This is a genomic window from Serratia sp. T13T92, assembly GCF_047530105.1.
Taxonomy (GTDB): Bacteria; Pseudomonadota; Gammaproteobacteria; order Enterobacterales; family Enterobacteriaceae; genus Chania; species Chania fonticola.
The window spans coordinates 1-57,671 of record NZ_JBLJAK010000025.1; the positions used below are offsets into that span (position 1 = coordinate 1).

General features: G+C 54.7%; 45 protein-coding genes and 2 tRNA genes. 14 read left to right on the top strand and 33 right to left on the bottom strand.

All coding sequences use genetic code 11. The features are described 5' to 3' along the window. Positions 1-197: 197 nt before the first annotated feature. From cadC to rpsB, 20 genes are all read right to left on the bottom strand, one after another. Complete coding sequence (gene cadC, locus ACMV5I_RS19985; protein ID WP_414825134.1) at positions 198-1,748, bottom strand: lysine decarboxylation/transport transcriptional activator CadC; 1,551 nt, start codon at positions 1,746-1,748, stop codon at positions 198-200. 89 nt (positions 1,749-1,837) lie between these two features. Next, positions 1,838-2,227, bottom strand: coding sequence for a VOC family protein (locus tag ACMV5I_RS19990; RefSeq protein WP_024485573.1), 390 nt, complete (start codon positions 2,225-2,227; stop codon positions 1,838-1,840). Between the two features lie 86 nt (positions 2,228-2,313). Beyond that, positions 2,314-4,464, bottom strand: coding sequence for a lysine decarboxylase LdcC (locus ACMV5I_RS19995; protein WP_202672094.1), 2,151 nt, complete (start codon positions 4,462-4,464; stop codon positions 2,314-2,316). A gap of 165 nt (positions 4,465-4,629) precedes the next feature. Continuing rightward, complete coding sequence (gene accA / locus ACMV5I_RS20000) at positions 4,630-5,589, bottom strand: acetyl-CoA carboxylase carboxyl transferase subunit alpha (RefSeq protein ID WP_021806103.1); 960 nt, start codon at positions 5,587-5,589, stop codon at positions 4,630-4,632. Between the two features lie 12 nt (positions 5,590-5,601). Beyond that, the gene (gene dnaE / locus ACMV5I_RS20005; protein ID WP_024485575.1) at positions 5,602-9,090 is read right to left on the bottom strand and encodes a DNA polymerase III subunit alpha; all 3,489 of its coding nucleotides are present in this window, start codon (positions 9,088-9,090) and stop codon (positions 5,602-5,604) included. A gap of 152 nt (positions 9,091-9,242) precedes the next feature. Then, entirely contained in the window at positions 9,243-9,851 is a 609-nt protein-coding gene (gene rnhB, locus ACMV5I_RS20010; protein WP_024484324.1) for a ribonuclease HII, read from the bottom strand. Continuing rightward, on the bottom strand, positions 9,848-10,996 hold the full coding sequence (gene lpxB, locus ACMV5I_RS20015) for a lipid-A-disaccharide synthase (RefSeq protein WP_414825135.1): 1,149 nt from the start codon (positions 10,994-10,996) through the stop codon (positions 9,848-9,850). The genes rnhB and lpxB overlap by 4 nt, the downstream gene beginning before the upstream one ends. Before the next feature lie 3 nt (positions 10,997-10,999). Further along, complete coding sequence (gene lpxA / locus ACMV5I_RS20020; protein WP_024484322.1) at positions 11,000-11,788, bottom strand: acyl-ACP--UDP-N-acetylglucosamine O-acyltransferase; 789 nt, start codon at positions 11,786-11,788, stop codon at positions 11,000-11,002. 3 nt (positions 11,789-11,791) lie between these two features. Then, positions 11,792-12,247: a 3-hydroxyacyl-ACP dehydratase FabZ gene (fabZ, locus tag ACMV5I_RS20025; protein ID WP_021179919.1), complete on the bottom strand. Its 456-nt coding sequence runs from the start codon at positions 12,245-12,247 to the stop codon at positions 11,792-11,794. Between the two features lie 161 nt (positions 12,248-12,408). Next, positions 12,409-13,431: a UDP-3-O-(3-hydroxymyristoyl)glucosamine N-acyltransferase gene (gene lpxD, locus ACMV5I_RS20030; protein WP_024484321.1), complete on the bottom strand. Its 1,023-nt coding sequence runs from the start codon at positions 13,429-13,431 to the stop codon at positions 12,409-12,411. 4 nt (positions 13,432-13,435) lie between these two features. Then, complete coding sequence (skp, locus tag ACMV5I_RS20035) at positions 13,436-13,933, bottom strand: molecular chaperone Skp (protein WP_024484320.1); 498 nt, start codon at positions 13,931-13,933, stop codon at positions 13,436-13,438. 163 nt (positions 13,934-14,096) lie between these two features. After that, positions 14,097-16,520, bottom strand: a complete 2,424-nt coding sequence (gene bamA, locus ACMV5I_RS20040) for an outer membrane protein assembly factor BamA (RefSeq protein WP_202672093.1) — start codon at positions 16,518-16,520, stop codon at positions 14,097-14,099. A gap of 35 nt (positions 16,521-16,555) precedes the next feature. Then, a complete protein-coding gene (gene rseP, locus ACMV5I_RS20045) occupies positions 16,556-17,911 on the bottom strand; it encodes a sigma E protease regulator RseP (protein ID WP_202672092.1) in 1,356 nt (451 codons plus the stop codon). Between the two features lie 32 nt (positions 17,912-17,943). Next, positions 17,944-18,792: a phosphatidate cytidylyltransferase gene (gene cdsA, locus ACMV5I_RS20050; protein ID WP_021179914.1), complete on the bottom strand. Its 849-nt coding sequence runs from the start codon at positions 18,790-18,792 to the stop codon at positions 17,944-17,946. 9 nt (positions 18,793-18,801) lie between these two features. Continuing rightward, the gene (ispU, locus tag ACMV5I_RS20055) at positions 18,802-19,560 is read right to left on the bottom strand and encodes a (2E,6E)-farnesyl-diphosphate-specific ditrans,polycis-undecaprenyl-diphosphate synthase (RefSeq protein ID WP_021179913.1); all 759 of its coding nucleotides are present in this window, start codon (positions 19,558-19,560) and stop codon (positions 18,802-18,804) included. Positions 19,561-19,930: 370 nt separating this feature from the next. Beyond that, a complete protein-coding gene (ispC, locus tag ACMV5I_RS20060) occupies positions 19,931-21,127 on the bottom strand; it encodes a 1-deoxy-D-xylulose-5-phosphate reductoisomerase (protein WP_414825136.1) in 1,197 nt (398 codons plus the stop codon). Between the two features lie 158 nt (positions 21,128-21,285). Further along, the gene (gene frr / locus ACMV5I_RS20065; protein WP_121607666.1) at positions 21,286-21,843 is read right to left on the bottom strand and encodes a ribosome recycling factor; all 558 of its coding nucleotides are present in this window, start codon (positions 21,841-21,843) and stop codon (positions 21,286-21,288) included. A 126-nt stretch (positions 21,844-21,969) separates the two neighbouring features. Next, positions 21,970-22,695: a UMP kinase gene (gene pyrH / locus ACMV5I_RS20070; RefSeq protein ID WP_021179910.1), complete on the bottom strand. Its 726-nt coding sequence runs from the start codon at positions 22,693-22,695 to the stop codon at positions 21,970-21,972. Positions 22,696-22,829: 134 nt separating this feature from the next. Beyond that, positions 22,830-23,684, bottom strand: coding sequence for a translation elongation factor Ts (gene tsf / locus ACMV5I_RS20075; protein ID WP_024484315.1), 855 nt, complete (start codon positions 23,682-23,684; stop codon positions 22,830-22,832). Between the two features lie 117 nt (positions 23,685-23,801). Beyond that, positions 23,802-24,527, bottom strand: a complete 726-nt coding sequence (gene rpsB / locus ACMV5I_RS20080; RefSeq protein WP_021179908.1) for a 30S ribosomal protein S2 — start codon at positions 24,525-24,527, stop codon at positions 23,802-23,804. 359 nt (positions 24,528-24,886) lie between these two features. Here rpsB and map point away from each other — a divergent pair, with 359 nt between their 5' ends. The 4 genes from map (at position 24,887) to ACMV5I_RS20100 (ending at position 29,894) form a co-directional block, all read left to right on the top strand. Then, complete coding sequence (map, locus tag ACMV5I_RS20085) at positions 24,887-25,681, top strand: type I methionyl aminopeptidase (protein WP_021179907.1); 795 nt, start codon at positions 24,887-24,889, stop codon at positions 25,679-25,681. A 60-nt stretch (positions 25,682-25,741) separates the two neighbouring features. After that, positions 25,742-28,405 carry a bifunctional uridylyltransferase/uridylyl-removing protein GlnD gene (gene glnD / locus ACMV5I_RS20090; protein WP_202810361.1) on the top strand — a complete coding sequence of 888 codons (2,664 nt, stop codon included), beginning with the start codon at positions 25,742-25,744 and terminating at the stop codon, positions 28,403-28,405. A gap of 42 nt (positions 28,406-28,447) precedes the next feature. Further along, positions 28,448-29,272 carry a 2,3,4,5-tetrahydropyridine-2,6-dicarboxylate N-succinyltransferase gene (dapD, locus tag ACMV5I_RS20095; protein WP_021179905.1) on the top strand — a complete coding sequence of 275 codons (825 nt, stop codon included), beginning with the start codon at positions 28,448-28,450 and terminating at the stop codon, positions 29,270-29,272. A gap of 232 nt (positions 29,273-29,504) precedes the next feature. Continuing rightward, entirely contained in the window at positions 29,505-29,894 is a 390-nt protein-coding gene (locus ACMV5I_RS20100) for a DUF3461 family protein (RefSeq protein WP_021179904.1), read from the top strand. A 409-nt stretch (positions 29,895-30,303) separates the two neighbouring features. On the opposite strand, the gene ACMV5I_RS20105 is transcribed toward ACMV5I_RS20100, so the two are convergent. Beyond that, a complete protein-coding gene (locus ACMV5I_RS20105; RefSeq protein ID WP_196062804.1) occupies positions 30,304-30,753 on the bottom strand; it encodes a flavodoxin in 450 nt (149 codons plus the stop codon). Between the two features lie 33 nt (positions 30,754-30,786). After that, complete coding sequence (gene truC, locus ACMV5I_RS20110) at positions 30,787-31,545, bottom strand: tRNA pseudouridine(65) synthase TruC (protein WP_414825137.1); 759 nt, start codon at positions 31,543-31,545, stop codon at positions 30,787-30,789. Positions 31,546-31,763: 218 nt separating this feature from the next. Between truC and ACMV5I_RS20115 the strand changes: the two genes are divergently transcribed. Both ACMV5I_RS20115 and ACMV5I_RS20120 read left to right on the top strand, forming a co-directional pair. Beyond that, complete coding sequence (locus ACMV5I_RS20115) at positions 31,764-32,843, top strand: linear amide C-N hydrolase (RefSeq protein ID WP_414825138.1); 1,080 nt, start codon at positions 31,764-31,766, stop codon at positions 32,841-32,843. Between the two features lie 284 nt (positions 32,844-33,127). Then, the gene (locus ACMV5I_RS20120; protein ID WP_202672089.1) at positions 33,128-34,447 is read left to right on the top strand and encodes an alpha/beta fold hydrolase; all 1,320 of its coding nucleotides are present in this window, start codon (positions 33,128-33,130) and stop codon (positions 34,445-34,447) included. 175 nt (positions 34,448-34,622) lie between these two features. Here ACMV5I_RS20120 and pbpC read toward each other — a convergent pair whose 3' ends face one another. The 4 genes from pbpC to ACMV5I_RS20140 all read right to left on the bottom strand — a co-directional run bounded on the left by pbpC (position 34,623) and on the right by ACMV5I_RS20140 (position 44,113). Beyond that, positions 34,623-36,986 carry a penicillin-binding protein 1C gene (gene pbpC, locus ACMV5I_RS20125; RefSeq protein ID WP_414825139.1) on the bottom strand — a complete coding sequence of 788 codons (2,364 nt, stop codon included), beginning with the start codon at positions 36,984-36,986 and terminating at the stop codon, positions 34,623-34,625. 55 nt (positions 36,987-37,041) lie between these two features. After that, positions 37,042-43,038: an MG2 domain-containing protein gene (locus tag ACMV5I_RS20130; protein WP_414825140.1), complete on the bottom strand. Its 5,997-nt coding sequence runs from the start codon at positions 43,036-43,038 to the stop codon at positions 37,042-37,044. Positions 43,039-43,107: 69 nt separating this feature from the next. Continuing rightward, positions 43,108-43,551 (bottom strand): hypothetical protein, encoded by a 444-nt coding sequence (locus ACMV5I_RS20135; protein ID WP_414825141.1) that lies wholly within the window; start codon positions 43,549-43,551, stop codon positions 43,108-43,110. 235 nt (positions 43,552-43,786) lie between these two features. Further along, positions 43,787-44,113 carry a YqcC family protein gene (locus ACMV5I_RS20140; RefSeq protein ID WP_024484306.1) on the bottom strand — a complete coding sequence of 109 codons (327 nt, stop codon included), beginning with the start codon at positions 44,111-44,113 and terminating at the stop codon, positions 43,787-43,789. A gap of 208 nt (positions 44,114-44,321) precedes the next feature. Between ACMV5I_RS20140 and ACMV5I_RS20145 the strand changes: the two genes are divergently transcribed. Next, positions 44,322-45,560 (top strand): MFS transporter, encoded by a 1,239-nt coding sequence (locus ACMV5I_RS20145; RefSeq protein ID WP_414825142.1) that lies wholly within the window; start codon positions 44,322-44,324, stop codon positions 45,558-45,560. Positions 45,561-46,180: 620 nt separating this feature from the next. Here the strand turns inward: ACMV5I_RS20145 and syd are convergent. Continuing rightward, positions 46,181-46,729, bottom strand: a complete 549-nt coding sequence (syd, locus tag ACMV5I_RS20150; RefSeq protein ID WP_414825143.1) for a SecY-interacting protein — start codon at positions 46,727-46,729, stop codon at positions 46,181-46,183. Positions 46,730-46,792: 63 nt separating this feature from the next. On the opposite strand from syd, the gene queF reads away from it, so the two are divergent. The 3 genes from queF (at position 46,793) to xni (ending at position 50,003) form a co-directional block, all read left to right on the top strand. Continuing rightward, complete coding sequence (gene queF / locus ACMV5I_RS20155; protein WP_414825144.1) at positions 46,793-47,638, top strand: NADPH-dependent 7-cyano-7-deazaguanine reductase QueF; 846 nt, start codon at positions 46,793-46,795, stop codon at positions 47,636-47,638. A gap of 183 nt (positions 47,639-47,821) precedes the next feature. Then, the gene (gene ppnN / locus ACMV5I_RS20160; protein WP_024484302.1) at positions 47,822-49,186 is read left to right on the top strand and encodes a nucleotide 5'-monophosphate nucleosidase PpnN; all 1,365 of its coding nucleotides are present in this window, start codon (positions 47,822-47,824) and stop codon (positions 49,184-49,186) included. Between the two features lie 58 nt (positions 49,187-49,244). Further along, positions 49,245-50,003, top strand: a complete 759-nt coding sequence (gene xni / locus ACMV5I_RS20165; protein ID WP_021806119.1) for a flap endonuclease Xni — start codon at positions 49,245-49,247, stop codon at positions 50,001-50,003. 30 nt (positions 50,004-50,033) lie between these two features. On the opposite strand, the gene rlmM is transcribed toward xni, so the two are convergent. The 4 genes from rlmM to ACMV5I_RS20185 all read right to left on the bottom strand — a co-directional run bounded on the left by rlmM (position 50,034) and on the right by ACMV5I_RS20185 (position 53,239). Then, on the bottom strand, positions 50,034-51,137 hold the full coding sequence (gene rlmM, locus ACMV5I_RS20170) for a 23S rRNA (cytidine(2498)-2'-O)-methyltransferase RlmM (RefSeq protein ID WP_024484300.1): 1,104 nt from the start codon (positions 51,135-51,137) through the stop codon (positions 50,034-50,036). Beyond that, positions 51,130-51,525 (bottom strand): DUF423 domain-containing protein, encoded by a 396-nt coding sequence (locus ACMV5I_RS20175; RefSeq protein WP_202727698.1) that lies wholly within the window; start codon positions 51,523-51,525, stop codon positions 51,130-51,132. The genes rlmM and ACMV5I_RS20175 overlap by 8 nt, the downstream gene beginning before the upstream one ends. A gap of 52 nt (positions 51,526-51,577) precedes the next feature. Next, positions 51,578-52,495 carry a transcriptional regulator GcvA gene (locus ACMV5I_RS20180; RefSeq protein WP_024484298.1) on the bottom strand — a complete coding sequence of 306 codons (918 nt, stop codon included), beginning with the start codon at positions 52,493-52,495 and terminating at the stop codon, positions 51,578-51,580. Between the two features lie 519 nt (positions 52,496-53,014). Beyond that, entirely contained in the window at positions 53,015-53,239 is a 225-nt protein-coding gene (locus ACMV5I_RS20185) for a YgdI/YgdR family lipoprotein (protein ID WP_021806121.1), read from the bottom strand. 193 nt (positions 53,240-53,432) lie between these two features. Between ACMV5I_RS20185 and csdA the strand changes: the two genes are divergently transcribed. Both csdA and csdE read left to right on the top strand, forming a co-directional pair. Further along, positions 53,433-54,638: a cysteine desulfurase CsdA gene (gene csdA, locus ACMV5I_RS20190; RefSeq protein WP_414825149.1), complete on the top strand. Its 1,206-nt coding sequence runs from the start codon at positions 53,433-53,435 to the stop codon at positions 54,636-54,638. Positions 54,639-54,657: 19 nt separating this feature from the next. Then, positions 54,658-55,092: a cysteine desulfurase sulfur acceptor subunit CsdE gene (csdE, locus tag ACMV5I_RS20195; RefSeq protein ID WP_414825150.1), complete on the top strand. Its 435-nt coding sequence runs from the start codon at positions 54,658-54,660 to the stop codon at positions 55,090-55,092. Here the strand turns inward: csdE and tcdA are convergent. Together tcdA and mltA are read right to left on the bottom strand one after the other, a co-directional pair. After that, on the bottom strand, positions 55,083-55,889 hold the full coding sequence (gene tcdA / locus ACMV5I_RS20200; protein WP_024484294.1) for a tRNA cyclic N6-threonylcarbamoyladenosine(37) synthase TcdA: 807 nt from the start codon (positions 55,887-55,889) through the stop codon (positions 55,083-55,085). The genes csdE and tcdA overlap by 10 nt on opposite strands. A 136-nt stretch (positions 55,890-56,025) precedes the next feature. Then, positions 56,026-57,171, bottom strand: a complete 1,146-nt coding sequence (gene mltA / locus ACMV5I_RS20205; RefSeq protein ID WP_414825145.1) for a murein transglycosylase A — start codon at positions 57,169-57,171, stop codon at positions 56,026-56,028. Between the two features lie 237 nt (positions 57,172-57,408). On the opposite strand from mltA, the gene ACMV5I_RS20210 reads away from it, so the two are divergent. Next, positions 57,409-57,485 (top strand) — tRNA-Met (locus tag ACMV5I_RS20210). Between the two features lie 65 nt (positions 57,486-57,550). Then, a tRNA-Met gene (locus ACMV5I_RS20215) sits at positions 57,551-57,627 on the top strand. The last annotated feature ends 44 nt before the right edge of the window (positions 57,628-57,671 follow it).

Consider the following 57,671-nt stretch of genomic DNA (forward strand, 5'->3'; position numbering starts at 1 on the left):
AAGTCGATACCAAGAGTCGATACTTTCATTTGGACGCTCCTGCTGTTGAGGTTAGACACTCAAATTGTGGCACATTGCGATGCCGTGGTAGGAGCGTCCATCTCATTATCCCTGCGCTCAACGGTCGTAACCGTATGACTCCCACCAGCCTTAGACTTTTAGTGTCGCTGTATTTGTGCCAGCGGTTGGCAATGGAGTTATTTTTGCGTGTCGTAATTGTCTAAATAAGGAACAACTGCGGTGACAGAGGTTTGGAATACGCCATTACGGATCCAATGCAGCGTGTTTTCACCGGGGCGAAGGTTGAAGGCGGTAATATAAGAATCCGCAGCCTGATGGTTATGGCCCTGCATTTCGTAGACTTTGCCTAGTAATACATAGTTCAACCATGACATCTGTAGATCGATAGCTTTATTAATGGCGCGGTAAGCCTCATCCGTTTTCCCTTGGGAAAGCGCATCGACGGTAACTATCTGCTGCAATATGGGGGCATCAGCCAATACCGGCAACGTCTCCAGGCGGGTAATTTCCGTTCGTAGCTGTGCCAGTTCGGCCGCATCAAGGGGTTGGTAGGAGTTACGCAGCAAATCCACCAGCGCTTTTTCGGCAACGGCATACTCAAAGTCCGGCGAGGTTTTGATTATCGCCTCCAATTGGCTGCTGGCACGGGTCAGTGAGTCCGCATCACCCTGTACCAGCAACTGATGTGCCTGATAGAAACGCTGCAGCGCCGGGCCATTTTGCGGTAGCAGCTGCGCCAAACGCTGTGCCAGTTGCTGCGGCCAAGGCTGTTTCAACGCCGCCGACAGGCTGGTAAGGAAATCCTGCTGAATTTTTAGCTGATTATCGGTGGTAATAAAGTAGCGTTTATCCAGCATGATCGAGCTGTCGGCATTATCCACCAGCCGCACCGACAGGAAGCATTGCTGGGCACGGTAATGGCGTTGGTTAACAAACTCGATATACAACGACTTGCCGGAGCTGCTCGGCCCGGCAAAATTGTAGTTGGTCTGATCGTGTACCAGGAACGTGGAATAGGTATTCAGCGCGTCGGTGACCAGTTCACTCACGCCAACCACATAAGAGAGCTGTGGCGTCCAGTTGCTGCAGCTGTTACCGCCCTGGATACGAATGTCGATATCACGCGGGTTGAGCAACACCGGCATAGTGGACACCGGAATGCGCTGAGACAGGGTCGCAATGCCGACAAAGGCGACGCAGGCAGACAGCGCCGCCAGGAAAGTCAGCCAGACCCAAAAGGGTGAGCGTTGATAAAAACGACCTGCCGCAGTGGGTAACAGGGTCTTTGGCTTGGTAGCCGGACGCGGCGGTATATAGGCGGGAGCCTCTTCTTCGCTGCCATCTTCCGGTTCATGCATTACTACGGCCACCTGGGGTACCAACGGCGGCGCATCTTCCCCCTCTTCACACCACATGACCGGTGCAGTCAGTTTATAACCGCGTTTGGGGACGGTGATGATGTATTCGGGGCTGTCCGGATCGCCGTCTTTCAGATATTTGCGCAGTTCGGAAATGCACTGGGTCACCACATGGTTGGTGACGATATTGCGCTTCCAGATGTTATCAATCAGCTCATCGCGGCTTAGCACCACGTCCGGGTGCTGAGCGAAGTACTGCAACATATCGATCAGGCGCGGTTCCAGCGTCCGTTGACGCCCATCACGGCTTATGCGGTTGTCGGCCGGGGTGATCAGCCACTCCCCGACGCGGAAAACAGGCTCTTGCATGGCGGAAATAACTCTGTGGACACTGAGGGCAAGGGCGCGATGATAGCATAACGACCCATAACTTGGGCCGTTCTCAGCAGATTAAGCATTCATAGTTCATATAATTCGAGCGGTAATCCGTCAGGATCGCTGAAAAAGGTAAAGCGGGATTGGGTATAGGGATCGACCCGAATTGGCTCGCAAACGACCCCGGCCGCCTGTAAATGCGCTATCGATGCCTCGATATCCTCTACGCTGAATGCCAGGTGACGCAGGCCACAGGCTTCCGGGCGGCTCGGCCTGGCTGGAGGAGATGGGAAAGAAAACAGTTCAATGACGTATTGGCCATTCAGCGCCAGATCGGCTTTCCAGGAGTCACGTTCTTCGCGGTAATATTCCGCTAACAGGGTGAACCCCAGGATATCGCAGTAAAAGTGCTTACTGACGGCGTAATCAGAACCAATCACCGCTATATGGTGAACCTGTCGTAATGCCAACATGGATGAACTCCGTAAGTTATTTAGTGACCCCTCACCCCAACCCTCTCCCACAGGGAGAGGGAGCTGATACGGAGCCGTAATCAGGTTTAAGAGTCAATCTGTGAGGTTTTCAGCACCTTCACCAGATAGCGCCCATCCTCGGTCAACTTGGCGCCGTGGATATCGGTTTCAAAACCTGGATAGTGTTCGCCGATCGAGCACAGCATCAGCAGGAAATCGAGCACCGCGCGGCTCTCTTCGGTGATCATCTCCCCCGGCATCACGACCGGTACGCCCGGCGGATAAGGCAGGATCATGTTCGCCGCTACCTTGCCGACCAACTGGTCAATCTCGCAGGTTTCAACATTACCGCGTACCTGCTGCTGGAACATCTCATAAGGCGTCAGCTTCATTTCTGGCAGGACGTCAAACGCACGCAGCATCAGGCCCGGTAAATCGTGCTGGCGGATCAGTTGGTGGATCCCGGCAGCCAGATCCTGAATGCGCATATGGCGGTAGAAGTCCGGATCTTCAGCATACAGATCCGGCAGCATGTTTTTCACCCGCAGGTTAAGATCGTAAGCACGTTTGAAATCCGTCAGGCTGCGCAGCAGGCTCATCGCCTTGGTCTTGTCGATGCCAATGCTAAACAGGAACAGCAAGTTGTACGGGCCGGTTTTCTCCACCACGATCCCACGCTCATCCAGATATTTCGCTACCAGCGCGGCAGGGATCCCGCTCTCCTCCAGCTCACCCAGTTCGTTCATCCCCGGCGTTAAAATGGTGACCTTGATCGGATCCAGATACATATGATCGCTGTCGGTCTGGCCGAAGCCATGCCAGTTGTCGTCCGGGTTCAGCGGCCAGCACTGTGCCTCGTCAATCTCTTCCGGCTGCCAGATATCGAAGAACCAGGTGTCACTCTCGGCACGCAGGCGTTGCACTTCACGGCGAAAATGCAGGGCTCGCTCCACGGAGCGATTAATCATGCGCCGCCCCGGATTACCACGCAGCATCGCCGCAGCGGTTTCCATCGAAGCCACAATGCCGTAATGCGGCGAAGTGGTGGTGTGCATCATGTAGGCTTCATTAAAGGTGTTCTCGTCATAATCCCCTTTAATGTGGATCATCGAAGCCTGAGAGAACGCCGCCAACAGCTTGTGGGTCGATTGAGTTTCATAGATCACCTTGCCCGGGATACGATCGCCACTCATGCCGCTCTTGCCGTCATAAATCGGGTGGAAATTGGTATAAGGCACCCAAGCCGAATCGAAGTGGATCGACGCTACGTCCAGCGTTTGCTTGATGTAATCGGTGTTATACAGCAAGCCGTCATAGGTAGAGTTGGTGATCACCGCATGTACCGGCCAGCTGGCGTTGGCGGTGTCTGACACCCGCTTGGCAATGCTGTCGCGGGTAAATTCGCGCTGAGGAATACCGCCTAAAATACCGTACGCGTTACGCAGCGGGCGCAGGTAAATCGGCACGATGTCACACATCATCAGCAGATGACACAGCGATTTATGGCAGTTACGGTCAATCAGTACCGTACTACCGGCAGGGGCCGAATACATGCCGACAATCTTGTTGGCGGTAGAGGTGCCGTTGGTCACCAAGTAGCTCTGCTCCGCGTTGAACGTACGGGCAATGTACTCTTCCGCCTCCAGATGCGGGCCGGTGTGATCCAGCAGCGAGCCGAGCTCCGTCACCGAGATGGAAATATCCGCCTTCAGGGTGTTGGCACCAAAGAAATCGTAGAACAGGCAGCCCACCGGGCTTTTCTGGAACGCGGTGCCCGCCATATGGCCCGGCGTACAGAAGGTATATTTCCCCTCCTTCACATAGGTGAACAGCGCCTTGGTCAGCGGGGGGGTGATGGTGTCCATATACTCATCGGTATACTGGCGAATGCGCTGGGCGATATCGTCAGCAGCGTTCAGACCATACTCGAAGAAATAGAGCACCATACGCATTTCGTGCAGATGGACGTCGAAAGTGGAGTGGGTGTTGATAAACGCATACAGCGGCAGGTATTCATTCAGCTCGTTGATTTCGCTGCACAGCTCCAGGCTGTATTCGTCCCAGTCGAAGATCACCCCACAGATACGCGCATTGTGCTCGATCAGCTTGAGCAGATCACCGCTGTTCTTCGGGAACACCAGTTGGAAACCCATTGAGGCCAGCGCCACGTGCAGCTCGCGGATAGGCTCGTCTTTGTAATAAACGCCCATCGGGCTCATGATCGCAATGATATTCATCGCAGCTATCCTTTAGTTAACTACCAATAGCTTATAACAACATAAAAAGCCGGGGCTGTCTTACACGCATAAAAAAACCGCCCCGAGAGGCGGTTTCATATTGCTGAGTGGACGTTTGTAAGGGCTAGCATGTTCCGCCGTAGGGGCGCCGCATGCTGCGCCCACTTAGCAATAACCGTAGTTCATCAGCCGTTGATAGCGACGGTTGAGCAACTCTTCGTTGTTCAGGCCATCCAGATCCGCCAGGTCCGCCAACAGTTGGGCTTTCAACGAAGCCGCCATTGCCGGTACGTCGCGGTGAGCGGAGCCCAAAGGCTCTGGGATCACAGAATCGATCAGCTTCAGCTCTTTCAGACGCGGTGCAGTGATGCCCATCGCTTCTGCGGCAATCGGTGCCTTATCGGCACTTTTCCACAGGATCGAGGCGCAGCCTTCCGGCGAGATCACCGAATAGGTGCTGTACTGCAGCATATTCACTTTATCGCCCACGCCGATCGCCAATGCCCCGCCGGAGCCGCCTTCGCCGATCACGGTGCAGATCACCGGGATATTCAGGCGAGACATTTCACGCAGGTTGCGGGCGATCGCCTCAGACTGGCCACGCTCTTCCGCACCCACGCCAGGATAAGCACCTGGGGTGTCGATGAAGGTGATCAGCGGCATCTTGAAGCGGGAGGCCATTTCCATCAGGCGCAGCGCTTTGCGATAGCCTTCCGGTGCTGGCATACCGAAGTTGCGGCGAATTTTCTCTTTGGTTTCACGCCCTTTCTGATGACCAATGATCATCACCGGGCGGCCATCGAGGCGCGCAATACCACCGACAATGGCTTTGTCATCGGCATAGGCGCGATCGCCTGCCAGCTCTTCAAAGTCGGTAAAGATGTGTTTGATATAATCCAGGGTATAAGGACGGCGCGGGTGGCGTGCCAATTGGGCAATCTGCCAGGCCCCAAGATCGGAAAAAATCTTGCGCGTCAGCTCAACGCTCTTCTCACGCAGGCGCTGAACCTCTTCGTCCAGATTAATATCTAATTTTTCGTCTTGACGGCTGACTGCGGTCAGCGAGTCAATTTTCGCTTCCAGCTCTGCAATCGGCTGTTCAAAATCAAGAAAATTCAGACTCATAGCATTCCTATTTTAGTCAAATTCCAGTTCCACCTGCTCATTACCTACCAAGGTCCGCAAATCTATCAACAAGCGGTCGGTCGGCGTCACGCGCCAAGTTGCACCAAAGCGCAATCTTGCCCGTGCATCTTCCCGTTGATAGTAGAGATGCACTGGAATCGTCCCCGAGCGATGGGGTTCCAAAGACTGACGGAGACGGTTCAAAAGCTGGTCATCAATTTGCCTGTCCGTCAGCGAGATAGCAAGCCCGCGAGCGTATTTTTCACGTGCTTCACTGATGTCCATTAATTCACGAGCGGTCATTTTAAGCCCGCCGTTAAAGTCATCAAAGCTGACCTGTCCAGTCGCGATCAGGATACGGTCTTTTTCCAACAAATGCTGGTATTTTTCCAAGGCATCGGTGAATAACATGATGTCCAGACGGCCAGAGCGGTCATCCAGCGTACAAATGCCGATGCGGTTGCCGCGTTTGGTCATCATGATCTTGGAGGCAATCACCAACCCGACGGCGGTAGTCATCTTGCCGCGATCCGTCGGGTGCATATCTTTCAGGCGCTGGCCACCGGCATAGCGTTCGATTTCTTTGAGGTACTGGGTGATCGGGTGGCCGGTTAGATACAGCCCCAGCGTTTCCCGTTCACCATCCAGCACCACCTGTTCCTGCCAAGGGGGGACGTTGGCGTAGGATTGCTCTACCTGCTCCGGCGCTTCCGCCAGCACGCCAAACATATCCGCCTGGCCGATGGCTTCGGCTTTGGCGTGCTGATCGGCCGCTTTAAGCGCATCCCCCAGGGAGTTCATCAACGCGGCGCGATGAGGCCCCAGGCGATCGAACGCCCCGGACATGATCAGCTTTTCCAGAATACGGCGGTTGAGCTTTTTAATATCGGAGCGGGCGCACAGGTCGAACAGATCTTTAAAATACCCCTGCTCGCCAGAATTACGCGCTTCGATAATTGCTTCGATCGGCCCTTCCCCTACTCCCTTGATGGCGCCAATGCCATAGACGATCTCGCCCTCGTCATTAACGTGGAAGTGATACTGCCCGCTGTTGATGTCCGGCGGCAGGATTTTCAGGCCCATGCGCCAGCACTCATCCACCAGCCCCACCACCTTATCGGTGTTATCCATATCGGCGGTCATGACCGCGGCCATAAACTCGGCCGGATAGTGGGCCTTCAGCCACAGCGTCTGGTAAGACACCAATGCATAGGCAGCAGAGTGCGATTTGTTAAAGCCGTAACCCGCGAACTTCTCTACCAGATCGAAGATTTTTACCGACAATTCGCCGTCAATGCCGCGCGATTTGGCACCATCTTCAAAACCGCCGCGCTGCTTAGCCATCTCGACCGGGTTCTTTTTACCCATGGCACGGCGCAGCATGTCCGCCCCGCCCAGCGTATACCCAGCCAGTACCTGAGCGATCTGCATTACCTGTTCCTGGTACAGGATGATGCCATAGGTCGGCTCCAGCACCGGCTTCAGCGATTCATGCTGCCACTGGATATCAGGGTAGGAGATCTCTTCGCGCCCGTGCTTACGGTCGATAAAGTTATCTACCATGCCGGACTGTAACGGGCCGGGGCGGAACAACGCCACCAGTGCGATCATGTCTTCGAAGCAGTCAGGCTTCAGGCGTTTGATCAAATCCTTCATGCCGCGCGATTCAAGCTGGAATACCGCAGTGGTTTCCGAGCGTTGCAGCATGTCGAAGCTTTTCTTGTCTTCGAGCGGAATGGCCGCGATATCTATCGGTTCCAAGCCGGTCTTGGCACGGCGGGCGTTGATCATCTCCAACGCCCAGTCGATGATGGTCAGCGTACGCAGGCCAAGGAAGTCGAACTTCACCAGCCCGGCGTATTCCACATCGTTCTTGTCAAACTGGGTAACCGGGTGGTTACCTTCAGCATCGCAATAGAGCGGTGCAAAGTCGGTGATCTTGGTTGGCGCAATCACCACGCCCCCGGCGTGCTTACCGGCGTTACGCGTCACGCCTTCCAGCTTGCGCGCCATGTCGATCAGCGCTTTGACCTCTTCGTCTGCCTCATAGATTTCCGGCAGTTGCGGCTCTGCGGCAAAGGCTTTTTCCAGCGTCATGCCCGGATCGGGCGGCACCAGCTTGGAGATACGGTCGACAAAGCCATAAGGGTGGCCCAACACGCGCCCCACGTCGCGGATAACCGCCTTCGCCGCCATGGTACCGAAGGTGATGATCTGCGATACCGCCTCACGGCCATACATCTCCGCCACGTGCTCGATGACCAGGTCGCGTTTTTCCATGCAGAAGTCGACGTCGAAGTCGGGCATCGAGACACGTTCCGGGTTCAGGAAGCGTTCGAACAGCAGGTCAAACTCCAGCGGGTCGAGATCGGTGATTTTCAGCGCATAGGCCACCAGCGAACCGGCACCAGAGCCACGCCCCGGGCCTACCGGCACGTCGTTATCTTTCGACCACTGGATGAATTCCATTACGATCAGGAAGTAGCCCGGGAATCCCATCTGGTTGATCACTTTCAGTTCCAGATCCAGACGCTCATCGTATTCAGGACGTCGTTCGGCACGGACTTCAGGGTCCGGGAACAGGAATTCCAGACGTTCTTCCAACCCCTCTTTGGACTTGAGCACCAGGAAATCTTCGGTGGTCATATCGCCAGTGGGGAACTGTGGCAGGAAATATTCGCCCAAACGGATGGTGACGTTACAGCGCTTGGCAATTTCCACACTGTTTAGCAACGCTTCCGGGATGTCGGCAAACAGCTCGCACATCTCCTCTTCGCTGCGCATGTACTGTTGCGGGCTGTAGTTTTTCGGGCGTTTGGGATCGTCGAGCGTGAAGCCATCATGGATCGCTACGCGGATCTCATGGGCGTCAAAGTCATCTTCCACCAGGAAACGGACGTCGTTGGTGGCGACTACCGGCAACCCACGTTCGGTCGCCAGGGCTACGGCGGCGTGCAGATAGTTTTCTTCATCCCCACGGCCGGTGCGGATCAGTTCGAGATAATAGCTGTCCGGGAAATGCTGCTGGTAAAACTCCAGGCACTGATCGACCAGGGCCTGGTTGCCACGCAGCAGAAACTTGCCGACGTCGCCCATGCGTGCACCGGAAAGCAGGATCAACCCGCTGCGGTGTTCTATCAGCCAGTCGCGATCGATCACCGGGCCTGCCGGGCCATAACCGCGCTGATACGCCCTGGAGATTAATAGGGTGAGGTTTTGATAGCCAACGTTATCGGCTGCCAGCACGGTAAGCTGTGCCAGCTCATCGCCCAGCTCTTCGCTTTGCACATGGAAATCCGCACCGATGATCGGTTTGATCCCGGCACCGTGCGCACTGCCATAAAACTTCACCAGACCACACATATTGGTGAAGTCGGTGACGGCCAAGGCTGGCATGGCTAACGCGGCAGCTCTTTTCACCAACGGGCCGATCTTGGCTAATCCATCTATCATGGAGTAGTCACTGTGCACGCGCAGATGAATAAAACGAGGTTCGGCCATATCCAGATACCAACGTGTTGGGGTTCAGCTTGCTGAACCGGGGTTACATTAGGGTGTGGGGAAGATCACCGTAGCCCTTTCCCCTCACCCCGACCCTCTCCCAAAAGGAGAGGGGGCGTAATATTAAGCATCGTGTGAACTATGCGGCTTGGTTACTTAGCTGACGAGCCAGACTCCAGCGCCCGTCTTACCGGGGCAAAGCTGCGACGATGATGCTCGGTAGCCCCCAACACGGCCAGCTTTTCCAGATGGAACGCGGTGGGATAGCCCTTGTGTTGGGCAAAGCCATAATCCGGGAAAATCGCATCCAGCTCGGTCATTTCGCGATCGCGGGTTACCTTCGCCAGAATTGACGCGGCACTGATCTCCGCAACCCGGCTATCCCCTTTCACCACCGCTAACGAGCGCATCGGCAATTTGGGGCAACGGTTGCCATCAATCAACACCATGTCCGGTGCGATATGCAAACCCGCAACCGCACGCTGCATCGCCAGCATGGTGGCATGCAGGATATTCAGTTGGTCGATTTCGACCGGCTCAGCACGCCCCAGGCTCCAGGACAGCGCCTTTTCCACGATCTCGTCGTATAACGCCAGGCGGCGCTTCTCGCTGAGCTTTTTGGAATCCGCCAGGCCAACAATCGGCCGTGCAGGATCGAGGATCACCGCAGCGGTCACAACGGCACCCACCAAAGGCCCGCGCCCCACTTCATCCACACCGGCAAACAGCCGGGCGGCAGGGTAAACAAAGGGTTCCATCATGCTTTTGCCAGCTCCAACACAGCCTGAGCGGCCTGTTCATCGGCACCACAGCGAATGCTCTGATGCAGTTCAAGGAAGGTCTGTTTCAACAGCTCCGCCTGCGGGCTGTCTTCCAGCAGCGGCAATAACGCCGCGGCCAGCTTATCCGGTACACAATCGTGTTGCAGCAGTTCGGTGACGATTTCACGCCCCGCCAGCAGGTTAGGCAATGAGACATACGGGGTTTTCACCAGCCGCTCCGCCAGCCAGAAGGTAAATGGCTTCATGCGGTAACCCACCACCATCGGGCATTTTGCCAACATGCATTCCAGCGCTGCGGTGCCGGAAGCCAACAGAGCTGCATCGCTGGCCACCATCGCCTCACGCCCTTTGCCATCCAGCAGGTGAACCTTAAGCTCAGGCGCGACCTCGGCCTTGATGCGTTCAAACTGCTCACGGCGCTTGGCGTTGACCAAAGGCACCACCACTTCCAGATCGGGATAATGCTCGCGTAGCAATTGGGCGGTACGCAGGAAGTCGCCACTGAGCATTTCCACTTCGGCATTACGGCTGCCGGGTAGCAATGCCAAACAGCGAGCGCCCGGGTCAATGCCCAGCGTAGCGCGTGCGGCCAGCTTATCCGCCTGCAATGGCATCGCATCGGCCATGGTATGACCGATGAAGCGACAAGGGACGTTGAAACGATCGTAAAACGCTTTTTCGAAAGGGAGGAACGCCAACACCAGGTCGGTCGCTTTACCAATTTTGAAAACGCGTTTCTGACGCCAGGCCCACACGGACGGGCTGACATAGTGAATAGTGCGGATACCGCGCTGTTTCAGGCGGCCTTCCAGCGTGAGGTTGAAATCTGGCGCATCGATACCGACAAACACGTCAGGCTTCAGCTCACTGAACCGGCGGGTCAGATCCTTGCGGATCTTCAACAGGCGTGGCAGACGCTCAAGCACCTCTACCACGCCCATCACCGCCAGCTCTTCCATTTCGTACCAGGTTTCACACCCTTCGGCCTGCATCAGCGGGCCAGCGACACCGACAAAGCGGGCGCTTGGGTAGTACGTCTTAAGCGCACGAATTAATCCGGCACCCAGAATATCACCGGAGGTTTCCCCGGCGACCAATCCGATAGTCAATGGACGATTTGGCATAACTCAGCGAATAATCCCACGGGTAGAACGCGCAAAGAAATCGAGGAACTGCTGTACCACTGGCTGCTGTTGCGCCAGGGTTTCGATCTCTGCTTTAGCCTCGTCGAAGGTCTTCTCGCTGCGATAGAGGATCTTGTAGGCATTACGGATCGCCTGCATTTGATCCTTATCAAAACCACGGCGTTTCAGACCTACGGCGTTGATACCAAATGGCGTCGCGTGGTTACCCTGCGCGATGACAAAAGGCGGTACGTCCTGAGCGACACCGGAGCAACCACCGACCATCACATGGGCACCAATCACACAGAATTGGTGGATCGCGGTCATGCCGCCAATGATGGCGAAATCGTCGATCTCCACGTGACCAGCCAGCGTAGCGTTGTTGGCCAACACGCAGGAATTGCCCACCACGCAGTCATGAGCAACGTGCACGTTGACCATCAGCAGGTTGTCATTACCGACTTTGGTCAGGCCCGTTCCCTGTGCAGTACCGCGATGAATGGTGACGCTCTCACGAATGCGGTTACGATCGCCGACTTCAACCCGAGTCGGTTCGCCAGCGTATTTGAGATCCTGATTCACTTCGCCGATAGAGGCAAACTGATAGATCTCGTTATCGCGGCCAATCTTGGTGATACCGTTCACCACCACATGCGATTTGAGGACCGTACCCGCGCCGATTTCCACCTGGGAGCCGACGTAGCAGAAGGGACCTATATGCGCACCAGCGCCGATAACGGCGCCTTCTTCAACGATCGCGCTTGGATGGATAAAGGCGGTTTTATCAATCACGGATTATGCCTCCCGGCTGCGGGCACACATCATGGTTGCTTCGCAGACAATTTTTCCATCGACGGTCGCCACGCCTTTAAAGCGGGTCAGACCACGACGGGTTTTTTCGAAAGTGACTTCCATAATCATCTGATCGCCAGGCACCACAGGGCGCTTGAAGCGAGCTTCGTCAATACCGGCGAAATAGTACAGCTCGCCCGGTTCCAGTTTACCCACGCTCTTAAATGCCAGGATACCCGTGGCCTGAGCCATAGCTTCCAAAATCAGCACGCCTGGAAAAATCGGTTTACCAGGGAAATGCCCCTGGAAAAACGGCTCATTAACGGATACGTTCTTCACTGCACGCAGATATTTATGCTCTTCGAAATCCAATACACGGTCAACCAGCAAGAATGGATAACGGTGAGGAAGCAGTTCCAGAATTTCTGCAATATCTAGAGTATGAGTGTCAGTAGTCAAAATACTCTTCCTGTCTCTAAAAACTGATGGCATCAACAACACGGCCTGCGTTGACCCCAAAAAGGAGATCATCAGGCAGGCCGCAAATTAACAACTCTTTGCGCTTTTGGCATCATTGCCAACGCGTTTCGTTTTATACCCAGCATCCCGGGCCGTGGTGATTAGTCTTTTCCGACTTTTCGTTCGACAGCTTTCAAGCGCTTGCTAATCTCATCGATATTCATCACCAACGCCGCGGTTTTACGCCAAACTTTGTTGGGTTGTAACGGAATGCCAGAGGAGTATACCCCAGGTTCGGTGATTGGTCGCATAACCATTCCCATCCCGGTGACAACTACCTGGTCAGCAATCTCCATGTGACCATTGATCACACTGGCGCCGCCAATTTGGCAATAGCGCCCGATTTTCAGGCTACCCGCCATGATCACACCGCCCGCGACGGCGGTATTCTCGCCAATCACCACGTTGTGTGCAATCTGACACTGGTTATCTATGATAACACCATTCCCAATCTGGGTGTTATCCAAGGCGCCACGGTCGATGGTTGTACAGGCACCAATCTCAACGCGATCGCCAATAATCACCGTGCCAAGCTGCGGGATCTTGATCCAGTTGCCACGCTCGTTGGCGTAGCCGAAACCGTCCGCACCAATTACCGTTCCCGATTGGATCAGGCAGTGCTGGCCGATTTCCACTTCATGATAAATCGTCACGTTGGCCCACAGACGCGTACCTGCGCCGATGCGTGCCTGCTTGCCGATAAAGCAGCCCGGGCCGATGACCACGTTATCGCCCAGTTCAACACCGGATTCGATAACCGCGTTCGCCCCAATAGCAACGTTCTGCCCCAGCTTGGCCTCAGGAGAGATCACCGCGCTTGGCGCGATATCTGCTGCGGGTGCTGGCGTGGTGTCCATCAACTGCGCCATACGCGCATAGGTCAGGTAAGGGTTTTTAACTACCAGCGCTGCGCTACGGCAGTGTGGTAGGTCTGCTTCGGTGAGTACCACAGCACTCGCCTGGCAGGAAGCCAGCTGCTGTTGGTAGCGGCTGTTTGACAAAAACGTGATTTGGCCAGGCTGTGCGGAATGCATAGAAGCAATGCCGGTGATGACGAGATCGCCATCACCGTGCAATTGTGCATCCAACTGCTGCGCTAAATCAGCCAGTCGAATTGAAGGCATGGCGTTATTTAACCTGTTTCAGCACGTCTGCAGTAATATCTTTTGAAGAGCCTGCATAAGCAACTGCGTTAGCGTCGATCACGACGTCATAGCCTTCTTTGCTGGCAACGGCCTTCACAGCATCCTGAATACGGCTCAGGATCTTGTTACGCTCTTCCATCTGGCGACGACGATTGTCCTGCTCGAAAGCCTGCGCTTTCTGAGAGAACTTCTCACGCTGAGCCATCACGTCTTTTTCCATCTTGGTGCGATCGCTGGCTTTCATGGTAGAACCATCACGCTGCAGTTTCTGCATTTTGGTTTGCAGATCGCGTTCCATGTTCTGGAGTTCGCCTGCGCGGCCTTTGAATTCGCTTTCCAATTGCTTGGCTACGGTTTCACGAGCTGGCAACTGTTGGAAAATGCTAGAAACGTTAACAACAGCAATCTTGTCAGCTGCCTGAACGCCTGCAGAAGCAGCCATTGCTAAACCGAGGCCTGCGGCACATAACCACTTTTTCACTATAAACTCCTTACCATCACCCATTTGTGTCACATGACACTTTTGAAAGTACACAATCTGCCAGACTTATCACATTACACAATGAGATTTCTCTCGCTATGAGCTTGTTTAAGCCTGGCATTTGCGATTCTTGTACCGCTATGCCCACGGGTGAAACCGGTTATTACCAGGTTTTACCGATGTTAAACTGGAACTGCTCCGACCTGTCGCCGTCGTATTTCTTGATCGGATCCGCATAGGAGAAGACCAACGGCCCCAGTGGAGACATCCACTGCAGCGCAAGACCGGCAGACACGCGAATGTTGCTCGCTTTGCTGTAGTCTGGCACCCCGTACATCAGCGTCTGATCGGTGTTTTCCCAGTGGGTATCCCACACGGTACCGGCATCGATAAACAGCGAAGTACGCACCGAGTTGGCGTATTTCTCGCTGAGGAACGGCGTAGGCGTGATCAATTCCATACTTGCCACGGCCATGGCGTTACCGCCCACCGCATCGTTCGAGCTACAAATCGGCTGAGCGGTGCTGGTGCCTGGCGCGTACTGGCAAGAATACGAGTTGGAGTTGTAGTACACGGCTTTCGGACCAATGGTGTTGGACTGGAAGCCACGTACGGTACTTGAACCACCCGCATAGAAGTTTTCATAGAACGGCATTTCTTTACCGCCCAACCCATCGGCATAGCCCAGACGGCCACGACCCAGCAATACCCAGGTCTTGTCATCGTTAAGCGGCATATACTGCGCGGTGTCCAACGTCATCTTGTAGTATGAGTTGTCGGAACCCGGCACGGTCACCTTGGTGTTGAACGTAGTGCGGTTACCCTGGGTAGGGAAGTAACCACGGTCCAGATTATTATAGGTCCAGCCCAGGTTCAGCGTGAAGTCATCGGCTGTAAAGCTGGCGCGATCCTTAAAGTCAGGATAATCGCCCATCGAGTTCAGATAGCGCCACATGGCAATCTGCGGCTGCATTTCTGACAAGGAGTTATGGACGTAACCCAGGCCAGCACGCAGCGAGTTGTTCTCGTTGATTGGGAAGCCCAGCGTGCCGTCAATACCATAACTGCTGTTGGTATAGTCGGACAGATCGGCGTTATTCGCTTTAAAGTCGTTATAGAAGATACGGCCGCCCAGACTCACACCGTCAACGGTGAAGTACGGGTTGGTCACCGACAGCTCGGTATAGGTCTGGTAGTCGTTCTTGGTGCCGCTGATGCCAACAGAGTAGCCCGTGCCCAGCCAGTTATCCTGCTGGACACCCGCCTGGAAGCTGACGCCACTTTCAGTACCGTAACCCACACCAAAGTTCAGCGTCCCGGTGTTACGTTCTTTCACCTTATAGGTGATATCAACCTGATCGGGAGAACCCGGTACACGCTGGGTTTCAACATCGACCGTCTCAAAGTAACCCAGACGGTTCAGACGCTCTTTACCCTGCTCGACCTGATCGTTACCCAGCCACGCCCCTTCCATCTGGCGCATTTCGCGGCGCAGAACGGAATCTTTACTGGTGTCGTTGCCTTCGAACTTGATGCGACGAACATAGAAACGGTTACCCGCATCGATGTTGACGTTCAGCTTCACGGTTTTATCCGCGTCGTTGATTTCAGGTTGAGTCTGTACGCGAGGATAGGCGTAACCATAACGGCCAAACATCTTCTTGATGTTATCTTCCATTTTGGTCACTTTGGTGCCGTTAAACAGCTCACCCGGCTCAATCTTGGTCAACTGGGCCACTTCTGCCGAATGACCGGCCAGGTTGCCATTCACCACCACGCCGGAAAGCTTGTACTGCTCGCCTTCGGTGATGTTAACGGTGATATAGATGCCTTTTTTATCTGGCGTCAGGCTGACCTGCGTCGAATCGATATTGAAACGGGCATAGCCGCGATCCAGATAGAAGCTGCGCAGGCTCTCAAGGTCCCCCGCCAGCTTTTGCTTCTGGTATTTGCGATCGGCCACTACGTTCCACCACGGCACATCATCACGCAACTGGAAGTGCGCGATCAGTTCATCGTTGGTGAAGGCATGGTTGCCGACAATGTTGATTTGTTGAATCTTGGCGGAAACCCCTTCCGTGAACACCAGTTTCAGGTCAACACGGTTACGCGGCAACGGCGTGACAACGGCTTTCACCGAGGCACTGTATTTACCGACGCTGTAGTAGAAGTCTTCCAACCCTTTTTCAATGCTGGATAAGGTGGTGCGGTCGAGTGCTTCACCAACCCGGACGCCAGAGGCTTCCAGGTTTTGCTTGAGCATGTCATCTTTCACCGATTTGTTACCGGAGAAAGTGATGCTGGCAATGGTAGGGCGTTCCTTAACCTGAACAATCAGCGTATCACCATCGCGCAGTACGCGAACGTCCTCGAAGTTGCCAGTGGCAAACAAGGCACGGATGGTATTACCGATATCATCATCAGAGACGGTATCGCCTACGCGAACCGGCATGTTGAGTAACGCCGCACCGACGGCGACTCGTTGCAGGCCTTCGAAATGAATATCCTTCACTACGAACCCGTCTGCACCGTATACGGTGGCGCTGCCAAACAGCAGCGACGCTATGAGCAACTTTTTCATCGCCATCGTTGTTATGCGTTCTTCCTAACCTGTCCCCGCCCCTAAAGACGAGAAAAATCATTGAAAAGTGCAAGACCCATCAGCAGTACCAACAAGATCGAACCAATGCGGTAGCTGTAGTCCTGTACTCGCTCAGAAACTGGCCCCCCCTTCAGCTTTTCTATCGCCAGGAAGAGGAGATGCCCACCATCTAATACCGGTAATGGGAAGAGGTTGATGATCCCTAAGTTGACGCTAATCAACGCCAGAAACATCATATAATACACAAAACCCACCTCTGCTGATGCCCCTGCTCCCTGTGCAATGGAAATCGGGCCACTCAGGTTGTTCAGCTTCACATCACCGGTAATCAATTTACCTATCATGCTGACCGTAAGGTGCATCAGCTGCCAGGTTTTGTCCCCCGCCTGATACAGCGCAGAGAACGGCCCATATTGACGGATGGTCTTGTACTCATCCGGCAGAGGGATAACTTTGGGTATAATCCCGGCAAACCCCACCGCTTTGTCTTTTCCCACCGGCTTTGTATCTGGTATCAGCGTTAAAGACAAGGGGGCGCCGTTTCTTTCTATCTCTAAAACCAGCGGAAGCCCTGGAGCATTGTGGATACGTTTAACCAACGTAACCCAACGACCAAGTGGCTGACCATCGACTTTAACGATCCTGTCCCCCGCTTGTAAACCTGCCTTTTGCGCAGCCGACCCGGCCTGAACTTCTGCCAGCACGGATTCAATCTGCGGGCCACGCGGGATCATGCCTAGAGAACGCACGGGATCTTCTTTGTCCGGCTCAAAGCTCCAGTGGCGCAAATCCAGGGTCTTGCTCACCTTTTGTGAAGAACCAAACGGAGCAATTTCTACCTCGGTTTGCGTATCACCGATTTTGGTCACCAACGCCAGACGAACAGATTCCCAATCAGGCGTTTCGATACCGTCAACGGACTTAAGTTCCATTCCCGGAGAAATTTCGGCATGGGCGGCAATGGATTGCGGAGTAATTTCACCGATGACCGGGCGGTAACTCGGCACGCCGATGATAAAGACGATCCAATAGGCAAGAATGGCAAACAGGAAATTGGCAATGGGGCCCGCGCTGACAATCGCCGCACGCTGCCAGACGGTTTTATTGTTGAACGCCTCATGACGCAGCTCGGGAGCTACCGTTTCGACGCGCTCATCAAGCATTTTGACATAGCCGCCAAGGGGGATCATGGCGACAACATATTCGGTGCCCTGACGATCGGTGCGGCGCCATAGTGCACGGCCAAAGCCGATAGAGAAACGCTCCACACGGACGCCACAGCGGCGGGCCACCCAAAAGTGCCCGAACTCATGCACGGTGATCAATATACCCAGAGCGATAATAAACGCGACCAAGTTCCAGAGTACGCTGACCATAGAATCCCTTTACTCCCCCCGCCGATGACGGATTAAAACACTAACAGCATCAAGCAGGCAAATACCGGTACCGCTGCGGTCAGGCTATCGATACGATCCAGAATGCCGCCGTGCCCCGGGATCAGATGACCACTGTCCTTGATACCGGCTTCACGTTTGAACATGCTTTCCGTCAGATCGCCCAACACCGAAGCCAGGGCCGCAATCACCGAACAGACCAATAGGGTCATAGGCACCACGTTTAGCGGCGCATAGCGGCCAAACAGCCACGAAATCACGGCAGACGTGACCAGCCCGCCGACCAGCCCTTCCCAGGTTTTGCCCGGGGAGACCTTCGGGGCCAGCTTGTGTTTGCCAAACAGCTTGCCGAACATGTAGGCGCCAGAATCTGCGCCCCAGACCAGCAGCATAACGTACAGCAACCACCAGGCACCGGTAAAATGATTCTCTTCATAGCCGAACTGACGCAGTGCCAGCATGCCCCAGAAAAACGGCACGATGGTCAACAGGCCAAAGACCAGCCGCAAGGTGCGCGAATTACGCCACAGCGCCGCCGAGCCTGGATAGAACAGCACCAGAAGCAGAGCCACCAGCCACCATCCCAGCGATAACCACAGCGGGCCAGCGATCTGCAATTGGTGAACAGACTGATGGTAGGCAGGCACGCTGAGCATCATCAGCGCCAATAGGAAACCGCACAATATCGCCAACCAGATACGTTGGGGGCGGGCAGCAAAGCCAGCCAACTGCCCCCACTCCCAGGCGGCTAACATGCACACAGCGAGTGTTACCAGGGCAAAGCCCATCGGCGGCAGCAAGAACAGCGCTGCGATAACAATCGGAATTAAAATCAGAGCCGTTATGATGCGAGACTTCAGCAAAAGTTCCCCCTAGGACGCATTGGCGTCGATAGGTGTTGTTCCTCCGAAGCGACGCTCGCGTTGTGCAAATGCATTCAGCGCACCTTCAAAGACAAGTTCATCAAAATCTGGCCAGAGTACATCAGTAAAGTAAAGCTCGGCGTAAGCAATTTGCCACAACAAAAAGTTACTGATGCGATGTTCGCCACCGGTACGGATCACCAGATCCACCGGAGACAGATCGCTCATACAGACGCGCTCGCCCAGTAACTCTTCGCTGATCTGATCTACGCACAGCGTACCTTGCTGCACTTGCTCGGCCAGATCCTTCACTCCCTGAATAATATCCCAACGACCACCGTAATTGGCGGCAACGTTAAGCGTCAGGCCATCGTTATTTTCTGTCAGTTGCTCCGAGCGGCGGATACGCTCTTGCAAACGTGCGCTGAACCGGCTGACATCGCCGATCACACGCAACCTGACATTATGTTTATGCAGGCTTTTTACTTCGCTGTCCAGTGCGCGGACAAAAAGCTCCATCAACGCGGAGACTTCCTGCGCCGGGCGGTTCCAGTTTTCGCTGCTGAAGGCATAAAGCGTGAGTGCATCTAAATGGTGACTGGCGGCAAAACTGACCGCACGGCGTACCGATTTCACCCCTGCTTTATGACCGAAGACACGTAACTTGCCCTGGCGTTTAGCCCAACGCCCATTGCCGTCCATAATGATCGCGACATGACGTGGCCCATGAGCAGAAAGATTAGCTTCTTGTTGGTTTGCGGACGACATAACTCGTACTTATTTCCTCGGTAGAAACACCACAGCCTTGCCGGAATATCGGACCTTACGCGCAAAAAAAGCCGTGTGCCTGACACAGCTTTTCAGTCTGCCTGCCTGATGCCCCAAGGAGCTCCCGGCAAAGATTGGCGTAAGTTTTCCCCGTCTTCTGGCTTGGCACTGCCCTATTGGCCGCGTTTGTCAGGTAAAAAGGGCTGCCAATCCGGCCATTATTCAACGGTATAACCGGTGATTATGGCGCAGACTATAACACCTCCGTGAAGCCTGAACAAACGGCCACACGGCGGCCTGGCGAGTTTACCAGCAAATTCAGACAATGTAGCAGAGCCGAATTTACCCACGGTATAACCCGCTCAAGTGATTAAACCCGCAGGTTACGAATCAGACCGCCAGCCACCTCACGCGCCTGACGATCGATCTCCAGCACCATCTCAATGCTGGTGGGCTCCGCCAGCGCCATACATTCAACAACCTTTTGGTTCACGGCTGAAATATCAGTAAAACGAATTTGTTGCTGCAAAAATGCCGCTACGGCAATTTCATTGGCCGCGTTGAGTGCGGTAGTCGCCGCCTGGCCTGCGTCGAAGGCTTCGATCGCCAAATACAGGCAAGGATAGCGCTCACGTTCCGGCTCAGAGAAGGTCAGCGCCCCGATACGGCAGAAATCGAGCGCTGCCACCCCGGAGTGGACCCTTTGCGGATAAGCCATGGCATGGGCGATAGGCGTGCGCATATCCGGCGTACCCAGTTGGGCCAGCACGCTACCATCAGCATAGCGCACCATGGAGTGGATCACCGACTGCGGATGGAGGATCACTTCCATCTGCTCTGCCGAGGCGTTGAACAGCCAGCGAGCCTCGATATACTCCAGCCCCTTGTTCATCATGGTGGCGGAATCTACCGAGATTTTGCGCCCCATCGACCAGTTGGGATGCGCACAGGCCTGATCCGGCGTCATAGTGGCGAACTGTTCCATCGGCGTGGTACGGAACGGGCCACCGGAACCGGTCAGCACGATGCGCGAAACGCCGTGGGCTTCCAGCGAGCTATACCCCAGTTGGCGTTGGATGCTTTCTGGCAGGCTCTGGAAGATAGCGTTGTGCTCGCTGTCCAACGGCAGCAGCTGTGCCTGGCTCTTTTGCACCGCGTCCATAAACAAGCGGCCACAGGTGACCAGAGACTCTTTGTTCGCCAGCAGCACCTGCTTACCGGCACGAATAGCGGCCAAGGTGGGCAACAGCCCAGCGGCCCCGACAATGGCGGCCGTCACCTGGTCGACATCGTCTAATGCGGCCAGCTCGCAGGCTGCCTTTTCACCTGCCAACACGTCGGTTTTCACACCGTTTTCTGCCAACACGGCGCGTAACTCATTGGCGGCCTGCTCATCGGCCATTGCCGCATAGCTCGGGCGGAACTCTATGCACTGCTGCGCCATGACCGCCACATTACGGCCAGCTACCAGTGCCTTGATCGCGAAAAGGTCGGGATTTTCCCTGACCACGGCCAGGGTGCTGGTGCCCACGGAACCGGTGGAACCCAGAATTGTCAGTTGCTTCATGAGATCGCTCTGAATCTACTGCGTGATGAGATCGGAAGTACACCACAGTGTAACTTGCATCACGGCTGGTTTACGCTTTGTGCGTACGATAAAACGAGATCTGCACCACAAAAAATAAAGCGCCGCCAAGGCGACGCTCTATTTCAAGGCGATGGAGATTAGAAATCCATCAGTTCTTTTTCTTTATCGGCCAATGCCGCATCAAGCAGTTTGATGTAGGCATCGGTCATTTTCTGGATGTCGTCTTGTGAACGGCGATCTTCATCTTCGCTGATTTCTTTGTCTTTCAGCAGTGCCTTCACTTTATCGTTGGCATCGCGGCGCACGTTACGCACGGCCACACGGCCCTGCTCGGCTTCGCCACGTACGACCTTGATCAGATCCTTACGGCGCTCTTCCGTCAGCGGAGGAAGCGGAACGCGGATCACGGTGCCAGCCGAGCTTGGGTTCAGGCCCAGATCGGAAGACATAATGGCTTTTTCTACTGCCTGGCCCAGAGAACGGTCAAACAGGTTGATCGCCAGCGTACGGGAATCTTCTACCGTGACGTTGGCCAGTTGGCGCAGCGGCGTTGCTGCACCGTAGTATTCCACCATGATGCCGTCCAGGATGCTTGGAGAAGCACGGCCAGTACGGATCTTGCTGATTTGGTTTTTGAATGCTTCGACGCTTTTTTCCATGCGTGAATCAGCATCTTTTCTGATTTCATTAATCACGTTGCGAACCCTTGGAAGCTGGTTACTTGGCAGGCTGTACTGAAAAGTATAGCCCGTGAATTTTACTTATCAGAAGCACACAACGCCTGGCGTTACCCGCTCCTGCGAAATTTGGCCAAACAGCCGTTATTTGGTGATCAGAGTACCTTCGTTCTCACCCATCACCACGCGACGCAGTGCGCCCGGCTTGTTCATGTTGAATACGCGGATCGGCAAGCCATGATCGCGGGCCAGCGTAAACGCCGCCAGATCCATCACTTTTAACTCACGCTCCAACACGTCCTGGTAGGTGATCTGTTCGTACAGCGTTGCGTCCGGGTTTTTCACCGGGTCAGCGGAGTATACACCATCCACTTTAGTCGCTTTCAATACCACATCGGCTTCAATTTCGATGCCGCGCAGGCAGGCCGCAGAATCCGTGGTAAAGAACGGGTTACCCGTACCGGCGGAGAAAATCACCACGCGGTTGTTACGCAGCAGGCTGATCGCCTCTGCCCAGCTGTAGTTGTCACATACGCCATTCAACGGAATGGCTGACATCAGGCGGGCGTTCACATAGGCACGGTGCAGTGCATCACGCATAGCCAGGCCGTTCATCACGGTAGCCAGCATTCCCATGTGGTCGCCCACTACGCGGTTCATGCCGGCTTGTGCCAGGCCTGCACCACGGAAAAGATTGCCACCGCCAATAACTACACCGACCTGGATGCCCAGCTCGACCAGCTCTTTTACTTCCTGAGCCATGCGATCCAAAACGCTAGCGTCGATCCCAAAGCCTTCTGCACCTTGCAGGGCTTCACCACTCAGTTTGAGCAGGATACGCTGATAAACGGGTTTTGCATTGGTTGCCATGGTGTTCTGTCCTAAGAAGCAGTAGTAATAGTATTGGGGTTTTCAACCGATTAGCCTGGGCACGCGGGGCCCACCATCGGCGTTTCTCTGGCTGGATAAAATGGAGCCGCCTCGCGGCGGCTCCATTAACAGCATTAAGACTGTTTGCTCATTGCTGCAACTTCAGCAGCAAAGTCAGCTTCAACTTTCTCGATGCCTTCACCCACTTCAAAGCGGATGAAATTGGTCACGTCAGTGTTGTGCTCTTTCAGCACCTGAGCAACGCTCTTGCTTGGTTCGATCACGAAAGGCTGACCGGTCAGAGAGACTTCGCCGGTGAATTTCTTCATGCGGCCTTCAACCATCTTCTCTGCAATTTCTTTCGGCTTGCCAGACTGCATGGCGATGTCCAACTGAACTTGGTACTCTTTCTCTACCACTTCAGCAGACACGTCTTCAGGCTTGACGAATTCAGGCTTGCTAGCGGCAACGTGCATTGCCAGCTGCTTAACCAGCTCTTCATCCGCGCCTTTGGTAGCGGCAACCAGAACACCGATGCGAGCACCGTGCAGGTAGCTACCCAACACGTCGCCTTCCAGGGAAGCAATGCGGCGAATGTTGATGTTCTCACCGATTTTTGCCACCAGCGCAACGCGCTCTTCTTCGAACTGCGCTTTCAGCACGTCAACGTCAGTGATTTTGCCAGCAAAAGCCGCATCCAACACTTTGTCAGCGAAAGCCTGGAAACCGCCGTCTTTAGCAACGAAGTCGGTCTGGCAGTTAACTTCCACGATCATGCCGAAGTTGCCTTCGATCTTGGTTTTGATCACGCCGTCAGCAGCTACGTTGCCTGCTTTTTTCGCCGCTTTGATCGCGCCAGATTTACGCATGTTCTCGATTGCCAGCTCGATGTCGCCGTTAGATTCGATCAGCGCTTTTTTGCAATCCATCATACCTGCGCTGGTACGCTCACGCAGTTCTTTTACCAGGGCAGCGGTAATATCAGCCATTTCTTTTTCCTCGGTTATCTCGCTCGGAGATAGTTCTCATTCAGATAAGCAAAGGGGGCCCTTAAAGGCCCCCCTAACCAACATATTCAATACCTGGTTAATAAGGGCTTGACCTTATTATTCAGCTTCTACGAAGCTTTCTTCCGCCTGAACGGCCAGATCTTGAGAACGACCTTCACGGATGGCGGCAGAAACGGCGGTCAGGTACAATTTGATTGCACGGATTGCGTCGTCGTTACCAGGGATGATGAAGTCAACGCCGTCTGGATCGGAGTTGGTATCAACGATAGAGAATACCGGGATACCCAGGTTGTTGGCTTCTTTGATCGCGATGTGTTCGTGATCGGCATCGATAACAAACAGAGCGTCTGGCAGACCACCCATGTCCTTGATACCACCCAGGGAGTTTTCCAGCTTGGCCAGTTCACGAGTGCGCATCAGCGCTTCTTTCTTGGTCAGCTTGTCGAAGGTGCCGTCTTGGGACTGGATTTCCAGATCTTTCAAACGTTTGATTGACTGACGAACGGTTTTCCAGTTAGTCAGCATGCCGCCCAACCAGCGATGGTTCACGAAGAACTGATCGCAGCCGTTAGCATATTCTTTTACCGCTTCGCTTGCTGCGCGCTTGGTACCAACGAACAGGATCTTACCTTTACGGGAAGAGATCTTGGTCAGTTCAGCCAAAGCCAGGTTGGCCATTGGTACGGTTTTTTCCAGGTTGATGATGTGAACCTTGTTACGTGCGCCGAAGATGAAAGGCTTCATTTTCGGGTTCCAGTAACGGGTCTGGTGACCAAAGTGTACACCAGCCTGGAGCATGTCGCGCATGGAAACAGTTGCCATGATTAAAACCTCTATTAGAGTTGATTGGGGTTATGCCTCCACGTATCCCATAACGCCGACCCGGACAATGACGTGAGTCATCTCAAGGCACCCCGGCGGATGTGTCGATACGTGTGTGTTATTTACACAATGTGAGTGCAGTTGAACTACTTCGGTCATTTCCTCATTGGCACTTAAGGCCGAATGCGGATCTGCCGGCGCGCTTTATACCATAAACCCGCCCCAGACACCAACTTTTGTTGCAGTTGGCCTGGCCCTTCACAAATGAAATTTGGCAGCCTCAAGCCGGGCTGATACCATAACTCAATGCCTTATCTTTCTACCTTGTCGACCATAACGACACCTGCGGACTAACTTTCATGGCAATTTCAATTAAAACACCTGATGACATTCAAAAGATGCGCGTTGCGGGCCGCCTGGCCGCAGAAGTGCTGGAAATCATCGAGCCCCACGTTAAACCCGGCGTCACCACCGGCGAGCTGGACAGGATCTGTCACGAGCATATCACCAATGAACAGCAGGCGATCTCGGCCTGCCTGGGCTACCACGGCTTCCCAAAATCGGTCTGTATCTCGGTGAACGAAGTGGTGTGCCACGGCATCCCAAGTGACGACAAGGTGCTGAAAGACGGGGATATCGTCAATATCGACGTGACCGTGATCAAAGACGGCTTCCACGGCGATACCTCCAAGATGTTCATCGTCGGTAAACCGACCATTCTGGGCGAGCGCCTGTGCCGCATCACCCAGGAAAGCCTGTATCTGGCGTTGAAGATGGTCAAGCCGGGTATCCGCCTGCGCACTCTGGGTAAAGCCATCCAGCAGTTTGTTGAAGCAGAGAAGTTCTCCGTAGTGCGCGAATATTGCGGCCACGGCATCGGCGAAGGTTTCCACGAAGAGCCGCAGGTACTGCATTACGATGCCGATGACGGCGGCGTGGTGCTGCAGGCCGGTATGGCCTTCACCATTGAGCCCATGGTCAACGCCGGTGATTACCGCATCCGCACCATGAAAGACGGCTGGACGGTGAAAACCAAAGATCGCAGCTTGTCGGCACAGTATGAGCATACTATTGTGGTGACTGATAACGGCTGCGAGATAATGACGTTGCGCAAGGATGACACCATCCCCAACATCATTACGCACGAGATGTAAGAACCACAGGGTTCTTGTGACAAGCCGGCCTATGCCGGCTTTTTTTATGGGCGGCGAAACATGTCTGAAAATTATCGTGAGCTAGAGACCCCGGCCGTACCCAATAAGCCGGATGCTCCCAGCACCTATGGCGATGAAGAGATCAATTGCCTGGTCCTCAAACAGCGGCTTGAGCAGTTTCAGCAGTGGCTGGCAGCGGCCTTCAATGCCGGTGCCAGTGCCGAAAGCCTGGTAGCGGCGCGCAGCAAGTTTATCGATCGGCTATTGCGGCGGCTGTGGCTGTTTTACGGCTTTGACACTATCCCCGAAACGGCGCTGCTGGCCGTCGGCGGCTACGGCCGTGGTGAACTGCACCCGCTGTCTGATATCGACGTGCTGGTGCTCAGCCAGACTCGCCTGAACGATGAACAGGCCGCTCGCGTCGGTGAATTCATTACCCTGCTGTGGGATCTCAAGCTGGAAGTCGGCCACAGCGTGCGCACGCTGGAAGAGTGCCTGCTGGAAGGCTTGGCGGACCTGACCGTTGCCACTAACCTGATCGAATCCCGCATGATCTGCGGCGACGTCGCCCTGTTCCTGCAATTGCAAAAGCACATTTTCAGCGACGGCTTCTGGCCTTCGCCCAAATTCTTTGACGCCAAGCTGATCGAGCAGCAACAACGCCACCAGCGCTATCACGGTACCAGCTACAACCTGGAGCCGGATATCAAGAGCAGCCCCGGTGGCCTGCGTGATATTCATACGCTGATGTGGGTGGCCCGCCGCCATTTCGGCGCCACCTCGCTCGATGAGATGGTCGGTTTTGGCTTCCTGACCCAGGCCGAGCGCAACGAATTGAACGAATGCCAAAGCTTCCTGTGGCGTATTCGTTTTGCCCTGCACCTGGCGCTACCGCGTTATGACAACCGCCTGCTGTTCGATCGCCAGCTCAGCGTGGCCCAATTGCTGCGCTACGAGGGGGAAGGCAATGAACCGGTAGAGCACATGATGAAGGATTTCTATCGCATGACGCGCCGCGTCGGCGAGCTGAACCACATGCTGCTACAGCTGTTCGATGAAGCGATCCTGGCATTGGACGCCACGGAGAAGCCGCGCCCGCTGAACGATGATTTTCAACTGCGTGGCGATCTGATCGATTTGCGCGACGAAACGCTGTTTATCCGCCAGCCCGAAGCCATCATGCGCATGTTCTACCTGATGGTACGCAACCGTGAAATCAAAGGTATCTACTCCACCACCGTACGCCAGTTGCGCCATGCGCGCCGCCACCTGAAACAGCCACTGTGCAACATTCCCGAGGCCAGAGAGCTGTTTATGGCCATTCTGCGACATCCAGGCGCGGTCTCACGGGCGTTGGTGCCAATGCATCGCCACAGCGTGCTGTGGGCCTATATGCCGCAATGGGGCAGCATCGTCGGCCAGATGCAGTTCGACCTGTTCCATGCCTATACCGTCGATGAACATACCGTGCGCGTACTGCAAAAGCTGGAAAGCTTCTCCGATGAGGAAACACGCCCACGCCATCCGCTGTGCGTGGAGCTCTATCCTCGCCTGCCTCACCCAGAATTGCTGTTGCTGGCGGCGCTGTTCCACGATATCGCTAAAGGACGCGGCGGCGATCACTCCATTTTAGGCGCCCAAGACGCCTTGGAGTTCGCTGCATTGCATGGCTTGAACTCACGCGAAGCACAGCTGGTTGCCTGGCTGGTACGCTGCCACCTGCTGATGTCGGTTACCGCGCAACGGCGTGATATTCAGGACCCGACCGTGATCCAGCAGTTCAGCAGCGAAGTGCAAAGCGAAACCCGGCTGCGCTACCTGGTTTGCCTGACGGTCGCCGATATCTGTGCCACCAACGAGACCTTGTGGAACAGTTGGAAGCAGAGCCTGTTGCGCGAGCTGTATTTCGCCACCGAGAAGCAACTGCGCCGTGGCATGCAGAACAGCCCGGATCTGCGCGAGCGGGTGCGCCACCATCGTTTACAGGCGCTGGCACTGTTGCGCATGGACAATATCGATGAAGAGGCGCTGCACCATATCTGGAGCCGCTGCCGCGCCGACTATTTCCTGCGCCACTCGCCGAATCAACTCGCCTGGCACGCCCGCCACCTGCTGGCCCATGACTCAACCAAGCCACTGGTGCTGGTCAGCCACCAGGCTACGCGTGGCGGCACCGAGATCTTTATCTGGAGCCCGGATCGCCCTTACCTGTTCGCCGCCGTTGCCGGTGAGCTGGATCGGCGCAATCTCAGCGTGCATGACGCCCAGATCTTCACCAACCGCGACGGCATGGCCATGGACACCTTTATCGTGCTGGAGCCAGATGGCAGCCCGCTGGCCCAGGATCGTCATGCCGCGATCCGCCATGCGCTGGAGCAAGCGATCACCCAGCGAGATTATCAACCGCCGCGCGCTCGGCGTCCGTCGTCCAAGCTACGCCATTTCAGCGTGCCGACCGAGGTCAGCTTCCTGCCAACCCATACCGATCGCCGCAGCTATCTGGAACTGATCGCACTCGATCAGCCCGGCCTGCTGGCGCGCGTGGGTGAAGTTTTCGCCGATCTGGGTCTGTCGCTGCACGGTGCACGTATCTCCACCATCGGTGAACGGGTCGAGGATTTGTTTATTTTGGCCGATGCCGATCGCCGGGCGCTGGATCCGCAAACACGCAGAAAATTAGAACAACGGTTGACAGAGGCACTCAATCCAACCGATAAAATGTGATAAAAGTAACCTTTCGTAAATAAAATCAGGACAGAGAACAGCATGCAGCAATTACAGAACGTTATTGAAAGCGCCTTCGAACGCCGTGCGGACATTACCCCGGCCAACGTAGACACCGTAACGCGTGAAGCGGTAAACCAGGTGATCGCCCTGCTGGACAGCGGCGCCCTGCGCGTTGCCGAGAAGATCGAGGGGCAATGGGTTACCCATCAGTGGCTGAAAAAAGCCGTCCTGCTGTCTTTCCGTATCAACGACAACAAGGTAATGGACGGTGCAGAAACCCGCTATTACGACAAAGTGCCGATGAAATTCGCTGACTATGATGAAGCTCGCTTCCAGAAGGAAGGCTTCCGCGTGGTACCACCGGCAACCGTGCGTCAGGGGGCATTTATCGCTCGTAACACCGTGCTGATGCCTTCTTATGTCAACATCGGCGCTTACGTCGACGAAGGCACCATGGTAGATACCTGGGCCACCGTAGGTTCTTGTGCGCAGATCGGCAAAAACGTTCACCTGTCCGGCGGCGTTGGTATCGGTGGCGTGCTGGAGCCGTTGCAGGCCAACCCAACCATCATCGAAGACAACTGCTTTATCGGCGCGCGTTCAGAAGTGGTTGAAGGCGTGATCGTCGAAGAAGGTTCGGTGATCTCCATGGGCGTGTATCTGGGCCAAAGCACCCGTATCTACGATCGTGAAACTGGCGAAGTGCACTATGGCCGCGTGCCTGCGGGCTCGGTGGTCGTGTCCGGCAACCTGCCTTCCAAAGATGGTTCCTACAGCCTGTATTGCGCAGTAATCGTCAAGAAAGTGGACGCCAAGACCCGTGGCAAAGTCGGGATTAATGAGTTATTGCGCACTATCGACTAAGCTTGAACGGCGGGTGTATCACCCGCCATTTTTTTGCCTTCAATACGCGGGCCGTCACAGTCTGTGACGGGCGTTTTCGCCATACTCTCTGGCAGTGAAATATTCCTGATGTGTTTCGATTTGCAGCTTACAACACTGCATATTGCGCGTTCAGGGGAATATATAGCCCTATGGATTTCAAGCTACAGCTTGAAAGACGACGGGCTTAGTTGATTAAAAGGTGGCGCTAATTATGTATGACAACCTGAAAAGCTTGGGTATCAATCAACCGGAAGATATCGATCGCTATAGCCTGCGTCAGGAGGCCAATAACGACATCCTCAAGATTTACTTCCGCAAAGATAAGGGCGAGTTCTTTGCCAAGAGCGTGAAGTTCAAGTATCCGCGCCAGCGCAAAACCGTGGTGGCAGACAATGCCGGCCAGGGTTACAAAGAGATCCATGAGATCAACCCCAACCTGCGCTACGTGATCGATGAACTGGATCAACTCTGCCAGCGCGATCAGGTGGAAGTGGATCTGAAACGCAAGATCCTCGATGACCTGCAGCATCTGCAAAACGTGGTCACCAACAAGATTGCCGAGATCGAATCCGATCTGGAAAAGCTGACGCGCGGTAAATAACCACCACCATCGACCTAATACTTGTCAGTTTAGGACGATTGGTCGCCCCTCACCCCTGCCCTCTCCCGCTGTAGAGTCCAGGGATCTCTTAAACAAAGAGATTGGGAGAGGGAGCGAGCCCGGAGTCACAGGCAGGTACAGGTGTTAACTTGTGGCACGTTCAGTCCCCTCTCCCTGTGGGAGAGGGTTAGGGTGAGGGGGGTCACATTTTGCCGGTTTTCCGTGTGATAGGGTAAATCGGTAATCGATAGGGTAGTTACTGCTCCGGCAGGCAAAACCTAATTCTTTAACGCTTGCTGGCTGCGGCCTTGAGTGCTTAAGGGATTAGGTTTTTTTTTGTTTTATCTTCACCACAGGAGATAGCAGGAATAAAGTCGTGCCTGGCTGCTCGCCACCAGGCATCGAGAGGCTATTTCAACAAGGCGCCCCACTGCTCTACCCACGGGCAGGAAACCACTTCCGGTTCAGGTTGCTCGATCGCATCGATCTCCAGTACATCACCTACACGCGTCGCCCCCTGCTCTTGCAGCAAAGCATCAAAGGTACGCCCGGCACCGCAGAAGTTGTCATAGCTGCTATCGCCCAGAGCAATCAAGCCATAACGCAGCTCCGGCTGATAGCCCACCTGGTCGCGGATAGCCTGGAACAGCGGTGCAATACTGTCAGGCAAGTCCCCTTGCCCGGTGGTGGAAGTCACGACCAGCGCATAATGCTGGCGGTAAAACTGCCACTCTGCCAGCGTCCCTTCCTCAAACACTTTGGCCTCATGGCCCTGTTGTTGCAGGATATTTTCTGCCTCTTCCGCCACTAACAAAGAGTTACCGTAGACCGTTCCAACGAAAATGCCGACCTGAGCCATCGTTGCTGCTCCCTTATGACCGTTAAAAAATGATTAGCTATCCTGACCGTTAGCCTGCTGAAACTCAAGTTCTGGCAGCACGTTATGCCAGCCAAATTGTGACATGACACCTTGCCAATCAGCTTCCCAGGGCGCGGAAATATGCAGCGGTTGGCCGCTCACCGGATGAGTAAGTTGAAGATGGCTGGCGTGCAGCATCAGGCGTGAACAACCAAAATGTTCGGCCATCCCACGGTTTTGCCGCAAATCACCGTGAGCGGTATCACCAATAATCGGATGGCGCAGATGCACCATATGACGGCGCAGCTGATGCTTACGCCCAGTCTCTGGTTTCAGCTCAACCAGGCTATAGCGCGAGGTGTCATAGCGGCCAATCGAAACCGGCATCTCTACCGTTGCCAAGGGTTGATAATGGCTTACCGCCGGTTTTGGACCTTTGTCCGGGTTGGCATGTTTATCCGCCAACTTATCCAGCTCTTCCGTCAGCGCATAATCAACGGTGCCCCCCTCTAAAACATAGCCCCGCACCACCGCGTGATAGGTTTTCTGTACCTGATGCAATTCAAACTGTTGCGACAATAACCGAGCCACATCGCTGGACAACGCCATCAGCAATACACCGGAAGTAGGACGATCCAGACGGTGTACGGTAAATACGTGCTGGCCAATCTGATCGCGCACGGTTTGCATTACAAACCTCGTCTCGTGACGATCCAGCCAGCTACGATGCACCAGCCAACCTGAGGGTTTGTTAACGGCGATCAGATGTTCGTCCTGGTACAACACCTTCATAGAGTGATTTTTTCCATAGATTAATCATGCATTTTATCTCCTCCCCCCTGCAAGCTGCAGCCTGCTGGCCAGTTTGCAGGGGGAGAAAATAGGTAATTGATTGATTCTATCGTCAAACATAAATAATGACGAAACGAAAATCCCGTTTGGCGCTCTCGTTTTTGCCCCACGGGTCAGTAGTGCCTACACTGTACAAAAAGTAGCAAGGAGAGATAACATTGAATTGGAATATAACGCTTTTGATAACCCCCCTTTTACTGTCTATGTGCGGCATTCTGTTTTCACCCCAGTTGGCAATGGCCTGTACTCGCGCGGTCTACCACGGCGAAGATAACCTGGTGATCACCGGCCGCACTATGGACTGGAAAGAACAGTTGCACTCTGACCTGTGGATTTTCCCACAAGGAATGGAGCGCAGTGGTAATGCAGGCAGCAACTCAATCAAATGGACATCCAAATACGGCAGCGTCGTGACTTCCGCCTATGGTGTTGCAACCACCGATGGGATGAATGAAAAAGGCCTGGTAGCCAATATGTTGTGGTTGGTTGAATCTCAATACCCGGCATTCGATGGCCAGCAGCCAACCTTATCATTGGCAGCATGGGCACAGTATGCATTGGATAACTTCGCCACGGTGCAAGAAGCGGTTAACGCACTGGAAAAATCCCCCTTTATCGTAGTAACCGGCGGTGTGCCTGGCCAGGAACGTTTGGCCTCCCTTCATTTGTCGTTGTCCGATGCCAGTGGGGACAGTGCCATTTTCGAATACATTAACGGCAAATTAGTGATTCACCATAGCCGCGACTATCAGGTCCTGACCAATTCCCCTACCTTCGAGCAGCAGTTGGCCATCACCAAGTACTGGCAAGGGATTGGGGGTAACGTCATGCTGCCTGGCACAAACCGTGCTGCCGACCGTTTTGTACGCGCACAGTTTTATATCAACGCTATCCCGAAATATCATCAGGCCAGGCTGGCAGCCTCTAGCGTGCTGAGCGTTATGCGCAATGTTTCTGTGCCCTTTGGCATCACGACCCCTGAAGAACCCAATATTTCTTCCACTCGTTGGCGCACCTTGGCCGATCAAAAGAACAAGCTGTATTACTTTGAATCAGCACTGGGCAGCAGTACTTTTTGGGTAGACCTGAAACGGGTCGACTTTGCTGCTGGCGCTCCGGTTAAAAAGCTGGCGCTGGGTAAAGATGAGATGGCAGATTTTACCGGTGAGGTTTCCGCTGAGTTTAAAACCAGCCCTCCCTTTGAATTCCTTGCTGCCGACGTCATAGATAACGGCTGAGCCCGATCGATGTTGACTGGTGGCCCCCCGCCACCAGTCCTCCCTTTGTATTCATCAGTCAAGAATACTTATTCAGTCACATTCTCACAAAAATTGACTAAAATTTAATCATTTGTGCATTTGCTAAGTTCCTTCCTCCTGTTACGCTGATGTTCACTCTTCAAACTCCGGACCATTGTTGCTTATCGATAAAATAGAGTAGATCTGAACGTTCCAGGTAAACACCGATATGGCATTAAAATAACCGGCAGAAAAAAGAGAACACCATAATAGGGAGAGAAAACATGAGCGTTGAACGAGAATATTTGTTGCCAGCAATCTGGGTACGTGAACACCTGGTCCAGGTCCCGCTGAATTGGTTCAATAACAAGGATACCCGCACCATTGAGATCTTTGCCCGTGAGTTGGTTGACCCGTTACGCCGTGATGAACAACTCCCTTGCCTGCTGTTTTTACAAGGTGGTCCCGGAGGAAAAAGCCCACGCCCTACGGCACGCAGCAGTTGGATTGCCGAAGCCCTCAAAAGTTATCGGGTGATCCTGCTCGATCAGCGTGGCACCGGGCGCAGTAGCCGCATTGAAGGCAAGAGTCTGGCCGGGCTAACCGCCCACCAGGCAGCAGATTACCTGGCCTGCTTCCGCGCCGACTCGATAGTGAGCGATGCCGAATATCTGCGTAAAAACTGCTTTGGCGATCGCCCGTGGAGCACGCTGGGGCAAAGCTATGGCGGCTTTATCACGCTGACCTATCTTTCTCAGGCTCCGGAAGGTCTACACTGCTGCTTTATGACCGGCGGCCTGGCCAGCCTGCAGCCCGATGCCGATGAAGTCTACGCTCATACCTATCCGCAGGTGATCGCCAAAAATCGCATCTTCTATCAGCGTTACCCACATCTGGAGCCGCTGCTTGGCCAGATTGCCGACAAGCTGGAGCAGGAAGAGGTGTTGTTACCCGATGGCGACCGGTTGACCGTACGCCGCCTGCAAAGCCTGGGGATCGATCTTGGCATGAGTGAAGGTTACGAACGGCTACTTTGGCTGTTTGACGAAGCCTTTAACCCAGACGGTGAATTCAGCGACACCTTCCTGTCGCAGGTGATGGCGTTGACCAGTTACGCGGAGAATCCGCTGTTTGCCGCGCTGCATGAAAGTATTTACGCGCAGGATAAGGCCACCAACTGGGCCGCCGAGCGGCAACGGGGCAACTTCAATGCTTTCGCCGAGGATCGGCGTCCGCTCTACCTGACCGGGGAAATGATCTATCCCTGGATGTTCACCGAGATCGCCGCTCTGCGCCCCTTCAATGAGCCCGCCAAGCTGCTGGCCGATCGCCGCGTGTGGTCACCGCTGTATAACAGCGATCGCCTGCTCGACAATCAGGTACCGGTATTTGCCGCCATTTATTTCAGCGATATGTATGTCGATTTGAAGCTCTCGCTGGCGACGGCGCAACAGGTGGGTAATTTGACGCCGTGGATCACCAACGAGTATGAGCATAACGGCTTACGCGTTGGTAATGTTTTTGGTCATTTGCAGACAATGGCGCAGAAAGCGGGCATTTACGCCCCCTCATCCCAATCCTCTTTCGCAAGGATAGCGAGCTGATGGGCCCTGCTCTTTTGGAAGTAAAGCGATAATCTCAAGCAAACTCTAAAGCTGTTTTGGAAGTAGAAGCAAACTCAATAACCTTCTTTATCCAAGGTAAGTCACTACCATTTCAAACACGCTCGATCTGTCCCCTCTCCCTGTGGGAGAGGGTTAGGGTGAGGGGAGAGGTATCTTAGTTCACCAACTCAATGGTGATCAGGCGGCTATCGGCCCGCCCATGATCGTCCACCGCCCGGATGCGATACTGGCCATTGTTGACTGGCCGCCAATCGATGGCGGTTTTACTGGCGCTGCTGCCTAGATAAATATCATCGACAAACCAATACACCGTTTTACTGTCCGCGTCCGTCACCGCATTGAAGGAGATTTTGTCACGCCCCTGTTGAGATTGCCGCAAGGTATAGGTGGTATTTTTCAGCGGCGAGGTAATGCGCGGCGGGCTGCCACCGATCGCCACCGCATTATCCTTGCAATGGTTTACCGGCGGAGCCCGCTTGGGTAATCCAGCCTGCGCAAACACGTTAGCCAGATCGGAAGGCCAGAACTCAAACACTTCGGTACGGGTTTGTGTTTCATCATACGGCGGGCAGGCCACCTCACCGCTGTTAATATCCAGCACCACCGGACGATAGACGGTATCGACCTTGATCGGCGACTTGCCGGGGATAAACCAGGTTTTGCCTTTCTGCTGGCACCATTGCGTCGGCAGGTTGCCGCTGGCCAGGCAAATATCCACCCGCTTCAACTGTTTCGGGAAGGGGTGTTTCGGCTCCTGCAAGGCCGGATAGCTGGCGTTAATGCTGTCGATAATATTGAAAAATAGCGGGGCTGCCGCATCGGCCCCCACAAACACGTTGTTGCCTCTGCTGTCAAAATTCCCTTCCCATACCACCAGCACGTAAGGCCCGAAGATCCCGACGCTCCAGGCATCGCGGAAGCCCCAGGAGGTCCCGGTTTTCCAATAGACCGGCAGGGATGACGAGCGTTGTGCCAAAGTGTCACCAGGCCGGCGGTGCTGGCGCAATATATCCAGCGTAGTGAAGCTGGCTTCTTCACTAATCAAACGGATTGGTGGCGGATAGGCATCACTCTTTTGCATCCGTAATGGGCGCAATGCGCCCCGGTTGGCCAACAGCGCATACAGCTTCGCCAGTTCCTGGGCTGTGATTTCACCGCCCCCCAACACCAGCGACAACCCATAATGGTTTTCACTGGCCAGGTTGGCGATGCCGGACAGGCTTAAAAACTGATAAAACGTCGGCTGCCGTAGCTGGGAGGCCACGTACACCGCTGGAATATTACGGCTGAAATTCAACGCGTCTGTCGCCGTTACCGGCCCCAGGAAACGTCGGTCAAAGTTTTCTGGCGCATAGGCGCCAAAGGACGAAGGCACGTCCTTGAGGATGGTCATCGGATGCAGCACGCCCTGCTCCATCCCCAAGGCATAAATAAAGGGCTTGAGAGTCGATCCTGGGGAGCGCTTGGCATTGGTCCCGTTCACCTGCCCCTGGATCTCGCGATTGTAATAATCGGCAGAGCCCACCAGCGCCCTTATCCCCATATCACGGCTGTCCACTAACAGCACCGAGGCATTATGGATCCCCCGGCTCTGGTTACGGACAATAAATGCGTTCACCTGCCTTTCGATCAGCCGCTGGAGCCCGGCATCCAACGTGGTATCTACACGGGTATCCAACTGCACTAACTGCTGGGTCTGTTGGCGCAACTGTTCGATAAAGTGTGGAGCAATGTACGGCATCCGTTCTGGCTGGCGCAGTGCCAAAGGGAGTTGAAACAGGGCACGCTGACTGCTGTCGGTGCTATACACACCTTGCCAGCGTTGAAACAGGCGGTTACGGGCCTGCGTCAGGGCTTGCCCCAACACGCCGGTTTTAGGGTCGATACGATAGCTGGGTGACTGCGGCAACACCGAGAGCGTCAGCGCCTCCGGCAAGGTGAGATCCTGCGGTGCCTTGGCAAAATAGATCAGGCTGGCCGCACCGATGCTTTCAATATTGCGGCCATAGGGGGCGTAATTGAGATAGGCTTCCAGAATATCGTGCTTGGAATAGCTGAGTTCTAACTGAACGGCCCGCAGTACCTGCATCAGTTTACCGCCAGGTGTACGGGTATTCAGATGCCAATGCATGCGCGCCAACTGCATGGTGATGGTCGAACCGCCCTGCATTTTGCCACCGGCTACGTAGCTGCGCCAAAAGCCACGCAGCAGGCTGACGGGGTTAAATCCGGGGTTGTAATAGAACCAGCGATCTTCATGCAGCAAAATACCCTGCACCGCCAGCGGCGAAATCTTTTCCAGCGGCGTCCACAGGCGATAGCGATCGTCATTGGCTAACGTGAGGCGCATCAGCGTCCCGTGGCGATCGTAGTAAACCGTGGAGAAGGGCACGCCCTGCGAAAGAGGAGGATGCGGCCACAGCCGCGCTCCTACCAGGCCCAGCGCCAGCAGAAATACCGCCATCAAGATATTTTGCAGCCAGCGTTTTGCCACAGCAGATGCAGGAAGGATTCTCATGGAGTCTCGGTACCCACGAACCCCGCAGCTCAACGCTGCGGGGTATCGCGATGGCTTATTGACTTTCCGCCGGTACAACCACCAGTTTACCGCTGCTGGCAGACATGGCCTGCACTTCACGATCGTACATGGCTTCACCATAAGCCGGAGGGATCACAAAGCTACCGGTGTTGGTTGCTTTAATCTGGTAGACAAACTCCTGCACGTCGGTGCTGGCGCTACCATAGATGATCACTCGGTCTTCACGGATATCGCTGTAATCAGGAGCCCAAGTGGAACCCGAGGCAGCCAGTGGCGACTGCCACCCTGCGTCCGTATTCTCGTTGGCTTCACCGTCTTCACCGGTCGATTCTGGCTCTGGTGCCGTTTGCTGCACCACTTCAAATCCGCCAGGCAGCAGATCGACAATCGCCAGGTTGCTCTGCCCTTCTTTCGAATTGGCGCGGATTTTCAGATGAACGTTGATCTTCTGCCCCAGCGTCACCTGAGTGACAGGTTTACCCTGTTCATCGGTGTAATCACGGGTAATTTCCAAACCGCGAGCAATGGCTTTCTGTGGAGCAGCCAGATCGTAACCAGCCTGAGTGACCACATACCAGGCCAGAGCGTCGGCGCTGTTGGTAAAGCGAATAGCCTTGGCCTCGGCGGTAAACTGACCTTTGGCAAACAGCCCTATCATCTCTGAAATCACCTGCGGATCGACGTTACCTTGCTTGCCAAGCTGCGCAATCGTCAGCGAATCTGTGGCATTGGCCTGCGCCGCCACCTGAGCCGAGTAGCTTTCCAGCGCCAGGATACTCATCGCCGAAGAATAGGTGGTGTAGCGCTCTTCTTTCAACGCCTTGACCATGTTCTCCAGCACCTGCGGAGGGATGGAAGAGACCTTCTCCGGGAAGTGGCGAGCGATCAGATACAGACGCGTTGCGTCCTGCACCAGTGGATCGAAGTAATTCTGCGTCCACCAGCCTTTGTCATAGGCTTTGCTCAGTTGCTTCCAGCTAGGCTCCAGCAAGGCATTAGCCTCATCGTCCATTTTCAGCAGACGGTAAGACGATGCCAGATACAGGGCACTCAGATCGGTTTTCCAGCTGTCTGGATACAGTTTCTGCAACGTATCCTGCACCAAGGCCAGCGAGTTGGTGGTAATTTCGCCCTGCAAGGTCAGCAGGTAGACCGCCCAGGTACGCAGACGCAGATGATACATATCATCATAACGGTTGGCTGCCAGCTCACGCAGCGCGCCGTTGGCATCTTCCAGCATCCCTACCGGCAAGGCATAACCCGCCGCTTTGGCTTCCAGCAGGTATTGCACCACGTATGGCGTGACGAAAGGATCGGTTTCCGGCGATGAACGCCAGGCACCAATGGCCCCGCTGTCGTTCTGGCGGGAACGCAGTACACCGAGCAGGTTTTTCAGCTGTTTGCTGACTTCGGCCTGGCTCAGGCTGCTTTTCATTTCCGGATGCTGGCTTTGCATGATCAGCGGAATGGAACGGCTGACGATCTGCTCAGAACAGTAATACGGATAATCCGCCAGATACTGCGCCAGGCCGTTGGTCAGCACCAACGGGGAGTGAGAGACCGCCGCGCTACGCTGCGCATAGGCATCAAACATCTGCCGCAGATTATCAATATTCTGGCTACTGCCGCTCATGCGGCCCATCACCGTCTGGGTGCGGTAAGGCATTGCCGGACGTACCGAGGTGCTAATGGTACGGCGGCTGGTTTTATCACCATAACGCGCATCAAACACCAGCGGAGCATCACCCAGTGCCGCCTTGGCACGCAGGCGGAAGTTGATCACGCCTTCACGCTTCTCCGCCAATGACAGACTTTGCTCGGCCTTCCCCACCACTTCCAACTGCGGCGGTGGCGTCAACTGCACGGCGATCGCCACAGGTTTACCGTTCAACCCTTCGAGATTATTGCTAACCCCTACGCTGACATCAAACTCATCCCCCGGAGCCACCATGTAAGGCACGTTCGGCGTCATGATGAAGTTGTCACGTACCGTCGCGGAGGTTTGGGCCTTGCCAATTTTGCTTGGCGTAACCGAAATGGCCATCACGCGGATCTTGCCGTTGAAGTAATCCGGCACCGGATAGGTAAACTGCTTCTCGCCGTTGACTTCGGTAATACCAGACCAATAGGCCACCGGCTTGTCGCGCTTGCGTTTGAACGGATTCAGGTTGAGATCCAGCCCTTCACCCGCATCACCGCCCGGTGCCGCCGAAAGCGCCATCAGCTTGCTGAATTCCGGCAGGATCAGATCGAGGATCTGCGAGCTTTCCACGCTCAGCTCACGCTTACGGAAGAAGTACTCCAGCGGATCTTTCAGGCGGTAACGCGCTACCTGCAAGATCCCTTCATCTACGGCAAACAGTGCCACCTGCTGAGGACCATCGGTTTTCACCGTCATCGTCAGGTTTTCACCCGGCTTAATTACCTCAGGTGTTACTATTTCCAGGCCGTTTTGCCGGGCTTTGGTGCTGATTTTAAACGGCATGACGCCATAGCTCAGCGGGCTCATAAAGATCTCGCTGGAGTTCACGTCGCGCACAAACTGCACGTTGATATAACCGTTGCCTTCCATCCCGGCCGGAACCCGGATTTTCTGCACCGAGCTGGTAGTGTCGGTGTGGAACCACTGCCAGGCATAGACACGGTCTTTTTCGATGGTGATCAAACCGCTGCCGGTATAAGGCGCGTTGATCGCCACTTCAATTTCTTCACCCGGCTGATATTCCGCCTGATTCAGTTTCAGCTTCAGTTCGGCATTGCGATCCAGCGAACGGCTGAGGTTGGCATTGCCCGCCACGCTATAGGCGATACGGTTGAGCACCTTGCCCTGTGCATCTTCGATCACCAGGACGAAGTCACCCGGGGTGTCGGTTGCCAAGGTCAGATCGGTGCCCTGCTCGCTCAGCGCCAACGGCTGCTCGGACAACTGCACCTCTTTCATTTTCGACTGGTATTTATAAACGCCAGAATCCTGCTTGGTCAGCACCGAGATGTATTTCTGCTCGATCAACACCTGCTTCAGATCGGCGAGCGCAATCTGTTTCAGAGCAGGATCGACGGCAATCACGTTCAGATTTCGCGCCGAACCCCGGTTGATGTAGCCTAAATCACCGTCTGGCTTCACGCCCACCAGATAGTCATACGGCGATACCAATACACGAGCGGTGGCGGCAACGGAACGTCCACCGCCGGCCACAAAGGCTTCCGACAGCAGTTGCAGCTGATAGGTGGCATCGGCATAGGACTTCAGGTCCAGCGGAATGTTCGCCACGCCCTGCTCGTTGGTAGTGCGGTCTTCCAGTTCAGTTTCAAAACCGTCGCTATTCTGGCGGTTCTCAAAGAAGGCGTAATCCGGGAAGCGATCAAAGCTTGGGTACATTGGCCGCAGCGTCAGCTTCGAGGTAACTCGGCGATCCTGGGCAGGCGTGCCAAACAGGTTCTGCACATCGATGTTCGCCTGCAGCTCAGAAGGTTTTACCCACCCTTGCTGCCGGTTTGGCGTCAACTCCAGCTTCACCTTCAGTTGGTCTGGCTCAAACTCTTTCACGTTGACGGCGGTATGGCCGAGCAAGGTGGAAGTGTCGTTATTCTTGCCAATCAGATACAGGTAGACGTTCCATTCGCCCGTGGGCGCGTTTTCATCGGTGGTGTAACTCAATTCATTGAAACCACTGCCACCGAGAGTCAGCGGCACCGTCGTCATCAATTTGTCGCGCGGATCGCGGATCTCGGCACGCACTGGTACGCCAGCCAGGGCAACGCCCCAATCGGCCGCACGGGTAATCAGACCAATATTGAAGGTATCGCCTGGACGGTACACACCACGATCGGAGAACAGGTAACTGCTCAAAGTGCGTGGATCGATGGGGGTCTCTTCCCCTTCAATATCAAAGCGGGAGAAATCCAGCCCGCGGTCGTTGTAGCGGGTGGTCGGCAAGAAGGACACATCGCCCTCTTTTTCCACCAGGAACATCACCGGCTGGCGTTCGTTGGTATACACGTCCAGCGATGGGAAACGCACGTGACCATTGGCATCGGTCACCTGGCTGAGCAGCGTCACGCCGTTTTTGGCGATCACCGAAACTTTGGCGTTACCGACTGGCGCACCGCTGTGGATAGATTGGACAAACACATCACGCGTTTTATCCTGCGAACGTTTGGCAATAATCCCCAGATCGGTCACGACAACAAAGCGCGAATCCCCCACGCTTGGTGAATCATCCCCTTCCTGCTCGCCCTGATCGCCTTCATCCTCTGCGGCCTGCGTTTTTTTCTTTTCAGGCTGCCATTCCGACAGCGTCAGCAGGAACACGCCGCGATGGGAATCCGTGCTGGTGGACAGGTAACGTGAGAGGTCGATGCCCTTGTAGCTCACTTCACCCGGCCGATCGTTGTTGATGACCGTTTGATATTTAAAGTGTTCGGTAAAATATTCATCGTTAAGCTGGTTGAACTGGGCCGAAGAGTATTCGCTGCTTTTGAATGAGACGATATGTTGCAGCTGGCTTGGGATCACCCGCTTGATATCCAGACGCAGGCCGGGCACGTTACGCGCCGCCACGCTGATTTGCTTGTCGCCATTCACCGACAGCAGAGAACCCTGTGACATAAACTGCAAGGTTTTCGGGAAATCGGGTACTTCGACGATACGGTAGACCTTCTCCGGCATTTTATAGCCGCCCGAAGAGGTCATCAGGTTGGTGATTTCCAGCAGCATAAAGCGGTGAGCCGGTGCGTCAAACTTGAAGCTGAACTGCGGTTGATAGGTCTCTTCCGCTTCATTCAAGGTCAGCGTCAGCGGCGTAGACTGGGCCATCACGTTGTTTTCGATGCTCTCGGTCCCGCCCCACTGATAAAAATCATCCGGTTCGTTACTGGCTTCGGAATCGTTAGGGTTATGCTGCGGCAATAACCAAGCCTTGACCGCACGCCCGGCATCTTTGTCTTTGATCGCATCGCTGAAGGCGACGATCAGCGCACGTTGGCCTTTGGTACCATCGCTATCCACCACCTGAGCACTGGCATCCTTCACCGTGAGGCTATACAGGGTTGGCACCGATACCCAGCCGTCTTTTGATTGAGCGATCTCATTGGCAGACACCACCGACTTGATGCCCTTACCCAGTACCAGATGCACTTTACCACCGTGATCCAGCGCTTTCAGCGGTTCAGAATGCACCCAGGCGTTCAGCTTCTTGGCATCGTAGACCAGGGAGAAATTGAGTTTCTTTTCAGATTTGGCGTTGGCTTCGATCAACCCCATGGCGATCTGCTTTTCAAAGCTGGCCACGTCGACTGGCGCATTGAATTTGACGTTGAAGATAGCGCTACGCTTTTGCGGATCTTGTGGGTCTTGATAATACTCGGCTTGCCCAAGTTGGTAGTCAAAAGCCGGAGCACTAAAGCTGTAGTTGGTATTGGCGAGTTTAATCTGCGGGGCCAGTAACACCGCGGGCTCGAGCTTAACCTCATATTTGCTGCCCATCGGCAATGGGTTTTTCGGCGTGAAGACCAGGGTCCAGGCATTATTCCATTTCCACTGCCCTTCAAGGGCCGGGCTGATGGAGATGCCTTTTTCCACGGCCTTGCCGGCATCGGTCAAGGGTGCCACGGAGTTTCTAAAGGTGAGGGTGACCTGCTGCGGCGCAGATTTCTGCACGGCATAGTTAACCGGCTCAGGATCGGATACCCGCACGCTGGTTTCCTGATACACCATCGGTGCCGGTTCAATCGGCTGTGGCCGATTCAGCCACCAGTGCCATCCGTAGAAAGCACCACCCGCGGCGCACAACAGCACCAGCAACGACAGGCTAATGGCCTTGGGATATTTGTCTACCCCGCCTTCCAGCCGCAGGAAGCCACGCTTCACACCGCCAGATACCGCTGCCCACCAGGCAGGTGCATTCCAGTTCAGGTTGCCCACCACCGGCTTGAACAGCCGCCCCAACAGGCCAAAAATCACGGCCAACAGGCGGAACAGGCCTTTGATCAACGTAAAAGGCAAACGGAGGATAAACTTCAGCAAATCCATGATTGCAGCACCTTTTTAATCCTTGAAAGACACCCAGAGACAAGGTTCCCGACGGAGGAACCTAAGCAGCTAACAGCCTGCACCAATTCCAGAAATCAGTGACAATACCAATACAATAAGAAGAATGGTCATGATCACGCCAAAAGCAAACATGGCCATTTGAAAAGCCAGCGTGCCAATACCGAGCATGACCGCAGCAGAAACCGCGCGCGGGTTTTCCTTACACGCCCCAGCAATAGCGCCCAGGATCACGGCTCCCACCGCCAATACGGCAGTGACGATCTTCAATATCCGATCCACATCATAATGAGGCCGCGAGACCTTTTCGGGGATTTGATGGCCAGCCAATGAGGCCAGCAGTGATTCTTTGATAGCCACCGCTTTGCCCGCAACGAGGCTTTCCAACGTCTGCTGAGGGGCAAATGGACCGGCATAGAAATGCACCATCGCCAATAACAGCGCCAAACCGCCTAGCGCGATCCCCGACCAACCGAATATATTTTGTCTGAGCAAGCGAAACCCTCCCTGGTGACTCGCGGTAATGTGCACATTATCCACTAGTTCCACACGGTGGTGGAAACTCTATTTTAGCCATACCGCGTGAATTGCGCATTGCTACGCATAAATCGGAAATTGCTGGTAAAGCCCACAACAGAGAGGCTAAGCGGGCGCAGCATGCAGCGCCCCTACGGTCGAACATACAGGTCTAATATACAGATCGAACATGCAGGTCTAACTTACAGCGCGATTACAGCTCGATATTGAGCAGTGAATCCAGCTGTTGTAGCAGCAACAGCAGCGGCAGGCAGTTCGGCTGTTTATCCTTTAGCGCTTCTTCAAAATAGGGGGTGATGGCAAAACGCGTTGGTAGTGGCGCATTGGCATCGAGCAGCGCGTGCATCCTTGGCAACAGTATCCACTGCAACCATTCTTCGGCCTGCATGCTGTCGATGCAAAAAGGTTCCGTGCTGGCAAAAGCCTCGGCTTCCGGCGGCGTCAACTGCCACAGCGCCAGATCCCGCATGGACTGTTCAATCGCCTGTAAATTGTGGCGAACCTGGTTGGATATACTCATCGACATTCCCGAACAATTTATCCCCGTCATCTTTCAAGCTGTGGCTAGGCGACAACTTGAAATCTATAGGGTATAGGTATGTAAAATCAGCCTATGGCTGAGAGCCGCAAAGCATAACATTTAAGCCCAAAGCACCCAATTTTATCTGGTGGCGCCACGCCTGGCACGGCACAATACGCGCACCCAAAAATCACACATGATAAAAGACATGCCCGCAACATCACTCAATAAAAATCACGCTACGCCCGGTAAAGCCATGCTGGCTTCGGTTACCGGTTATGCTATGGACGGCTTCGATCTGTTGATACTCGGCTTTATGCTGCCGGTGATCACCACTGAACTGGGTCTTACCTCATCACAAGCCGGTTCGCTGGTGACCTGGACATTGATCGGCGCAGTGTTTGGCGGCGTGATCTTCGGCCATCTCAGCGACCGTTTTGGCCGCATCCGCGTGCTGACCATCACTATCCTGATGTTTTCGCTGTTTACCGGCCTGTGCGCCGTTGCCGTCGGCTACTGGGACTTGCTGGCCTATCGCACCCTGGCCGGGATTGGGCTGGGTGGCGAATTCGGTATTGGTATGGCGTTGATCGCCGAAGCCTGGCCCGCAGAGAAGCGCAACCGCGCCTCGGCCTATGTGGGTATGGGTTGGCAGCTTGGCGTGCTTGCAGCGGCCTTCCTCACCCCGCTGCTGCTGCCTTATATCGGCTGGCGTGGCATGTTCCTGGTGGGCCTGCTGCCGGCGCTGGTTTCCTTCCTTATTCGCCGAACCATGGGCGAACCTAAAGAGTTTACGCAGCAAAAAACCAGCGAACAGCAACTCTCCTTTACTCAACGATTAAAGCTGCTATTTAAAGATCGCGCCACCAGCAAGGCCAGCCTAGGGATCTTTATCCTCTGCTCGGTGCAGAACTTTGGCTATTACGGGCTGATGATCTGGATGCCGACCTATCTGGCCAAAAACTTTGGATTCTCGCTGACCAAATCTGGCGTCTGGACGGGAGTCACGGTGATCGGCATGACCTTCGGTATCTGGCTGTTCGGCGTATTGGCCGACCGCTTTCCCCGTTGGATCATCTTTGTCATTTATCAGGTTGGCGCCGTGGTGATGGTCATAAGCTATGCGCAACTCACCGATCCGATGCTGATGCTGTTTGCGGGTGCTCTGATGGGGGTGTTCGTTAACGGAATGATTGGCGGCTACGGCGCGCTGATTTCTGACACCTACCCGGTACAGGCTCGCGCCACGGCGCAGAATATCCTGTTCAACCTGGGCCGTGGCGTCGGTGGGCTGGGGCCATTGGTGATCGGTGCGCTGGTCACTCAGGTTTCCTTTACCGCTGCGATCAGCCTGCTGGCCGCTATTTACCTGTTGGATATTTTCGCCACGCTGTTCCTGCTACCGAAGAAACAAAGCACGGGCGATACGTTGGGGGCAATCGGGTAAACCTTGAAGGGGGGAAGTCAGGCAGAATTTGCTGTCTGGCTTTGTTCCAGACAAAAAGTTGGGGGCACTGCGTTAACAGTGCCCCCGGTTCGTTTTATAGCTAATCCCGCTACAAGTGTGCTCCCTGCTCAATCCCTGAAAACTTTTCCTTTCGGCCATCCTGACCAAAACAATCCTTCGCAAAATCCTATAGCATCGTCCTGACGCGGTTCCTCGGCCTTCCTGACCCACCAACAATCCTGTGTTGGCTCTCTATCTCCGTCCTGGAGGTGTCCTTGGTTTCAATCCTGAAACATCCTGTGTATCATCCTGATACCAATCCTTTTCACTCTTCCTGAGTGCATCCCTTTCTTCTTCCTGAAGCTGCATCATCCTGACGCTTTCCTGCTCCATCCGGCTTCCTTCCGGTAGACATAAGATCGCTTATTTCCTTCCCGTTAACAAGGGCATGTAGGACGGATTACGGTAAATTTGACTTAACCTACATCGTCAAAAATACATAACAAACTGATATATATAATTAATAATTAAAAAAAGGCTAACTAAAGTGAAAAATTAAAAGCGATCTCTCACAGCTTTTGTAAGAGATCTCGCACACGCACTAAAGGTAAATTAGTCGATTAATTAACTCTGGGGCGTAAAGCATCGAGAAAATCTTCTAAACAGGCGGCTAATAGCGTGCGTTTTTTGCTACCAAATTGCTCAAGCAGCACGTTGCCGCTGACATTACACAGCGACACCACCGTCATTTCCGATTCTGTGGTCGCCAGGAATAACGTAGGCGAGAGCTTAAGGCGTTTTTGCGTCACCAGATGCCCAATCAGATTCTCCTGCAGCCGAATAAAGTCGTCTTCACTCCAGACCTGCAATAGCGTCAACGGATGCTCGCCAAACTCCGCACTCATATCACCGGCATACTGTTGGGTATAGAAGATGTGGATATCCGGCTGTAGTTGCAGTTCCAGCGCCTGCTCCACCTTTTCCAGGCTAGCCGTTGGCGTAAAAGGCTGCGGCAGCCACAGCACCGTATCATCGCGATTTTCGACAATACAGGGGGAAGCCACGCCGTACAGTTCCTGGCTAGCCGGGGCATGGCCATACTGCTGCTGCCATTTGTCGACATAGCGCTGGGTAAATTCACGCAGGGCGTGCGATACATCATGGTCCATATTTTTTCTCGCATACGGTAAACTGGTGCCTATTGTACCTATCTAAGACCAAGGTGACAGCTCATGTCCTCCTATCAAGATCATCAGGCTCTGGCGGCACTGACGCTGGGCAAGCCAACCGCATACCGTGACTACTACGATGCCTCACTGTTACAAGCTGTTCCTCGCAGCATGAACCGCGAGCCGCTGGGGCTTTATCCCGATAGCCTGCCGTTCCACGGTGCCGATATCTGGACGCTGTATGAACTGTCCTGGCTCAATGCCAAGGGGCTGCCGCAGGTCGCGGTGGGAGAAATCAGCCTGAATGCCAACAGCATCAACCTGATTGAGTCCAAAAGCTTCAAGCTCTATCTCAACAGCTTTAACCAAACCCACTTCCCGGACTGGGAAGCGGTACGCTCTACGCTGCAACGCGATCTCGCCGCCTGCGCGCAAGGGGATGTCAGCGTGAGCCTGTTCAGCGTCGATCGGCTTGAAGGCAGCCCAATCGCCCGGTTGGAGGGCGAATGCCTTGATCAGCAAGACATCAGCATTGATAACTACGAGTTCGATACGGGCTACCTGGAAGGCGCAGCCGGTAGCCAAATCGTAGAGGAAACGCTGGTCAGCCATCTGCTGAAGTCCAACTGCCTGATCACCAACCAGCCCGATTGGGGCTCGGTGCAAATCCACTATCGCGGTCCGCAGATCAACCGTGAGGCCCTGCTACGCTATCTGGTTTCGTTCCGCCATCACAACGAATTCCATGAGCAATGCGTTGAGCGGATCTTTAACGATCTGCTGCGTTTCTGCCAGCCGCAACAATTGAGCGTTTATGCCCGCTATACCCGGCGCGGTGGTCTGGATATCAACCCTTGGCGCAGCAATGTGGCGTTCGAACCGGCGCATGGCCGTCTGGCTCGCCAATAATGCTCAACAACTGAGCTAACAGGCGGTTTGTATTGGTAAAAATCCGGAGACGGCGGTAAGGTTAAATCAAGAGTGCCCGCTTTTTGCTCAGGCATTCCAGTAGGCAATACAAAATTCTTACCGCCGTGCATAGAGACAGGTAAGGATTATTATCGCCCTGTTTATGGGCGCAAAGGAGTTACCTTGATTACACATATCAGCCCACTTGGCGCTATGGATTTGTTGTCGCAGCTGGAAGTAGACATGCTGAAGCGTACCGCCAGCAGCGACCTGTACCGTTTGTTCCGCAACTGCTCCCTGGCGGTGTTAAATTCCGGTAGCCAGACCGACAACAGCAAACAGCTACTGTCGCGTTACGAAAACTTTGATATCAACGTGCTGCGCCGTGAACGCGGCGTAAAACTGGAGCTGGTGAACCCGCCAGAAGAGGCTTTCGTTGATGGCCGCATTATTCGTTCACTGCAGGCCAACCTGTTTGCGGTGCTGCGCGATATCTTGTTTGTCCACGGCCAAATTGACAGCGCCGAACGTTTCCAACACCTGAATTCGGAAGACTCCATTCATATCACCAATCTGGTGTTCTCCATCCTGCGTAATGCCCGCACGCTGCACCTCGACGAAGACCCGAATATGGTGGTGTGCTGGGGTGGCCACTCGATCAATGAAAACGAATATCTGTATGCCCGTAAAGTCGGTAGCCAGTTGGGCCTGCGCGAGCTGAATATCTGTACCGGCTGTGGGCCAGGGGCGATGGAAGCGCCAATGAAAGGGGCCGCCGTCGGCCATGCGCAGCAGCGTTACCACAATAGCCGCTTTATCGGTATGACCGAACCTTCCATCATTGCCGCCGAGCCGCCGAATCCGCTGGTTAACGAACTGGTGATCATGCCAGATATCGAAAAACGTCTGGAAGCCTTTGTGCGTATCGCACACGGCATCATCATTTTCCCTGGTGGGGTCGGTACGGCGGAAGAACTGCTGTATCTGTTGGGCATTCTGATGAATCCGGAAAACAGCGAACAGGTCCTGCCGCTGATCCTCACCGGGCCAAAAGAGAGCGCCGATTACTTCCGCGTGTTGGACGAATTCATCATGAATACGCTGGGCGAGGAAGCACGCCGTCACTACACCATCATCATCGACGATCCGGCCGAAGTGGCCCGTCAGATGAAGAAGGCCATGCCGCTGGTGAAAGAAAATCGCCGTAATACCGGTGATGCCTACAGCTTTAACTGGTCGATGCGTATTGCACCGGACCTGCAGCTCCCCTTCGAGCCAAGCCATGAAAACATGGCCAACCTCAACCTGTACCCGAATCAACCTGCAGAACAGTTGGCTGCGGCCCTGCGCCGTGCATTCTCAGGGATCGTGGCGGGCAATGTGAAGGAGAACGGCATTCATGCCATCGAACAGTTCGGCCCTTATAAGCTGCATGGCGATCCGTTGATGATGAAGCAGATGGACAGCCTGTTGCAGGGCTTTGTCGCCCAGCACAGGATGAAACTGCCGGGTACCGCCTACGTACCTTGCTACGAGATTGTAGCCTGATCATCACCTCTGGGCGGCGTCATAGCCGCCCTTATTTTCTGACGTTGTTGTCTTGCCTATGCCTATACATTTACTGATTGTCGATGCTCTGAACCTAATCCGCCGCATTCATGCGGTGCAGGGCTCCCCTTGTGTCAACGCTTGCAAGCATGCGCTACAGCAGTTGATTCAACACAGCCAACCCACCCACGCCGTGGCGGTGTTCGACGAAGACGACCGTAGCGAGAGCTGGCGCCATCAAATTCTGCCCGATTACAAAGCCGGACGTTCCCCGATGCCGGAAAACCTGCATCAGGAAATGCCGCAGCTACGCGAAGCGTTTGCCGAGCTTGGGGTGGCCAGTTGGCATTCTGCAGGCAATGAGGCGGACGATCTGGCTGCGACCCTGACGGCCAAAATTGCCGCTGGCGGGCACCAGGTGACGATTGTCTCTACCGACAAAGGCTACTGCCAGCTGCTGGCACCCAGCGTACAGATCCGAGATTACTTCCAGAAACGCTGGTTGGATATGCCGTTTGTGCAACAAGAGTTTGGCGTGTTACCGCAACAGCTCACGGATTATTGGGGGCTGGCAGGCATTGGTAGCAGCAAGATCCCAGGCGTTGCCGGTATCGGGCCAAAAACGGCAGTATTGCTACTGCAACAGATGGGGAGTCTGGATGGTCTGTATCAACACCTGGAGCAGGTGCCGGAGAAGTGGCACAGCAAACTGTTAGAGCACCGCGAACTGGCCTATATCAGCAAACAGGTCGCCACTTTGCGTACCGATTTGACGCTGGACGGCAATCTGCAACAGTTACGTTTGCCAATAAACTAAGGGCGCTGCCAGCAGCAACGCCCCTATGCCTTACTCGCGCTCGTCGCGGCGACCGGGAATGGCCGACCACATGCGGCGCACGTGTACGGTGATCTCTTCACGATCGTGGTACAACTGCTTAGCGTGGATCTCTGCGCTAATCCCCTCGTTGGCCAAGGCTTCGTGGATACTTTGCAGGTTCTGCGACACCTCTTCGTAACGCTTCTTCATCGGCAGCTTCAGGTTAAAGATCGCCTCACGGCACCAGCCTTTGAGCAACCATTGGATCATCAGGCTGGTGACTTTTGCCGGTTTCTCCACCATATCGCACACTACCCAGTAGTTTTTGCTGGTGGTCGGTTCAAAGCGGAAGCCGTCGACACGGTGATGGGTCACCTGCCCGGTATCCATCAGGCTCTGGGCCATTGGGCCGTTGTCCACCGAATGCACCATCATGCTGCGTTTGACCAACTGATAGGTCCAGCCGCCAGGGCAAGCCCCCAGATCGACCGCAAACATTCCGCTGCCTAAACGCTCATCCCATTCGTCTGCCGGGATGAATACGTGGAAAGCCTCTTCCAGCTTCAGCGTAGAGCGGCTTGGCGCATCGGACGGGAACTTCAGCCGTGGGATCCCCATATAGAAAGGGGAGTTGTTGTTGCTGTAGGAATACCCCACGTAGCAACAGCCCGGCGCGATAAAGAACACGTGTACCACCGGGCGAGAGGGATTCTCACGCGCCATCAGCACTTTCTGCTCACGCAATGCGCCGCGCAGCGGCACAGTCAGCTTGCGGCAGAACTTCAGCAGCTCTTTGCTTTCGTTGGTATCTGGCACTTCGACCCGTAATTCACCCCCGCGGTCGACCACGCCCATCAGCATGCCGACAATCGGTGAAACCCGATCTTCCGGCGGCAAATCACGCAGCAGTTCTCCTACCACCAACATCTGGCGGGCAAAGATCAGCTCACGAAACGGAATTTCTTTCGCCAGGCGATCGGCATCGTCCGGCTGATAGCATTCAAACAGCACATAGCCGCTGTTGTCTTTAACTCTGGCAAAGCCAAACACTTCCAACTGGGCGGCCTTGTCGGTAATTTCCGCCGCGCACTCTTTCTCAAAGCCTTGGCGGCAGTACAACGCGATCTTATTCATGGCGCTCGGCCTTTTTCCTCAGACGCAAAGCGCCAATCAACATCAATGCCCAACCGATCAGGAAGCAGGTCCCGCCTACTGGCGTGACATAAACCCAAATCTTTTGGTGAGACAGCGCCAGACAGTACAGACTGCCGCTGAACAACACGGTGCCGAGCGCCAACAGCGCTCCGCTCCAGTAAAACCACAGGCTGACCCGACGCTGCATGGCAACGGCCAGCCCCAGGATCGCCAGAGTATGGAACCCCTGGTAATCAAGCCCGGTGCGGATCCAGGCCATTTCATTGACCCCAAGCGCACTACTCAATACGTGCGCACCAAACGCGCCCAGAGCAACATAGACAAAACCACTGATAGCAGCAAAAATCAGCATAGAACGGCTACTCATCATTATTCACCTTAATCGAGATCCACCAGCCACAACGTCACCGCAGCCGGCCTTATTGTTCATAGCGAAAGCGGAACTTCTCCTGTTCGCTGGCCGCACGCGCCAAGATCCATTGGCGAAAGGCGGCTATTTTACCCAGTTCTGCCTGGCTGTCATGACATACCAGATAAAAAGCGTTTTTACTTACCAACACATCGTTAAACGGGCAGACCAGCCGACCGGCTTCGATCTCGGTTTGCGCCATCACGTTATTCACCAGCGCAATCCCCTGGCCGTGAACGGCCGCCTGCACCACCATGGCGCTATGGCTAAAGATTGGCCCTTGCTGCACGTTGATATGCTGTAACCCCAGTTGGCGGGTGTATGCCAACCAGTCGCGGCGTGAAGTATCATGCAGAAGCGTATGATAAGCCAGATCGCCCGGCACTTTCAGTGCATGATCGCCCATTAACAGGCTGGGAGAGCAAACCGGCAGCAGATATTCCGCATACAAACGCTCTGTGCGCACTCCCGGCCAGTTGCCACGGCCGTAAAAGATCGCCACGTCAACGTCATCCGCCAGCTTTTCTTCTTCGCGGTCAATGGCCTGGATACGCACATCGATCCCCGGATAAGCTGAGTTAAAGCTGGAAAGACGTGGCACCAGCCACTGAATGGCGAAACTGGGCGGCAGGCTGACGGTCAAAGCCCCCTTGGCACTGCGTGCCTGAAGCTTGCGTGTTGCCTCATTGATCGAAGAGAAAATCTCTTTGATATCCAGGTAATAACTCTGCCCCTCTTCCGTCAGCAACAGCGAACGGTTACGCCGTCGAAACAGTTTCAGCCCCAGGAAATCTTCCAGAGACTTGATCTGATGGCTGACTGCGGCCTGGGTAACAAACAGCTCCTCTGCCGCCTTGGTAAAGCTCAAATGGCGGGCTGCCGCGTCAAAAACCCGCAGAGCATTAAGAGGAGGGAGACGTTTAGACATGAATTAACCCTTTTGTATTGCAAACTGCGGCGTTGTCGACTGAATTCGCCTTTAACGCCGCCAGGCTGTGCCGAACAGGGATGTTCAAATGCCGCGAGCGCAAGGATGCGCCTAAGCGGCCAATCTGCAATTCATCGGCTTTAGTTACATTTATGTAACAAATGGCCGCCGGGTTTCGCAAACGAGATCAGGCTGCACGATACATAACGCCACTAGCCCATCCGCGTGGACTATTGCCATTAGTTTTTTTAATCCGAGCCATTATAAATTGTCCGTTGAGCATGCGCCAGTAAATACCTATAGTGGCGACACTTCCTGGGCCGGAACGAAAAGGGATTGGGTGTCGAGGACGCCGATGAACTTTTGGCTTGTGGTTGTGATGTTGTGTTTGCAATTTGTCCGCCAATTCGGACATGGTAGCTAGGCTACTGTTTTTCACTTCCTGTACATTTACCCTGTCTGTCCATAGTGATTTTATGCAGCACCGCCAACTTCGCGGTGCTTTTTTTTGCCCAATGTTTACTGGTTACCTTCCACCATCTCTTTCACATCGGCACGGTTAATCTGCTGCTCAACGCCGTTGGCATCTTTGTAGCTGATCATCCCGGTATCGTCATCCACCTTGGGTTTTCCATCGGCGACAATGGTGCGCCCATCGCTGGTATGCATGACGTAGTTGCTTGAGCAGGCTGCCAGGGTAAACGTGAGCATCAGGGCAGAGATAACTGCGGCTGTCTTGTTCATTTGTGACTCCTTGTAGATAAAAATGCTGTAAAACTCATTTCTGTTATTTAAGGGACTCATTCGAACGCCAATATTCAGCATAACAAACTTTCGTCAGATTTCCAGGAAACAGCGACAATTGTTCGGGATAACTTGTCTCTGACGGCAAAATAGGACAGGATCAATGGCTGACAAAGCCACTGATAATCAGCCGATGAAGCCTTTTGAGCCTACCTTGTTCCGCAGCCAGTTCCCGGCCCTTCAACAGGCGGGAATTTATCTGGACAGTGCCGCTACCGCGCTAAAACCGCAGGCGGTGATCGACGCCACGCAGCAGTTTTACAGCGCAGATGCCGCCACCGTACACCGTAGCCAACATCGTGCGGCGCAGGATTTGACCCAGCGCTTTGAGCAGGCACGCCAGCAGGTCGCTACCTTGATTAATGCCCCCGGTGCGGACGATATCGTTTGGACCCGTGGCACCACCGAAGCCATCAATTTAGTCGCGCAGAGCTATGCTCGCCCACGCCTGCAGCCCGGGGATCAGATCCTGGTTAGCGAGGCGGAGCATCATGCCAACCTGATCCCGTGGTTGATGGTGGCAGAACAGACCGGTGCCGAAGTGGTGAAGCTGCCGCTTGGCCCCGATCGCCTGCCAGATTTGACGCTGCTCCCTACGCTGTTGTGCGAGAAAACCCGCATTCTGGCCTTGGGACAAATGTCTAACGTCACGGGAGGCTGCCCGGATATCGCGCTGGCTATTGAGCTGGCTCATGCGGTGAACGCAGTAGTGATGATCGACGGCGCACAGGGCATTGTGCATTGCCCTGCCGACGTTCAGCGGCTCGATATCGATTTCTACGCCTTCTCAGCGCATAAACTGTATGGCCCAACTGGCATTGGTGCGTTGTATGGCAAAACCGCGTTGCTGGCCCAAATGGGGCCATGGCAAGGCGGGGGAAAAATGCTGACGCAGGCTTCTTTCAGCGGCTTTACGCCACAAAAACCGCCGCACTGTTTTGAAGCCGGTACGCCAAATATTGCCGGAGTGCTGGGGCTGGGTGCCGCGTTGAGCTGGCTGGAAACGCAGGATATGGCCGCCGCCGAGCAATACAGCCGCGCCCTGACGCAAAATGCCGAACAGCGTTTGCAGCAGTTACCCGGATTTCGCAGCTTCCGCAGTTCCGGCTCCAGCCTGCTGGCCTTTGATATCGCCGGGATCCACCACAGCGATATCGTCACCCTGTTAGCCGAACAGAACATCGCGGTACGCGCGGGCCAACACTGCGCCCAACCTTTGATCGCCGCATTAGGGGTCAGCGGAACGTTACGTGCGTCATTTGCGCCTTATAATACGCCGCAAGACGTCGATGCTCTGGTGCTGGCGTTAACTAACGCCATCGAATTACTGGCGGAATAAGATGCAAAATGGAGAACCGATGCTTGCCCCTCACCCTTTTGGCCGTGAAATCACCGCCGAGACGCTGATAACAACCTTCAGCACACTAAAACAGTGGGAGGACCGTTACCGCCAACTGATCATGCTGGCGAAACGCTTGCCATCGCTGGCGGCCGATCTGCGGCAAACGGAGATGGAGCTGAGCGGTTGCGAGAACCGGGTCTGGTTGGGGCACCAGAGGTTGGCTGATGGAACTCTGCATTTTTATGGCGACAGCGAAGGACGCATTGTGCGCGGCCTGCTGGCGATCCTGCTGACCGCAGTCGAAGGCAAAACGCCGCAGCAGGTCTTAGCTATCGATCCTTTGGCCCTGTTTGATAGCTTGGCGCTGCGTGCCCAGCTCAGCGCTACCCGAGCCAGTGGCCTGGCAGCCTTGGCGGCCAGGGTGCACGCTATCGCTGCCAGCTATGCCTGACGTGCCGCCTTTGCCACCATCTTCTTCAACGCGTGGGAGACGGCAATAAAGCCAAAGGTCGCGGTGACCATGGTCGCCGCGCCAAAACCCGCGCTGCAATCCATTCTCTTCGGCCCTTCTGCGGTACTGCGTGAGGCACACACTGAACCATCAGGCTGCGGATATACCAGCGGCTCGGTGGAGAAGACGCAATCAATGCCCAACTTGCCTTTGCTGTTTTTCACCACGTTAAAGTCGTTCTTCAACCTTTCACGCAGCTTGGCTGCCAGCGGATCCTGGATGGTTTTGGCCAGATCGGCCACGGCGATCTGCGTAGGGTCGATCTGCCCGCCGGCACCGCCGGTAGTGACCACCGGGATCTTGAAGCGGCGGCAATAGGCCAACAACGCCGCTTTGGGGCGCACGCTGTCGATCGCATCAATCACATAGCTGAAATTATGGTTCAACAACTCGGCGACGTTATCTGGGGTAATAAAGTCATCTACGCAGGTCACCCGGCATTCCGGGTTGATCGCCAGGATCCGCTCTGCCATCACTTCGGTTTTCGACTGGCCAACATGCTGGCGCAAAGCATGGATCTGCCGATTGGTGTTGGTGACGCAGACGTCATCCATGTCGATCAGGGTGATCGCACCAATGCCGGTTCGTGCCAACGCTTCAGCCGCCCATGAGCCGACCCCGCCAATGCCGATCACACAAACGTGCGCCTGGGCAAACAGGGCCAATGCCGATTGGCCGTACAGGCGTGCCGTACCGCCAAAACGCTGTAGATAGGCCTCTGAATAGGCTGTACTCATTTCTCTTTACTTACCTTGGTTGCAAATAGTCAGGGCCGGAAATCCGGCCCTGAGGACGCTCATAAACCCACCGGAATCACAACGTTGGGCGCTGCTTTGCGGGCGCAGCATGCAGCGCCCCTACGGTCGAACTAATTTAACGGGTAACCAGCTGGGAACCACTCGAGGTGGCCAACGGTTGATTGGCACTAAACAGCTGTGCCCCAGGATTACCGCCTTTCAATACCCAGACCCGGCCATAGTGATTATAGAACCCTGCCGAGTGTCCGGCTTCTGGGCCAATCCCCTGGTACATATCAAAGTGCTGGCCCTTGATGGCACCGCCCACATCGAGGGCAACCATCAGGCGCATTTCATATTTTCCCGTGAACTTGCCCTTGTTGTCCAGTAGCGGGACTTCTGCCAGCAACGTGGTACCGGCCGGGATCAGGGAGCGATCGGAAGCCACGGAGGCTTTGGCAATCAACGGCACCGCGCTGGCCCCTTTCACCGGAGCGAAAGGCACCGGGTGGAAGAACACGAACGACGGGTTTTGCTCCAGCAGCTCGCGCACCTCGGCTTCGCTGTGGGTATCCGCCCACTGGCGAATGGCTTGCATGGACATATCGGCCTTGGCCACTTCACCGCGATCGATCAGCACCTTGCCGATACTGCGGTAAGCATGGCCGTTCTTGCCGCTATAACCAAAGAACACCAATGGCTGGCCATTGCCGAAATCGACATAGCCGCTGCCCTGCACTTCCATCATGAAGTTATCCATCAGGGAGTTGGTGTAAGCAATGATGTAACGGCTGTCCAGCGCCCCTGAGTAAATACCGGCACGATCCGGCAGGCGGCGCTTACCTTTGGCTGGCATGCTGTACAGCGGGTAGCGGAATTCGCCCTGCTGGGTATAACGCGCCTGCAGCACCGGTGTGTAATAGCCGGTGAACTGGACGTTGCCATAGCTATCTACGCCTTCCATCTGATAGGCGCTGAGGCCGAACTGGTTCAGTTGGCGCGTATCCGCCCCCGCCGCCATCCAGTTTTGCACTGCCTGATAGGTGGAGTTATTGCGGTTAAACAGCGACGGCGAAGCGTACTTAATCTCCATCAGTTGGTTAGAGTAATCCTGGCCGTTGATCGGGGCGCCTCTGGCATTGGGGCGATTCACCAACTCCAGCGACTGATCCAGATGACCATCTTTATACTGCTGCCCACGGTCGGTCGGTTTTGACGAACAACCGGCCAGTACCGCAACCACTAACCCACCGAGCAGGTATTTGCCCCAACGTCCTTTCATTGCACACTCTCTCAGACTGATATGTTCCATACCCAATGGATACGGGTAAACTGGCTGAACGATAACAAACGGCTATAGATAAAGGAATCGCTACCGCTAAAAATTCCCAGCCAGATGATTATGATGAAAAAAAACGCAAATTGGGGACTAATTCAGCATATAAATGGCTTTCGGTGAATTATATGCAAAAAGGGTTTGCAACAAAATGCCTGGAGAGTATAGTGCGCTTCCATCGGACGCGGGGTGGAGCAGCCTGGTAGCTCGTCGGGCTCATAACCCGAAGGTCGTCAGTTCAAATCTGGCCCCCGCAACCAACCGATACTGTGATAACGGTATCAAAAATGTGTTGGATTCGATGAAAGAAAAGGTATTATACGGACGCGGGGTGGAGCAGCCTGGTAGCTCGTCGGGCTCATAACCCGAAGGTCGTCGGTTCAAATCCGGCCCCCGCAACCAACCGATACGGCAATGGCGGTATCACATGAAGGGTTGGTTCGATA

Bases quoted from the DNA above. Each gene is read 5' to 3' on its own strand.
- ACMV5I_RS20100 (WP_021179904.1), top strand. From the start codon at position 29,505: ATGTATGACAACCTGAAAAGCTTGGGTATCAATCAACCGGAAGATATC.
- cadC (WP_414825134.1), bottom strand. From the start codon at position 1,748: ATGCAAGAGCCTGTTTTCCGCGTCGGGGAGTGGCTGATCACCCCGGCC.
- syd (WP_414825143.1), bottom strand. From the start codon at position 46,729: ATGGACCATGATGTATCGCACGCCCTGCGTGAATTTACCCAGCGCTAT.
- queF (WP_414825144.1), top strand. From the start codon at position 46,793: ATGTCCTCCTATCAAGATCATCAGGCTCTGGCGGCACTGACGCTGGGC.
- bamA (WP_202672093.1), bottom strand. From the start codon at position 16,520: ATGGCGATGAAAAAGTTGCTCATAGCGTCGCTGCTGTTTGGCAGCGCC.
- lpxD (WP_024484321.1), bottom strand. From the start codon at position 13,431: ATGCCTTCAATTCGACTGGCTGATTTAGCGCAGCAGTTGGATGCACAA.
- ispU (WP_021179913.1), bottom strand. From the start codon at position 19,560: ATGTCGTCCGCAAACCAACAAGAAGCTAATCTTTCTGCTCATGGGCCA.
- lpxB (WP_414825135.1), bottom strand. From the start codon at position 10,996: ATGCCAAATCGTCCATTGACTATCGGATTGGTCGCCGGGGAAACCTCC.
- csdA (WP_414825149.1), top strand. From the start codon at position 53,433: ATGAAGCCTTTTGAGCCTACCTTGTTCCGCAGCCAGTTCCCGGCCCTT.
- ACMV5I_RS20145 (WP_414825142.1), top strand. From the start codon at position 44,322: ATGCCCGCAACATCACTCAATAAAAATCACGCTACGCCCGGTAAAGCC.
- pbpC (WP_414825139.1), bottom strand. From the start codon at position 36,986: ATGAGAATCCTTCCTGCATCTGCTGTGGCAAAACGCTGGCTGCAAAAT.
- ACMV5I_RS20175 (WP_202727698.1), bottom strand. From the start codon at position 51,525: ATGAGTAGCCGTTCTATGCTGATTTTTGCTGCTATCAGTGGTTTTGTC.
- dnaE (WP_024485575.1), bottom strand. From the start codon at position 9,090: ATGGCCGAACCTCGTTTTATTCATCTGCGCGTGCACAGTGACTACTCC.
- map (WP_021179907.1), top strand. From the start codon at position 24,887: ATGGCAATTTCAATTAAAACACCTGATGACATTCAAAAGATGCGCGTT.
- tsf (WP_024484315.1), bottom strand. From the start codon at position 23,684: ATGGCTGATATTACCGCTGCCCTGGTAAAAGAACTGCGTGAGCGTACC.
- dapD (WP_021179905.1), top strand. From the start codon at position 28,448: ATGCAGCAATTACAGAACGTTATTGAAAGCGCCTTCGAACGCCGTGCG.
- ACMV5I_RS20185 (WP_021806121.1), bottom strand. From the start codon at position 53,239: ATGAACAAGACAGCCGCAGTTATCTCTGCCCTGATGCTCACGTTTACC.
- rseP (WP_202672092.1), bottom strand. From the start codon at position 17,911: ATGGTCAGCGTACTCTGGAACTTGGTCGCGTTTATTATCGCTCTGGGT.
- ACMV5I_RS20105 (WP_196062804.1), bottom strand. From the start codon at position 30,753: ATGGCTCAGGTCGGCATTTTCGTTGGAACGGTCTACGGTAACTCTTTG.
- ACMV5I_RS20180 (WP_024484298.1), bottom strand. From the start codon at position 52,495: ATGTCTAAACGTCTCCCTCCTCTTAATGCTCTGCGGGTTTTTGACGCG.
- rpsB (WP_021179908.1), bottom strand. From the start codon at position 24,527: ATGGCAACTGTTTCCATGCGCGACATGCTCCAGGCTGGTGTACACTTT.
- ACMV5I_RS19990 (WP_024485573.1), bottom strand. From the start codon at position 2,227: ATGTTGGCATTACGACAGGTTCACCATATAGCGGTGATTGGTTCTGAT.
- pyrH (WP_021179910.1), bottom strand. From the start codon at position 22,695: ATGGCAACCAATGCAAAACCCGTTTATCAGCGTATCCTGCTCAAACTG.
- ACMV5I_RS20140 (WP_024484306.1), bottom strand. From the start codon at position 44,113: ATGAGTATATCCAACCAGGTTCGCCACAATTTACAGGCGATTGAACAG.
- rnhB (WP_024484324.1), bottom strand. From the start codon at position 9,851: ATGATGGAACCCTTTGTTTACCCTGCCGCCCGGCTGTTTGCCGGTGTG.
- ispC (WP_414825136.1), bottom strand. From the start codon at position 21,127: ATGAAGCAACTGACAATTCTGGGTTCCACCGGTTCCGTGGGCACCAGC.
- ACMV5I_RS20120 (WP_202672089.1), top strand. From the start codon at position 33,128: ATGAGCGTTGAACGAGAATATTTGTTGCCAGCAATCTGGGTACGTGAA.
- truC (WP_414825137.1), bottom strand. From the start codon at position 31,545: ATGAAGGTGTTGTACCAGGACGAACATCTGATCGCCGTTAACAAACCC.
- csdE (WP_414825150.1), top strand. From the start codon at position 54,658: ATGCTTGCCCCTCACCCTTTTGGCCGTGAAATCACCGCCGAGACGCTG.
- glnD (WP_202810361.1), top strand. From the start codon at position 25,742: ATGTCTGAAAATTATCGTGAGCTAGAGACCCCGGCCGTACCCAATAAG.
- ACMV5I_RS19995 (WP_202672094.1), bottom strand. From the start codon at position 4,464: ATGAATATCATTGCGATCATGAGCCCGATGGGCGTTTATTACAAAGAC.
- mltA (WP_414825145.1), bottom strand. From the start codon at position 57,171: ATGAAAGGACGTTGGGGCAAATACCTGCTCGGTGGGTTAGTGGTTGCG.
- rlmM (WP_024484300.1), bottom strand. From the start codon at position 51,137: ATGAATAAGATCGCGTTGTACTGCCGCCAAGGCTTTGAGAAAGAGTGC.
- xni (WP_021806119.1), top strand. From the start codon at position 49,245: ATGCCTATACATTTACTGATTGTCGATGCTCTGAACCTAATCCGCCGC.
- accA (WP_021806103.1), bottom strand. From the start codon at position 5,589: ATGAGTCTGAATTTTCTTGATTTTGAACAGCCGATTGCAGAGCTGGAA.
- tcdA (WP_024484294.1), bottom strand. From the start codon at position 55,889: ATGAGTACAGCCTATTCAGAGGCCTATCTACAGCGTTTTGGCGGTACG.
- ACMV5I_RS20130 (WP_414825140.1), bottom strand. From the start codon at position 43,038: ATGGATTTGCTGAAGTTTATCCTCCGTTTGCCTTTTACGTTGATCAAA.